The sequence below is a fragment of the Candidatus Hydrogenedentota bacterium genome, from assembly GCA_016791475.1.
In the GTDB taxonomy this organism is placed as follows: domain Bacteria; phylum Hydrogenedentota; class Hydrogenedentia; order Hydrogenedentales; family JAEUWI01; genus JAEUWI01.
Window position 1 is genome coordinate 57,672 of the sequence record JAEUWI010000024.1, and the last position, 41,698, is coordinate 99,369.

Consider the following 41,698-nt stretch of genomic DNA (forward strand, 5'->3'; position numbering starts at 1 on the left):
GCACTCACCCGGTCGAGACGGCGGTTGCCATTGAGAATCCCACCCTTATGGCCTCAAACCCGAGTGCGACGTTTCACGGTCGCGACATCTTCGCCCCCGCCGCCGCCCACCTCGCGCTGGGCGTGCCCCTGGCGGATTTCGGCCCGGAAGTCGGCGAGCTCGTCAAGATCCCGATATCGGAGGCCACGCTGGACAAGAGCGGGCAGCTTCACGGCGAAGTGATCCACGTGGATCGCTTCGGCAACTGCATCACGAACATCGGACGGGATATGGTACCGGGTGACTCGGATTATCGCGTCCAAGTTGCCGCCGCCACCTTGCCCACGATTCTCCGGACCTATGGCGATGCCCCGCCCGGCACGCTGATGGCCCTTTTCGGCAGCAGCGGCCAACTGGAGATTGCAATCTCCATGGACAGCGCGGCGCGGACGCTCCAGCTTGATCCGGGCACGCCCGTCACGTTATATCATCCCTGAAAACGCAAACGGAGGCTGGCAGCATGAAGATTATTGTCACGGGAGCCAGCCGGGGTCTGGGCAAGGGCATTGCCCGCTATCTCGCCGCCGCAGGACACACCGTGGGGATGCTCGCGCGATCCGCTGAACTGCTCAAGCGACTGCAGGAGGAGTTTACGGCCTATGGCGTCCATCATCCGGCCGTCGCCTGCGACCTGCGCGATCCCCTGGCAACCGAGCGCGCCATGGCGGAACTCCTTCAACGCCTGGGCGGGGTGGACGCCCTCATCAACAACGCCGGCCTCGTGATTCGAAAGGATTGCTTTTCCCTGAGCCTGGATGAGTGGCACGACATGGTCAACACGAACATCAACGGGCTCTTCTACGCGACGCGTGCTGTGCTGGAGCCGATGAAAGCCCAGGGCTCAGGCCATATCATCAACATCTCTTCAATTTCAGGGCGTCTACCGCTCGCGGGCGGGAGCGCCTACGCCGCGACGAAATTCGCATGCACCGGCTTCTCCCAGTCGCTTTTTCTCGAAGTGCGCGACTACGGGATCAAGGTAACGACCCTCTACCCCGGTTCGGTAAATTCAAAATCCCACCGGCACAATCCCGACGAAGACCACTCGTGGAAGGTGTCTCCCGCAGAAGTGGGCCAGGCCTGCCTTGACGTCCTCGAAACCCGGCCCGGGATGTGCATCAGCGAACTCGAAATCCGCCCGCTCTCGCGGCCGCCCCAGGGTTGAGTGCCATGCGCTGGCAAGCAGAACATCTTCGCCTCGGCACCTGCAGTTGGACCGCGAAGGGCTGGGAGGACGCCTTCTACGCGAAGGGTACCAAGGCCACGGATTATATCGCGGCCTACGGCCAGCGCTTTTCGAGCGTGGAAGTGGATGCGAGCTTCTACGGCGTGCCGCGCGAATCCACGTTGGAGCACTGGCGCGACGCCACGCCCGAAGGATTCGTCTTCGCGGCGAAGGCGCCGAAGGAAATCACCCATGATCGCTTCCTTTTGGGGTGCGAACGGCCTTTGCAAAGTTTCCTCAAGGCCATGTCAATCCTGGGCGAGAAGTGCGGACCCCTGCTCTTTCAATTCCCCTATTTCGCCCAGCGCACCGGCGTGGACCTGCACCACTTCCTGGACAAACTGGCGGCTTTCCTGCCGCTCCTGCCCGAATCGGAATTCAGGTTTGCCCTGGAAGTGCGCAACAAAGGGTGGATATCCGCCCCGTTGCTGGACTTGCTGCACCACCACAATATCGCGCTCGCGCTCATCGATCATCCCTGGATGAGCCGCCCGAAGCAGCTCTTCCACACCCAGGGCATCCACACCGCAGACTTCATGTACATCCGCTGGCTCGGCGACCGCAAGGGCATCGAAGAAAAGACCAAGGTGTGGAAAGAAGTCGTGGTCAACAAGGACGATCTCACCGCGGAATGGATTCCGCCGATTCAGGCCGCACTGGAGAAGGAGCTTCGGGTCTACGGGTATGTGAACAACCACTACTCAGGCTATGCGCCCCATGATGTGGGCGTCCTGGAGGACGCATTGCGCGACTGGCTTCCGGTGCGGGGGGCATAGCGCGCCGAAACCGGGCCGGAAATCGCGCGCCCTTCCGGCCGATTTTCTATTCTGGTTGTTCGTGTGTAGAATAGGGACGACGCAGGCAGTAACACGTCCCCAATTCAAGAACAAGCCAATCACCCCGCTTGTGGCCCCATGCCGCGTGGACTTCGAATGCGGAGTCCGGGAATTACGGTGGAGCCACAGGGAGTTTCAGATACGATGGTCTTGACAGAATCGGGCGCGGGGAGCGCCGTTAGTGCCCGCCGCGCATTCGTTTCCCGAAGGAGCGCCCGGACGTTCCACGCGGTCCCGCGCGGGGGGTGGCGTCCGGGACGCGCCGCTCTTGTGGCCTTTCTTTGGGTCGCGGTCGTAGTGCTGAGCCATCGGCCCTGCGCGGCCCTGCCGACCTATCCCGTTCAACATTTCAGCGCGAAAGCCGGACTGGCGGGGTCCGTGGTCCGGGGCATTGACCGGAGCCCGGAAGGCGTCATGTGGTTTGCCTGCTGGGGGCGCGGTGTTTCCTCCTACGATGGACTCCAGTGGAAGAGCTACGAGCTGGAAGACGGCTTGCCATCCCACGATATTCGCGACGTGCGTTTTGATGAGCGGGGACTTCTCTGGACCGGCGGGGTGGGCGGAATAGCGGTCTTGATTGGTGATCGCTGGGTGAAAATCCCTACGGGAGTGCCGGATCTTGACGCGCCAAGCGTCTACACCATTTGCCCCCTGCGCGACGGGCGGATTTGGTTCGGACTGGAGGGGGGCCAGGTCATCCAGTTTGCACCCGACGGCGAGGGCGGGCCGTCCGAAAGCCCGCGGGGCGCCTGGTCGCTGGTGGCGGACCGGGATCGCACGGGAATGGACACGGGTATCGCGGGCGTGCAGGAACTCGCCGACGGAACGATGGTCATCGGGACCGACGACAATGGAATTCTGCGCTATCGCAAGGGCGCCTGGTTCCAGGGCCCGGGCGATCCGGAAGTAACCGGCGTTTCGTCCATCTGCGTGGGAAACGATGGCCGTGTTCATGCCGCAGGGCGCAGCGGGCTCTGGTGCCAGACCCCCGGGCAGGCGGGCTGGACCCATGAATCGACCGAGCGGGCGCGCTCCGTTTCGCCCCGCGCCGGGCGTGATATCGCGGTCGCATTCCTCAGCCGGGTCGAATTCCAGGACGGCCCAAACCGCAACGAGGTCCGCCTGCTTCGGGACACGGACGGGTTCGTCATGCAGGTAATCCGGCATTTCCCGGAGGTCGATGAAACGTGGGTGGGCACCAAGCTGGGTGTGTTTCGTATTGGGAGCCAGGGCTGGACCTTTTATCCCCATTCCGAAGCGGGCTTCTGGCCGACGGGCAATGCCCTGTATGCCGACAGCCGGACCCCGGCGACGATGGCGGACCGCAAGGGGGCACTGCATCAATTCGTGGATGGCGGCTGGCGCGCGGTAGGTCAGATTGAACCCGGACACTATCTCTCCATCAACCGGGGCCGAGGCAACACGCTGTGGATTGCGCGGGAAGGCCGGGCGCTTCGATGGGATCTCGACACGCTGCGGGTGCTTGACCAACTGGATCTCCCCCCGGACGCCAGAAATGTTCAGGAATCCGGCTCGGGCTATTTGATCGCATGGGGTGTCGATACGATCTACCAGCAGGTCTCGGGCACCTGGGTCAGGAGTCCGGCCAGCCCCAACGCGCCGCAGGAAGGCGTCAATTCCCTGTTGGTAATCGCCGGTGATGAATTGCTGGTCTCCACGCTGGTGGCGCTGGAGCATTGGAAGCTCTCTCCGGACGGAGAGGCCTCGCCCCTGCACCAGATCCATGATGGGAAGAACTTTCGGGGGCTCATCCAGGAACCCGATGGGACAGTCCTGGTCGGCGTCAACGAAGACGGCATTTACCGGTACCAGAGTGGCGCGCTGGACTCGGTAATACCCTTTGAAAAGAACCCGAGCGCCCGGGTGTCGTGCCTGCTGCGGACCCAGTCCGGTCGCATCTGGTCGGGGTCCCTCGATCTGGGTCTGGCCAGTTACGACCGGGGTCGCTGGATCTGGTACGGGGAGTTGAGCGGTTTTCCCAGTGGCGGTATCTCCACGATCTCCGAAGATCCGTCGGGCAATATCTGGGCGGCGCTGAACGACACCGGAATTCTGCGCTATTCGCCGGATATCGAAGCGCCGGAAACGACAATCCGGCAGATGCCGACCCAGATTCCCTACAATGACCGTAGCGTGTTTCAATTTGAAGGCCGGGATCGGTGGGACATATCCGGTCGAGACGAACTGGTTTTTGCGTCGAGAATTCGGCCGGCGGGTGGCGACGCGGACGCGGTACCCTGGAGCCCCTTTTCCCGCGAACGCAGCGTAATCTCGCCCCAATTGCCCTATGGCGAATATGTCTTCGAGGTCCAGGCGGCCGATATCAATTTCAACACGGACCCCACGCCGGCGCAGCACCCCTTTACCGTGCTCCCTCCTCTCTGGGCCACGCCGGCGTTCCTGATCCCTATCAGTGGGCTGGCCCTGGCGATTCTGGTTGCGGCGTGGCTCCTCTTCACCAATTACCGGGTCCTGAGCATATCCGAATATCGCCTGCGCGAGGCCAAGGAGCAGGCGGAGGCCGCGAACCGCGCCAAGAGCCAGTTTCTGGCCCACGTGTCCCACGAAATCAGGACCCCGATGAACGCCATTCTCGGTCATGTCCAGGTGCTTCAGAAATCCGGAAGCCGCTCGGCGGAGGACGGAGAAAGCCTGAACACCATCATTCGCAGCGGGGATCACCTGCTGGAACTGATCAACAACGTGCTGGAGATGGCGAAAATCGAAGCCGGGACGCTGAACATCAACCTGGAAACCTTCAAGTTCCGCGAATGCGTCGATCATATTCTCCAGATGCTCGGCGTACAGTGCGCCCCCGACAAGGTGGCTCTTCGCGCGCGGATCGACGACTCCGTACCCGAATATATCATCGCGGATCACGGGAAGATACGCCAGATCCTGATCAATCTTATCGGCAATGCCATTAAGTTTACGCCCGCCGGTTCGATCACCCTCCTCTGCAGGGCGGAGGCGCAACCGGATCAGCCCGATGCGTTTCTGCTGCACCTGGAGTTGCGAGACACCGGACAGGGCATCGAGCCCGAGGCGCTCAATCGGGTCCTCGAACCCTTTGAGCAGGCTTCCGCCGGGCGCAGGGCCGGTGGCGCCGGCCTGGGTCTGCCCATAAGCCGGCGGCAGATTGAAGCGATGGATGGGGAAATGCGCATCGAATCCCAGCCGGGCCAGGGCACGTCAATCTATGCGAGCCTTCCCGTCCGCGCGGGTCACCCCGAGCAAGTGCCACGGACCACTTCGAGCGGCCACAGCCACGCCGCCGAGGCCATGGGCAACATCCGGGTCCTGGTGGTGGATGATATCGAAACGAACCTGAGCGTCATGGACAAGCTCCTGAGGCTCTTCAACTTTGACGTCGTCGGTGTATCCAGCGGTGCGGAAGCCATTGAGACGTTCCAGCACTGGAAGCCCAACCTGATCCTCATGGACCAGGCCATGCCCGACATGGACGGGATCGAGACGACGCGGCGCATCCGCGCTATGGAAGGCGGGGAACGAATACCCGTGATCTTCGTTACCGGCGGCGTCCTCGATGAAGAGCTTCGGGAGATTCTGGCCTCCGATGCGACCGACATCATTCGCAAGCCTTTCCGTCAGGCGGAACTGATGGAGAAAATCAGAGCCCATCTCGGACTTCCCGAGGCCTGACGGCCCATTGCAAAACTCGAACGCGTGCTACGGCAGGAATCGGGCGCGTTCCTCCGCGCCGGGCACGCGACAGGTATCTCGCTTGCCGAAGAGGCTGTAGCGGTTTCGCGCAATCGCGCGATAGACCGGATCGCGCACAAGACGTGGTATGAGGCGAAGCCAACCCAGGACCGACCACAGCCCGCCCAGTCTCCTGCAAATTTCCAGCGAAGCATCGGACTGATCGTGCATGCCCCGCTCGTCCAGATAGACCATGGACCATTGTTCCGGATCCTCGCCAATCGGCGGCAACAAGGCTCGGGCGGTCTCGCCCTGGATGGGTGCGAAGAGAAACACTTGCCTGCTATCCACACGCAGCATGAGATCCACGAAGCGATTGCACAGGCCGCAGACGCCGTCGAAAAAGATAATGGGGCGATCACCTGTTGGAGCATCTCTAGTCTGACTGGATCGAGTATTCATAGGGACATCATTTCCGACTGGGGCGGAATCGCCAGCCGCAAGGATACAGCAGCGGCGTGCTCAACTGTGAGCACGCGGTATTCCTCGGCGCCTGGGGGGCGCCATTTCTACATCCGAAACGCCTTCCCCAGATCGAGTATTCGTTCCTCAGCGTCGTACCATCCCTGGGGGGCGAAGTCGGCCGTGTGGAGGTAGCATTGCACGCGCACCTGAGCGCTGCCTTCGGTGAAGGTGAAGAGGCGGCTCATGGGCGTGGAATGGTGGCGGCCGTGGAAGCGCGTGAGCGCCGAGACGTTGGCGAAGTTCACGCCCCACTTCCGCTCGATGTGGGAGCGACCTCCCGTGCGATCATCGGGGTTGGTGTGGGTGTGTCCGCCGAGCCACAGGTCGATGGCCCCTTCGTGCTCCGCGAGATAGCGTTCGAAGGCCTGGGCGTCGGGCTGTTCCCCGAGCCAGTAGAGATAGGAAGCGCCCATGGGCCCGCCATCGGCGTAGTACCCGTGGAGGTTGGATCTCCAGTTACCCTGCTCGTCTTTCACATAGCCCTCCCAGGGGCCTGAGGCCACGGTGGTCTCTTTGAGCATGTGGTGGTGCGCGGAGATGATGATGCTGTCGGGATTGGCCTCCACCTGCGCCTTCCACCAGTCGAAAGTTTCCGGCATCACCGCGCCGGAAGGATAGCCTCCACGCTCGCCGCGGCCCACGGGCGGCCCCATATCGTTGCGATCACTCATCATGAGGAAGAGGAGATTGCCCGCGCGAAAGCTGTAGCGTTCCCACGTGCCCTCGACGGGATAAGGCATTCGCTTCGGGTCCACACCGGAATGGGCCGTATTTTCGCCGGTGGGGTCGATCCACTTCTTGAACCACCACTGGGTTTCCTCGTCCTTGTAGGTCGCGTCGTGGTTACCCGCCACGCAATAAATCGCCTCGCGCCGATGGTGCTTCAACGCTCCGAACTGACGGACGATCTCCGCGCCTTCTTCATCCTTGGGTGAGCCCTGGTTCCCCGAAAAGTCTCCCAGGTTCACCGCGATATCCCAGTCGAAGCCGGGTCCTTCGCTCTGGCGCAGCGCATCGGCCAGGCTCTCGCGGCCCTGCTTGAGATCGGTGCCCACATGGGCGTCGGACATGGCCCAGAGTCGAAACTGGCGGGGAGATTCGATGGCATCCGCGGCCGCGACGTGCCGCGAAACTGTGCCGAGGGTGAATGCCTGCGCGGCCCGACGCGAAAACTCGCGGCGGGTCATCCCACGCCGGTGCTTTCCTGTTGGTTTGTTTTGAATGTCCATACTCATCCTGTCTATTGCTGCTCAGCGACTGCTGCATCGGCAATAGATTGCGCAATTGCAACGATTGGATCAACAACGCCATGGTTACTGGCGAGACACAGTGAAAGAGTTTTCCCACAGATCCACACAGATCCGCACAGATAAGTAAAAATGGTTCATCCGGTTTGACGGTACATTTTGTTCGGACCGAGAATGCCAGGTGCGTCAATGGAGGAGCGTCGGTTATTGACAGGTATTCTTCCGAGCGACTGGTGTATTGCCCTCCGGCCCGAAGGGCCACCGACAAACTAGCCCAGGGCAACGCCCTGGGAAAGCAATCCCAATTGCCTCCTAGCCCTGAAAGGGCGGTACAGAGTGGCCTTAGTCGGCGTATTGTGCCGCCCTTTCAGGGCTGAATCGTAGTTGTTCCATTTAACCCGGGGCGTTGCCCTGGGCTAATATGTTTTTGGCCCTTCGGGCCAGAAAACTGGGCCAATTGACCGCCCCCTTTTAATAAGAACGAAAGGAGTACGCTCCAATCGGATGAACCAAAAATATTGACTACTGAGCGCACGGAGAACGTAATGGAGGGAGGGGAGCAGAGAGGCCCTCCAACGCGGCCATATCCACACTCGACACCGGCGACACTGAATGTCTTCTTCTCCGCGCCTCCGTGTCCGTGATCAAATTTTTGGTTAGATTGTGATCCAAGACACCCTTCTATGTCGTCTTCCCGACACTTGCCACAACGCGGTCTGTGCTGCTACTGTGGAGCCGCAATCCGAAACTAGAACGGTTTCAGGGACTACCAGAATGGCTATTCAAGGCAGGAGCATTTTGGGCTGCACCGGAGGTGTTTGCCTGTTGTACGTGCTGGCGCTCACTGCGCCGGGCTGGGCGTCCCATGCCGCGCCACCCGACTTCGAGCACCAGATCGCGCCGCTGCTCGTGAAGCGCTGCGTCGAGTGCCATCAAGAGCGGGACCCCTCCGGCGGGCTGGCGCTGGTCACGCGGGCGGGTTTGTTGAAGGGCGGCGGCGATGGCCCCGCTGTCGTACCCGGTGCGCCGGACGCGAGCCACATTTTTGCGCGGGTATTGGCGGGCGAAATGCCGCCCGAAGAGAAAGGGCTTTCGCGGAAACTGCCCGAAGCGGAGATCGCACTTCTTCGCGAATGGATTCAGTCGGGTGCGCCGTGGCCCGAAGGCCGCAAGCTCGACCTTTATGAAGCCACGACCGAAGTGCGCGGCGGGCGCGACTGGTGGTCTTTTCAGCCTATCAAGCCTGTGGCGCCACCAAACGTCACGCACCCCGAACTCGCCAGCAATCCCATCGACGCCTTCATCCTCGCGGGGCTGGAAAAGGCCGGCATGGAGCCTGCGCCCCTGGCGGATCGCCGCAACCTGATTCGGCGCGTGTACTATGATGTGATCGGCCTGCCGCCAAGCTTTGAACAGATCAAAGCTTTCGTCGCCGATGACCGGCCCGATGCGTGGGAGCGCGTGGTGGATGGCCTGCTCGCCAACCCGCACTACGGCGAAAAGTGGGCACGGCACTGGCTCGATGTGGTGCGCTTTGCGGAGACCAGCGGGTATGAGCGGGACCAGGAAAAGCCCTACGCCTGGCGTTACCGCGACTGGGTGGTGGATGCGATCAACGACGACCTGCCCTACGACCAGTTTGTGGTTCAGCAACTGGCGGGCGATGAGGTGCCTGACCGTACCGAGCGCACCGTCATTGCCACGGGCATGCTGCGCCTGGGCACGTGGAATGATGAACCGAACGACGCGCAGGACTACAAATACGAGCGCCTTGAAGATCTGGTACACGTCACTTCGTCCGCCTTTCTCGGGCTCACGGTGAAGTGTGCGCGGTGCCACGATCACAAGTTCGACCCGATCCCCCAGACGGACTACTACCGCCTGGCCGCCGCGTTCTGGCCGGGCGCCATTGAAGCGCGCGACGGGAAGTATGTCGGCGGGCCGACGCCGGAAGAACTCGGTTATGAGAATGTGCTCGGCTGGTCCGATATCACGAACACGCCCCAACCTATTCATCTGCTGAAAAATGGCGAGCGCGACAAACCGGGCGTCGCCGTGGAGGCGGGCGTGCTCACTGTTGTACCCGCGCTGGACCGCCCATTCGACATGCCGCCCGCCAACGCGAAATCCACTTTCCGCCGTCTGCAATTGGCGCGCTGGATCACGAACCCCGCCAATCCGCTTACGCCGCGCGTGGCGGTGAACCGCCTGTGGCAACACCACTTCGGCAAGGGACTGGTGCGCACGCCGGACAATTTCGGCTACAAGGGTGACCTGCCCACGCACCCCGAATTGCTCGACTGGCTGGCGAATGAACTCATCCAGGGGGGCTGGAAGATGAAGCCACTTCACCGCATGATATTGCTGTCGCGCACCTATCGCCAGGCGACGGTCCATCCACAACAGGACGCGTACAACTTGACCGACGCGTCGAACATGCATTGGTGGCGGGCCGAGCGCCGCCGACTCGATGCCGAGGCCCTGCGCGACACGATGCTGTCCGTGACCGGCGAGCTCGACGAAACACGCGGTGGGCCGAGCTTCAAACCCGCCATCGCGGCCGATGCCCTGGAGGGCCTGTCCACGAAGGATGCCGCGTGGAAAGCCTCGCCCGAGGGCCAGCAACACCGCCGCAGTCTATATATCTACAGCAAGCGCAGTTTACTGCCGCCGATGATGACTACGTTTAATTTCACCGACACGACCCTTCCCTGCGCCCAGCGCGATTCGACCATTGCGCCGACGCAGGCCCTGGCCCTGCTGAACAACGCCTTCACCCACGAACGCAGCGCGGCACTCGCGCGGCGGGTGATCTCCACTGCGGGCGCTACGCCGGAGGAACGCATAGGGCTGGCCTGGCGATACGCGCTGGAGCGCGACCCGACGCTCGACGAGGCGCGGCTCTCGCTGGAGCATCTGGTCGATCAACAGGCGCGCTTTGCGAAGGCGGGATTGGATGTCCCCGACCAGCGCGCCCTGGAGTCCCTTTGCCATGTGTTGCTGAACGGGAATGAGTTTATTTATGTGGATTAACAACGCACGTCACATGCGAATCGATTTCAGCGGAACCTATGGATGTTTTTCACCACGAAGAACACGAAGAGCACGAAGAAGAAAAGAAGGAAATAATTTTTTGGGAGTTGAGCTTTTTGCCAGTTTCGGCTGTCCGATATCTGAATCACGTTGCGCCGCGACGCATACATCGTGGTCACCCCGCACGCGCTCTCTTCACCTTCTTACCCCCTTCGTGCGCTTCGTGTTCTTCGTGGTAGGAATTTTTGATTGGAGCATTCCATGACCGACCACCGCCAATTCCCCTGCGGCAAGACCCGCCGCGAGTTTGTCTGGGAGATGGGCGCGGGCTTTGCCGGGGTCGCGTTGGCGGGGCTGCTGTCGGGCGAGGGTTTCTTTTCGCGCAGCGCCAGCGCCGCGAGCCTCAACCCGCTCGCGGCACGCCCTCCCCTGCTCTCCACCCGTGCGAAGTCGTGCATCTTTCTCATGATGAACGGCGCACCCAGCCAGGTGGACACGTTTGACTACAAGCCCGAGCTCCGGAAGTACGCGGGCATGACCATGCCCGATCATCTGAAGTACATTAATTCCGGCGGGCGCAAGGTGGGCTACCTGACGCCCAACTTCCGCGAATTTCGTCCCGGCGGCCAGAGCGGCCTCCTCATCTCCGACTATTTCCCGAACGTGCGCAAGCACGCCGACAAACTCTGCGTCATCAACTCGTGCCACACCGACAGCCACGCCCACGGCTCCGCGCTGGTGGCCATGAACACGGGCAAGACCTTCATCGGGCGGCCTTCGCTGGGGAGCTGGTGCGCCTACGGTCTTGGCAGCGAAAACCAGAGCCTGCCGGGCTATGTCGTCATGCTGGACAAGCGCGGCGGCCCCATCAGCGGCGAGCCGAACTGGTCCAGCGGCTTCATGCCCTCCACCTACGCCGGCACGCTGTTCCGCCCCGTCGGCGATCCCATCCTCGACCTCTACGGTCCCGAGCACCTGAGCCGCGAGGCCCAGCGCGCGCAACTCGACCTGATGGCCAAGTTCAACGAGATTCACATGACGCAATATCCCGGCGCGCAGGAACTCGCCGCGCGCGTGGAAACCTACGAACTCGCCTACCGCATGCAGGCCGAAGCCCCGGAGGCCGTGGAGATCACCAACGAATCGCCCGAGACCTTGACGATGTACGGCGTCGGCCAACAACCCACCGACGAGTTCGGCCGCAACTGCCTGGTCGCCCGCCGCCTCGTCGAGCGCGGCGTCCGCTTCGTCCAGCTCTACTCCGGCGGCGGCCACCTCGCAGAGACCTGGGACGCCCACGAGAGCATCGAGAAAAACCACGGCCAGCACGGCGCGGAAGTCGACCAGCCCATCGCCGCCCTCCTCAGCGATCTGGAGCAGCGCGGCCTACTCGACGAAACCCTCGTCGTCTGGGGCGGGGAATTCGGCCGTATGCCCTTCAGCGAAGGCCAGGGCGCGCCAGGCCGCAACCACAACCCCTACGGCTTCAGCATGTGGCTCGCGGGCGGCGGCGTGAAAGGCGGCATGACCTACGGCAGCACCGACGAACTCGGCTTCGCCGCCGCGGAAAACAAGGTCCACCTCCACGATATTCACGCCACGATCCTGCACCTCATGGGCGTGGACCACGAGGCCCTGACCTATTTTCACCAGGGGCGGGAAGAGAGCCTGACGGATGTGGGTGGAAGGGTTGTGCGGGAGGTGATGACCTGAGTTGAGTGCCGCGACCCCGCGTCCCGCCCCTACGTCGTTCCCTGTGCGGCTTCCAATTCGGCCATGCGCTTCGCATGGCGTTTGAGCAAGTCGTAGATGGGCCGATTGCCCGCGCGCTTGGCGACTTCGCGCAGGGTCATACCGTGTGACGGAATCCGTATGTCGGCTCCGGCCGCGAGGAGGCGGCGTACCGTCGCCAGGTGCCCCTTGACCACCGCCTGGTACAGGGGCGTCTCGCCGGAAAGGTTCGCCTGGTTCACCTCGGCCCCCTGCTGTATCAGATGCTCCGCGATGGCGTAGTGTTCCTTGTTGATGGCCACCAGCAGCGGGGTCCAGCCTTTTTCATTCACCGGGATGTTGAGCGTATCGGGCTGGCTGCGCCGGAAAAGGCGCACGATGCGCAGATCACCCGTAAGAATCGCGCCCACCAGGGAATCCGGTATCTCCAGCGCGCGAATCTCCTCTTGGCAATCAATAAAGAGCTTGGCCAGGCGGTCGAAGTTGTTGTTGCGCGCGAGCGTAACGAGATCCCAACGCTCAAGCATGGTCCGCTGACCCACATCCGCCCCAGCCGCAATCAGCAGTTCCGCGGATTCAAAGCCCCCGCAGACGGCCGCCATTTGCAGGGCCGTGCGCTGGTCGTCGTCCCGGGCATCCACGTCCACTCCTCGGGTGAGCAGCCGCCGGACCATGGCGGGATCCTTCGCCTTCACCGCCACCATCAGCGCGGTTGAATTGCCGAGTCCGCGATGCTCTACATTGGCCCCGAGGGCCAGGAGCGTTTCCACGACGGAAACATGTCCCGCTTCCACGGCAAGAAGCAGCGGCGTGCGACCCTGCTTTTCCTCATATTCGATATCGGCGCCGTGGGCCGCCAGCAATTCCACAACCGCGTGGTGTCCCCGTGCGGCGGCCGCCACGAGTCCGGTGATGCCCTTGCGCGCGCACTTGTCGGGCTCCGCGCCCGCTTCCAGAAGGAGTTCCACCACCGCCAGCCGCCCATATTTGGCTGCGTGATACAGGGGCGTGTCGCCCTTGCGCCCCTGGCGATCGACTTCGGCACCGCGCTTCAGGAGCAGCCGCACAATGTCGCGGTGCCCCGCGCCCGCCGCGTGGATCAAGGGCGTTGCGCCGTCGGCGTCGGCGTCGTTCGGCGAAGACCCTTTATCGAGGAACCTCTCAACTTTGGCCAGATCGCCCTGCTGCGCCGCCTTGAAAATGGATGAAAAAAGGTCCAACGAAAATCCTCCCCGATGGGCTGGTGGGCTGCGCTGCGTCCGGGGCGCATTCCCGGTCGACGTCACCCAGATTCCAGGGCGTCGAGCCGCCAAGCCATCGTGCTCCCCGGATTGCTGCCGTTTGAGTCCCCCGACGTCGGGAACCGGCGTTTGTCTACTTATCTTAATACAGATCGGAGGGAAAGCTCAACGTTTACGCCCCGTTTCAGAGGCGGCAGCCCACCGCCGCCGCCCCGAATACGCTTCTCCCCACTTGCCCCGGTCAGTTGGTGCCGCCGGCGTCCTTCAGGGCGTCCCGCGCCGCGTCCAGGCGCAGGTTGGAATCTTCCAGCACGGTCAGCGGCGTGCGGCCCTCGTTGTCCTTCACATTCGGATCGATTCCCTCGTCGATCAGCAATTCGACAAGGGGAACGCTGTTGCTGAGCACCGCGTAGTGCAGCGGTGACTGGCCGGTTTCGTCCCGGAGCTCGGCCAGTGTCGAATCGGTCTTGAGCAGTTCCCGCACTTTTTCCGTGTCGCCCGCCTGAAGGGCAATCACGAAATCGCCCACGATATCCCCGGTGTAGTTGCCCGGATCGACGGCCCTTCCGCCTCCTTCGGAACATCCGGCCACAAACAGCGAAAATGCAATAATCGATGCAACACCCAGCCATTTCTTCACGAAGTACTTCTCCTCATTGCGGCGATCCACCGCTACTGCTTCAACCATCCGCCTACTGCCCCGACACTGTCCAGTTAAGACAGCTTCAAGCCCAACATATCAGCGGGAGAGGCTTCCCATGAAGCCTCTCCCGCGCTACATTGTAGTTCACTCGCGCGTGAAACCGCCAACGCGGACCGCCCGATTTATTACGGGAAGGGATTGCCGCCCGTATTGGCCGTCTGGACCAGACGGGTGAGCATGAACATCTTGCTGAAGTCGGGCTGCGGGTACTTACCGAATTCCACATGGCCGTCCATGAACAGGACGTTGGCTCCACCGGGAACGTGGTTGAACTGGGCTGCATCAATCGCCCCGCCCGTGCCGTTCGTGAGGATCGTATCCCACATAACGGGGATATCCGATTGCGCCTGAGCGGAACCACCTGGATTGTTGATATCGGTGATGTAGAACCGTTCAATACCCTCTCGGATTGGCATGGTAGTGGGGGTCGAACCGTCGGAAAGCGGCGCAAAAGTATGATTCTGATCGAAACCGTAGATTCTTCTTAGCACAGCATTGTTGGCCGAGAACACCGTCGCAATCGCGGTGACGTCCGCCTCGGTCTTAAACCACTCCCCCTTGATCACATGACCCCAATAGCTGTAGCTGTAGTTCGAAGCCAGCGCAAAGCAGCTCTGCTCAGGGATCACACCAAGAGCAGGTTTGCATTTATTGGATGGTATGCCGGGTACATGGACAAGTCTTCCATAGATGCGCAGGTACTCATCTGGAATCTGCTTCACGGCACCCGCATTTTCGGCGAAGCTGTGACCTACGCCGATAACGCGCCAGAATCCGCGGTCATCTGCACCGCCGGAATAGTCGTTGGGCACCCAGGAATCGTACCCTTGGGAATCGGACGGGCAAAAGGCCAGCGCCCAATCATTCCAGTATTCTGGATAGAGATGCCCGGCACTCACCCAACGGGCGAGGTCTGCATTGCCCGCGACCACACCACTGGAATTCGGGCGATAGTCCCCCCCATTCAGATTACGGTTGGCGTTGGCCTGTCGGGGCGGAAACTTCTCGCCCTTGCTTTCGTTGGCGTACATCTTGAAGATCACGCCGAATTGCTTGAGGTTGTTCTGGCAACTTGCGCGGCGGGCCGCTTCCCGCGCGCGGGCCAGGGCCGGCAGCAGGATGGCCGCAAGGATGCCGATGATGGCGATCACGACGAGCAGTTCGATCAGCGTGAAGCCTTTTCTTGAACTTTTCATAATACGCTTCCTTAACCCATTAAAGTTCTTTGAAAGATGATTACGTTTGATTCGACGAATACGGCGATGTCTTCTCGGTCGCGACCTCCTCTCTGCGGGCGCCCGCGGCAACGGGGCAACCCGGCGTGGAAAGCGGTTCAAAGGCGGGCTGGATGGCGTGGAGCGGGTCAAACGAAAAAGGTAGGTGAAAGCACGAATATCAAACACCACAACCGGGAAGGCCAAGTAGAACGCCGTCGCTCCGAATAAAGAGAAAATGGGACGACGACCTGTACCTCTTTCGGCGTCGCTTCACAAAAGGGAAGGGCCGATTTCTCGCTGCAGATACCCGCTTGCCGGATGTACGCCCAACTGCCTTGCTACTTTCCTCAAGCACGAAAATGGTTATACGCTAACAGGAAAAGATTGTCAAGGGCTTTATATAATTCCGCAGTATTCGCATTTTGTTTTTTGGGGTGAATTGTGCGAGGTGCAGGAGGGGCAGAACGAAGATCCTGGCCCGTCAATCGGACGGATCAGACGGATCGGACCGATCTAACTGCTTCGATCCGTCTGATCCGTCTAAGGGTCTCCTCTCCGGCGGGCCTGGCCCGATCGGTTACTGCTTGATCAGCCAGACCTCCGTCAACCTTGAGGCGTCGCGCCAGTTGATTCCGGGTTCGTCGGGAACATCGAAGGTGAGGATGATAGTACCGTCCTTGTAGAGTTCCTTCGGCACCGGGAACTCCTTGATCTCCCCCACTTTCTTTCCATCAATGGTGGGCTGGACACGCTCGCCGTTGACCCGGAGCAGGCACTGGCTGAGGCCCGTGGTGCGGACGAGGTAGTCCGCTTCGGGATCCACATCGTCGTAGCGCAAGCCCATGGGCCAGTCCATCTTGCTGACCCAGGACTGGCGCAGACGGCTGCGGCCATCGTCCCACCACATGAAGTCGGGGTTCATGTGTCGCCGCATGAGCGGATCGGTGCTGAGGGATTCGCCGCGCAGCACATGGTCGGATTGGGCTACGTTGCCGATATCGTCGTAGAAGCTGCCAGGCCCCGGATTTTCCCAGGTGGCGATGGTATTAAGTCGTTCAAGCTTTTCCGCGTCGTTGCCGAGGGCGCGGATCTCCTTGAACTGGTCTTCGTACCACCAGCGGTTGTTCAGCGGAAAATCGACAAAGTCGAGGACGGCGCTGCGCTGGGCGTTGTTCGCGCCATATTTCTCCACGCTGCTCTGATACCCAATGGACTGGTGAAGGCGCTCGCAGAGATCAACGATGGCGGCGCGGGTTTCTTGACGGGGTGATTCGGTGTCGGCCTTTGCAAAAACCGCCAGAGCCCCGTCCATGGCCTGGTCAATACCTATTTGAGGGGCCACGGCGAGGAGGGCATTCGCGTCCGCTTCGAGTTTCTCCTCGTGCATCAGGCGGCCGCGGATGTAGCTGTCGTAGTGGGCCTTGAGCAGGCAGAGCTGCCAGCGCCAGTTGTCTTTCAAGCCTGGGTTCTCGCGGTCGAGTTGTTGCCAGAGGGCCAGGGTGGACTCCACGCCGCCGTTAAGGGCGAGGGGACCCTCCCAGTTTTTCTCCAGGGCATAGAGCCCGTCGGCGGCGCGCTCGGCCACGCTGTGCCCGAAGAAGAAGCGGCAATACTCAATGAGGCCTTCGCGCACATCGCCGTCCACGTCCCAGCCGAGCAAACTCCACACGATCTTGTTCACATCGTCGTGCATGCCGTCGGAATAGGTGATGAAGCCGTCGGTGTCTTTGGCAAATGCGCGGAAGATGGTCGTGTAGCGCACGGGCGAGGGGTTGACGCCTTCTCGGCCCGAAGTGAAGGCGAATGCGGGGTCGATCCAGGCGGCGGGGTATTGGGCGCGCACCGTGTGGGTCACGTCGGGGTAGTCGCGCAGACGATACTGCTTCGGCAGGCGCTTGCGCATGAGGGGCAGAGGCGGACTGGAGGGACCGCCGACCGCGCCCGCGAGCCATTTGGGCTGGTTCTTCTCTATCCACTCGAAGAAGTAATCCACTTGTTCTTCGTCAAAGCCCTGGAGGGACATCCATATTTCGGCCTTGGGATGATATTGCGCCAGCAGCTTGGAGATGTCTTCGAGGAAGGGCAGCACGTCCTTCGGGTGGTTGTGGCCGGGGTCGCCGCCGGGGAAGAAGATGGCGTTGAGGTAGGGCGTCTTCTGGTAGAAGGCCTCGTGCTCCTTCAGGTGGGCGGCGCGCTCCTCGGCGTTAGTGAGGTCCACCGTGGCCGGGGTCCACACCCAATAAGCCACGCCGTACTTCTTGCAGCTCTCGCCCATCGCGACGTTCATCTCCTGACGCGTCACCTTGAAATGGGGGCTGTCGTCGTCCTGAAAGGGGATGTTCTCAATGGCGTTCACGCCGAAGAGAGCGAGTTCGCGGATGTACTGGTCATACTGGGCTGGCGTCCAGGCATCGTAGCTGTTGGCCGTGGTGCGATAGCCGAGCTGATGGCCGCGGATAGTGTCATCGGGGGCGGTGGTGATACTCAGGGGCGCTGGAAGATCCAGCTTCCCCGGACCCCAATCGAGGCTGCGGAGCAGCTTTCCCACGCCATAGAGCACACCGGGGCCGTCAAAGCCAACGATGGTCACTTTTTTTGTCCCGGAGTAGACGCCGTATCCACCGGGTGATTCCGGTGGCAACAGGTACTCGGGTGCCCAGAATGCGGTCTGCGGGTTGGTAGCGTCAAATTGGGCACTGGACAACAGGTAGATCGCGGGCTCGGATGCCGCCGGGCTTTCTTTTGCCACAGGTAGTGTTATCCCGGTGCGACGCTGCACCTCCTCCACCAACACAATGGCAGCAGTTGCGCCGACCGGCGAGGTGTCGTGTAGCACGATGGTCGCCCTGGAGAGGTCGAGGGCGTCAGCGGAAAGCGCGACGATGGCGATGGCGACGATGGTGGAAATGGATTTGAGGATATTCACAAAAATACTCCTATGATCATGGGTCTTATGGGTCTTATGGGACCAATGAAACCGAAAGTATTCGCGCACACATTCCGACCCATACGACCCATACGACCCATACGACCCATACGACCCATACGACCCATAAGACCCATAAGACCCATAAGACCCATAAGACCCATAAGACCCATAAGACAACAGGCCGCGCTCCGACGAGCGCGGCCTGTGATATAGATTGTCTCTTCTCTTACAGCGCGTTCGGGGGTGTGCGCACGACGAGCAACCTGAGCTCGGTCATGTCTTCGATGGCGTACTTGATGCCTTCGCGCCCTAAACCGCTGTCTTTCACGCCGCCGTAGGGCATGTGGTCCACGCGCCAGGAGGGTACGTCGCCAATGACCACGCCGCCTACATCGAGCTCGTCCCACGCGAGGTTGACCTTGTAGATGTCGCGGGTGAAAATGCCAGCCTGGAGACCGAACTTGCTGTTGTTGACTTGATCAAGCGCTTCTTTAAAGTCGCTGAACTTGGTCAACAGACAGGCCGGGCCGAAGAACTCTTCTACGTACATGGGCTCGTTTTCCGGCACGTTCTCCAGGATCGTGGCGTCGATGATGTTGTCGTTGCGTCCGCCGCCGCAGAGGAGCGTCGCGCCCGCTTTCACGGCGGATTTGATCCACTCTTCCATGCGGTCCGCTTCGCCCTTGGAGATGATGGGGCCGATAAAGGTGTCTTCATCGCGCGGGTCACCGGCCTTGAGCTTCTTCGTGGCTTCGACGAACTTCTCTTTGAAGGCGTCGTAGATGGATTCGTGAATGATGATGCGCTGGACGCCGATGCAGCTCTGTCCGGACTGGTAGAAGGCGCCGATGACCATGCGGGCCACGGCGTCGTCGAGGTCGGTGTCGTGATCGACGATACAGGCGGCGTTGCCGCCGAGTTCCAGCACCACGGGCTTCTTGCCGGCGCGGGCCTTGAGGTCCCAGCCGACGGCGGGAGAGCCGGTGAAGCTGAGGAACTTGAAGCGCTCGTCGGTCGTGAAGAGATCGGCGCCGTCGCGACGGCAGGGCAGAATGGAGAAGGCGCCTTCGGGCAGGTCGGTTTCGGCGAGGATTTCACCGATGATGATCGCGCCGAGGGGCGTGAGGCTGGCGGGTTTGAGCACGAAGGGGCAGCCGACCGCGAGGGCGGGGGCGACTTTGTGCGCGGCCAGGTTCAGCGGGAAGTTGAAGGGCGAAATGAAGGAGCAGGGGCCGATGGGCACGCGCTTGGCCATGCCGCTGTAGCCGTGGGCCCGGGCGCTGCGATCCATGGAGATGACTTCACCGCCGATGTTCACGGACATTTCCGCCGCGATCTTGAAGGTGTCGATGAGGCGGGAAACTTCGCCGCGGCTGTCCTTAATCGGCTTGCCGCCTTCGATGCAGAGGGTCTGGGCGAGCTCTTCGGCGCGCTCTTTGAAGCGGGCGACGCAGTGCTCCAGCACGGCCTGGCGCTGGTAGGACGGCATGCGGCGGCAGGGTCCGTCGGCCTTCACGGCGGCGGCGATGGCCTGATCGATCACGTCGGGACCGGCCATGGCGACCTTCGTGGCGACCTTGCCAGTGTATTTGTCGATCACGTCGAGGTCGGTATTGGCGTACACGGCCTTGTTCGCGAGGTAATAGGGATAGGAATCCTTGAGCATGGGCGTATTCTCCCTGGTTAGGCGGCAGTCGGCCCCGGAGGCCGAAAAGACTGCTGAATATCACTGGCTGGGAACGCTGGCCGCAAAGCGGGTCCAGCGGCGGGTAAGTGTACCTGAAAAAGGCGGGATTGTTCCATGCCTTGCCCCGGGGCCATGCGCATGGGGCTAGATCGCCGCCCCGTTTTCCCCGGAGCGCGTCACGATGTCGGGGGTGCGCTCGGGCATCCCGTTCAGCATGCCCATGAGGGCCTGATGGTAGTCCTTCATGTGGACCGAGTCGGGGTTGGCCTTGAGGCCGGTTTCAGTCTGGGCAATGGCCTTTTTGAGGAGATCGCGCTGGGCTTCGGCTGGTACCTTGAAGCGGGTGGACTCATAGTAGGCCCGCATGTACACGAGGGCGGTCTTCTGGTAGACCTCGCCTTTGAACACGATGGGATCCTTGCCCAGAAGACCCGCGGGAATGTCCCCGTTGCGCTCCAGAAGCCCCTGGGCCGTAAGCAGTTCACCCTCGGCCAGGGTGAGTTGGGGGAACTGCAGGTGCAGGAAACTGAGTCCATAGTAATAGTGGCCGACCGGATCTTCGGGATGTTTCAGCAGATGTTCCTGAATCATCGGCCGCGCCTCGTCCCATTTTTGCTCTTTTTCGCCGAGTTCCGCGGCCTGCTGGAGGAGCGTCGGGTCATAGGCCGGGGGAGCGCAGCCCGCCAACAGGAAGGCAGCCGCCGCGAGCGCCGTAACGCCCGCAGCCCATCCCCGGCCCCAGGGGCCGGGGATTTTGACGGTTACGTGATACATACTACTTCCACGCCGGTTCCAGGCGGAAGAAGCCGGTTTCGGAGCCGAGTCGCGCGAATACGGCCACTTCGGCCGGTTTCTGCTCCTGAACTTTCGCGATGGCGGCTTTATATTCCTCGAGGTTGCGAACGGGAATTTCCCCAACCGCCATCACAATGACGCCGGGGCCCATTTTTCCAACCTGGGCGATGCTGCCGGACTTCACGCTGCGGACGATCACGCCCTGAACTTCTTCGGAGAGGTTGAGGCGGATCCGTACGTCGCGCGTGAGTTCCCGCACCGTGAGGCCGAAGAAATCGTCGACGAATTCCTCGGCATCGCCCGCCGCGCGGGGACGTTCCGCGAGGGTGACGGTCAAGTCGACCGGCTGGCCTTTGCGGAGTACGCGAACGGCGGCGGCTTTGCCCGCGCCGGCCTCCCGGACCAGCTGGGTAAAGCCCATGACTTCCCGATCCTGCTTTGCGCGGATGGGGGTGCCGTCGAAGCTGACGATGACGTCGCCCTCCTGAAGCCCGGCGGTGTGGGCCGGAGAGCCGGGAACCACGGTGCTCACGATGAGCCCGCCCTTGGGATCGAGTTTCCAGTAGGTGGCGAAATCGTCGGTGAGGGGCTGGGTGAAAACGCCCAGCCAGGCATCGCCGGCGCCCGCGGGTGCGGCGGAGCCGTCGGGGGGCGTCTGAATGTATTTCGCGAATAGTTCGCTCTGATAGACCAGGGGATGGCCGCTGCGGACGTGGAGTTCGCCGCCCTCCGCAGTGCTGAGGTCAAAGCCCACGACACCCACCACCCGGCCCGCACGGTCGACCACGGGCCCATTGATGAATCCGAAGCGAACCGCTTCGTCGAGGCAATAGGTGGTGCGGGGTTTGTCCAGTACGGAAGAAATCCTGCCGACGTGGAGCGCGCGATTGAAGTCGAGTGTGTCGCCCAGCAGGCCGACGACCGCGACGGGCTCGGCAAGGCCGAGGGAGCCGCTCTCCGCAAACGTTACGAAAGGCAGATTCAGGGGCTGATCGGACTTCAGCTTCAGGAAGGCCACGTTGACATCTTCGGGCTTGCCGAGGAGTTCCGCGTCGTAGTCCTTTTCGCTGTCGCCCTGGCCCAGAGTAACGGATATGTTGAAGGGCTGGCTGTTCTCCACCTTCATGTGACCATGGGTCATGATCAGGCCTTCGGGCGACACCACGAGCGCCAGCGCGTTATTGTCGCGCTTGGAGGATTCGCCCGTTGATGCGTTGGTCACTTCGCTGGAGTAATTGACAATGCCGATAGCCGGCGTCAGTTCATTGTAGACCTTCTTGAGCAGGGCCGTGTCGAATCCGTCGTCCGCGCTGGCGGCGAGCACGGTTCCAAAGGCCAGAAAAAAGGTGGCGAGGCGCATGGTATTACTCAACATTCTGTACTCCTTCCGCGGGCACCGCGGGCGCCGCCGGTGCGGTGGCCACTTCCTTCATGGCGGGGTCCTGCTTAACCAGCACGAAACGGTGCAGGGCGCGGTTGCGGACGGAAAGCAATACCAGGGGAACTTGTTTGTCCACACGCTCGCGATAGAGCGTGCTGAACTGTTCCAGGTTTTCCACCACGACGTCGTCCACGGAGAGAATGATATCGCCCTGGGTGAGTCCGACCTTGTTGGCCAGTCCACCGACCTGGGTCCCCGAGACGAGGACGCCCTGGCGTGATTCGAGGCGGGCCCGGCGCACGATGGCGGGGGTCAGTTCGGAGGCGGTGAAGCCCCATTCGGTGTATTCCACCTGGGCGCCCTTGAGGCCGCCCTGCTCTTCCGTGACGATGGGAATATCGATTTTCTGGTCGCCGCGCTGGAACGTGAAGGTGGCAGGCTGGCCCACGGGGAGGTCGGCGATCAGCTTATGCACTTTCGGCAGGTCTTCCTCGAAGCGGGCATTCACCGGGGTGCCGTTGACAGCGACGAGGATGTCGCCGGGCTGAATCCCGGTCGGCGTTGCCGCACTCTCGTCGCGCACGGGTCCCAGAATGGGCTGGGTGCGGGCCTCGGCGGCGGGCGAAAGGGGGTCGATATCGGCAACCACCACGCCCTGACGGGTGGCGTCATCGGTGCGGGCGAGCATTTCCTGGAGGTCGAGGCCGACCCAGCTCCGCTCAACCCGGCCCTTGGCGATGATGGAGTCTACCACTTGGCGAACCATGTTGCTGGGGATGGCAAAGCCCACGTTTTCCGCGCCGCGAAGCACCATGGTATTCACGCCGATGACGTCGCCGCGAAGATCGACCAGGGGGCCGCCGCTGTTGCCGGGATTGATGGCGGCGTCGGTCTGGATCCAGTTGGAGAAGGAAATGCCACCTTCGGTCTGGCCGCCGAGGTTGCGGTCGGTCACACTGACGATGCCCATGGAGACCGACCGGGAAAGGCCGTGGGGACTGCCCATGGCCATGACGGTCTGGCCCGCTTCGAGCTTGCTGGAATCACCCAGGCGCACAAAAGGTAGTTTTTCGGGCACGTCAAGCTTTAATACGGCGAGGTCCGTGTAGGGATCAACGCCCACGACCTTGGCATCGACTTCGTTCTTATCGCCGAGGACGCATCGGACCACCTTGCTCTCGCCGGCGACGTGTTCGTTCGTGACGACGTAGCCATCGGGAGAGATGATGAATCCGCTGCCGACGATGAGGACTTCCTTCCGCTGGCCCTGGGCATAGACTTCTTTGACGGGCCGGATGTGCACAAGCGCGGGCGCGACGATATTCTTGGCGTGGATGACGGCGTTCTGGGAGCGCCCGCCCGTCGTCGCGCAGCCGCTGGTGAGGAGGGTGAGGGTGGCGAGCGCCGCCACCATCCATCCGCACGCGCGCCGCGCGTGGAAAACCTTTCGTTGCCTCAAACGCTTTCTCCTTAACCTTGGAAAAACTATACAGTTACGCGGGCGCAGCCGCCGCGCGGTGATTATACGGTACGCCGTTCGTCGCGGCAATGTTGAAGTCCCTTGCGGCCCCGATGCCTTTGGAACACGACACCCGCCTGAGCAACGCCGCTCGGTTGAACATCCTTCCCGGCGAGTCGAAATCGCTGCTTCGCGGTGTTCCTGCGGCGCCGCATCCCCTGGTTCAGGTGCATTCCCTCGGGGGGGCGTGCTATCGTCCCCTTACATTCGCCACCCAAGGAAAGTTAATGTCATTTCTCATTATACTCGTCGCCGCCTGGGGCACCGGATCGGTGATGTTGAGCCGCGTCCCGATCCACGACCCGCTGGAGTCGCTGGGCTGCCGTCTGCTTTGCGGGCTGGTGGCGGTGGCGGTGGTTGCGATGGCCGTCGGCAGCTATTCGCTGAGCGGGGCTCAATACATCCTGGGCGTGGTGGCGCTCGTCGCGGTGCTCAATTCACTCCGGTCGACGGCGCGGGTGCCGGGGCCTGCCTTTCACGTCCAATTTTCGGGGCTGACGCGGCTGGAGGCGGCGGCGGTGGCGGCGATTCTCTGTGCATGGCTGCTGGCCCTCATCGGTGCGCTGGCCCCCTCCACGGGGTGGGACGCCGCCGTGGCGCATCTGGCGCTGCCGTCCGACTACGGTCGGGCGGGCCGGATTCTGACGGAGCCGGGGAATGTCTATTCCGGCTATCCCCATATCATGCACAGCCTCTACGCGGTGGCCATGCTGGGTAACCGGGAGTTGCCCGTTTCTCTACTGAACTGGTCCATGGGCGGCCTGGCCTGTACCGCGGTTTACAGCCTCGGCCGGCGGGTGGGCACGCGCCAGACGGGCCTCGTCTCGGCGGCGCTGCTGGCCACGGCCCCGATCTATCTCGATCAGGCGGGGAATGTGGGCATTGACCTGCCCTTTGTGGCCTGCAGCACGGCCGCCCTGGCCGCCGTGGTCGCCTGGCATGACGAGAAAAAAATAGAATGGCTGCTGATCGCGGGAGTGCTCGCGGGCGCTTCCTGCGGAATCCGGCACACGGGCTATCTGGTCTGCGGATTGCTTGCCATCGGCGTCGTTGCCCTTTCGGTGAAAACTCAACCGATTCGGCGCTGCGCCGTGTTTTCGGTGGTCGCGTTGCTTGCGGCATCGCCCTGGCTGATGCGGAGCTGGCTGGTAACGGGGAACCCCATCTTTCCCTTCCTGCTTTCGGTTTTTCCCGATTCGCCCATCGACCACATTGCCGTGTCGACACCCGGCGCTCACGAATCCATCGGCCGCTCCTCGGGGATGGGCCTGGCGGCTTTTCTGCGGTTTCCCTGGGACATCGTGATGCGCCCCGCGATGTTTGACGGGTGGAACAAGTCTCCCGGGGGCATGATCCTGATTCTGGGGGTACCGGGCCTGATCGTGGGCGGTGCGCGGGCCTGGTGGCTGGGCGCCTTCAGCGCGGCGGGGGGCACGGCCTTCTTCTTCTTCCAGCGCCTCGCGCGCTATCTCCTGCCCTTTTTTGCGCCCATGATGGTGGTGGCGGCGCTGGCGGCGGAGCGGTTGCCCCGGGGCCGGCGGGCGGTGGCGGTGCTGCTGATGTCTTCGTTTGGCTACGGACTCGCGCTGCACGCGGCGGCGGTTCACTTCAAAATCCCCGTGGTGCTGGGGCGCCAGTCCAAACAGGAGTACTTGAATCAGCGGGTGGAGCGCTATGGCGCGTTTGAGTTTGCGAATCGCCGACTGAACGATGGCGGCACGATCCTGACGCTGGATCAGCGGAGCTATTATCTGGATGCGCCGAGCTATCAGAATCACTGGAGCCTGAAGCGCATCGCCGCGCTATCGCTGGACGACCAGGTGGCGTGGCTGCACGAGAACAAAATTCGCTATGTGATGGTGCCGGAAGATTTCGTAGCGGAATCCGGGGCGCTCTCGGGGGAGATTGGAGCGATGGTCGCGTCGTGGCAACGGACCCCGCAATACTTTGAGCTAGTTGACACGCCCCTGCAACTGCCCCGGAAGAACGGGGGCGGTGTGGAGAAGGTTTCCTTCTATGCGGTGCACTGACCATGTCTGACCGGCGGACGATCGCGCGAAATACCGTGTTCAACGCGGCGGGCCGCTCCTGGGAGGCCGTGGCCGGCATCGGGCTGACGATATACACCATCGATCGGGTGGGGCTGGAGGGATTCGGGCTCTGGTCGCTGGTGGCGCTGTTCACGGGCTACGCGGCCCTTTTCGACTTTGGCGTCAGCAGCGCGTTCACGAAATACATTGCATCCTTCGCGGCAAAGGAAGACCGAAACAGCGTGAGCGCGGTGGTGAGCACGGGCGTGTATTTCTACGCACTTCTGGGCCTGCTGTTCGTGGCGCTGGGGTGGCCGCTGATCGACCTGCTGTTGCTGGGGATGGTGAAGCTCATGCACGCACTGAACCCCGGTCATACGCAAATCATTGCGAACAACGCCCTGTGGGACGAGGCAAGGGTGCTGCTGCGTGGCGCGCTGCTGCTCTTCGCGGCGGGGAATTGCGCGGCGCCCTTCTCCGCCCTCCAGTCGGGCCTTCAACGGATGGGCCTGACCAACGCCATCGGTCTTGCGGCGTCGCTGGTGAAGGTGGCGGCGACGGTGGTTTTCCTGGAGGCGGATTTTGGCGTGCGGGGCCTGCTCTACACGAGCGGCGTGGTCTTTACCTTCAACACCGCTGCGAGCGTGGTGGTGGCCTACCGAATCTATCCGGGGCTGCACTGCAACCCCCGGCGCATGACCTGGCCCGTGTTCAGGGTCTTGCTGGGCTTCGGCTGGCGCTCCCAGGTGGCGCGGCTGGCCAACCTGATCAATTTTCAGACCGACCGGATGATCGTGGCGCTGGTGAGCGGCGGCAGCCTCGAACTGGTGGGGCTGTATCGCGTCGGCGAGGACCTGTCCGCCAAAGTGCGTCAGGCGCCGATGTTGATGGTAAGCGCGCTGGTTCCCGCGGTGTCCAGTCTGGATGCGCGGGACGATCAGGAGCGCCTCCGCATGCTTTACCTCCGATCGACGAAGTACGTGGCGGCGGTAACGGCCCCGGTGGCGCTGTATGTTCTTGCCGCCACTGAAATGCTCCTTTCACTCTATGCGGAAAAGACGGGATTGCGCGAAGCGGGCTGGGTGGCGCGAATCATTATTGTCGGTTATGTGATGAACGTGCTGCCTGGACCGGGTGTGAGCATTGCCCTGGGCAAAGGCAACGCGGGACTGCCGATGATTGCGGGGATTATCTCCATGTCCGGCAATATCGCGCTGACCATCGCGCTCTACGGGCTGATCGGGTTCTATGGCATTCCGCTGGGTACCGCACTGGCGCTGGGGCTCTCCACGGTATGGTTCTTTGGCGCGATGCGGCGGGAAGTGGCCGTGCCCCCGCTGCGCCTCCTGCGCGAATCATTGTTGTGGCCCGTGGTGGCCGCGCTGCCGGGCTCTGCGCTGTGCGCGGGAGTGAACTGGGTCTTGTCCGGCTACGAAGATCGCGTCGGCAACCTGCTGATCGCGGGGGCCTGCGCCGGCCTTTTCGCTTTGAGCTATGTCGCCTGCCTGCGTTGGACTCCCTTCCTGGATCGCTACGATGTGGCCTTTCTTCGCGAGACGTTGCGCCTGGACCGCATGCCCGGCTTTCGATTTCTTACTGCGAGGGCCGAAAATGTGGTCTGAGGTGAACGCGAGACTGCGCGCCTGGGCGGAGAACGATGGTCGGGGCTATCCCGACTGGGCGGTGCGCTATCTGCCCATCCTGCGCCGTTTCCCAGGGCGGGACTGGTCGGCGCCGCGCATCCTGGAGATCGGCGCGAACGAGAATGGCTTCGCGCGCTTCAGCGGCGCGCGGGTGGTGGCGGTGGATATTGCCGTACCCCACTTGAAGGCCGCGCGGGCCAGCCAGGCCGTGACGCCGGTGGCTGGCGATATTGGCGCGTTGCCCTTTGGCGACGGTCAGTTTGACGTGGTGGTTTGCATGGACACCTACGAGCACATCCCGGCGGAACACCGAAAACGGGCCAACCGGGAGATTCTTCGGGTGTTGCGGGCAAACGGAGTGGCCGTGATCGGCTTTCCTTCCGGCGAGGCGGCCTTCGCGGCGGAGGGCCGGATCCGGGCGGCCTATGGCGCGCTTACGGGCGGCACGATACGGTGGCTGGAGGAACATGTGGCGATGGGACTTCCGGACGCCGGAGAGGTGAAAGGGGATCTCGCCCTGGCCTGTGGTGCAGACTATCGGGTAGAGCGACGGGGGAACGGAGCGCTCTGGATGTGGGAATGGATGTGGCGCGTGCTCATGTGCAACTGGCCGGGAAGAGGCAATGGAATAGCCCAGGCAGCCCTTCGCGTCTTGGTACCGGTGCTCTCGCGCATTCACCATTCGCCCTGTTACCGTACCATGTTGTGGGTTTTCCCGAGGGGAAACAATGACCAGGGAAAAGAAAAGCGTTATCAAGATCCGGGCGGAGGCTTCCGTGCGTAATACCCTCGGATTTGCATCATGAGCCTTTCGGTCGTCATCCCCACGTGGAACGGGCTCGCGATGCTGAGTGAATGCCTGGACAGCCTGAAACGCCAGTCGTATCGGGACTTTGAAATAATTGTCTCGGACGACGGCTCGACGGACGGGACGGCGGAGCATCTGGCGCGACATTTTCCCGAAGTGGTGGTGGTGCGATCGGAGAAGAACCAGGGCTTTGTGGCCGCGGCAAACGGGGGAATCGAGCATACGCGGGGCGACTGGATTTTTCTATTGAACAACGATGTCATTCTGGCGCGAGATTGTCTGGAGCGGCTGATGGCGGCGGCGCGGCGCGGCGATGCGGCCATGCTCGCGCCGCTGGTGCTGTGGACAGAGGACCCCCGGCTGGTTTACAGTGCCGGCGACCACATCGGGCCCAATGGAAGGCCGATCAGCATCGGTCACATGGTGGAACAGGGCCTGTTTGGCATGACGGAACGGCCCTTTGGCGTGTCGGGAGGGTACGGGTTGTTTCGCGGAGCGCTGCTGGACGAAATTGGCGTGCTGGATCCCGCTTTCGGGGCCTATTTCGAGGACGCGGACCTGTGTTTTCGGGCACGCTGGGCGGGTCATCGGACTCGGCTGGTGCCGGGTGCGGTGGCGTGGCACGTGGGCAGCGCGAGCATCGCCGGACGTCTGTGGTGGCGCACGCGCCAGTGCTACCGAAACCATGCGCTGCTGGTGGTGAAGAATTTCTCATGGCGCATGCTTTATTGGAACGCCGGTGCGTTGCTTAAAGAACGGCTGCACCAGAATGGTCGCCTCTTTCAGACGGCGCGACACGCCTGGGGCAGTGTATTCGCGGTGGCCTTCGTGCTCGTGGCGTGGATGGATCTGGCCCTGCACCTTCCGGGCGCCCTCTGGAAACGGCGGCGGATCATGGGCAACAGAAAAATCAGCGACCGGGCGATGCAGGCCCTCCTCCGGCGGGGAGATCATCATGTATAGCGAGCCCCGGAAAAGCCGATGGCCCTATGTCGTCATAGTCGGACTCGCCCTGATTGAGCCGTTGACCCACCTGTGGCTCAAGTATGGCCTGTCGGGAGAAGTGGTCCACAGCGGATTCCGCATCGGAGATACCCCCTTCTTTCTGACGGCGATGAACATTTTCTCCAACGACTTTTTCTCGCCCTATGTAACCTGCCAGAGCACGGACGGCGCGCACAATCCCTGGCTCTTCGCCCTGCCCCACCACGGGATCTATGCCGCACTCGGCTGGGTCGCGAAGGTGCTCCATCTCGATCCCTTCCTGCTCCTCGGCGCGGCCAACGGCCTCTGCGGGGCCTTCTATCTCTGGATGGTGCTGCGCTTTTTTCGCTACGTGGCGCCGCAGCGGGCGAACCTGTCCTTTGGACTCTTATGCCTGGGCGGCGGACTGGGCGGCGTGGTCTGGCTGGCGAGTCTCGCCCTCGATATGCAGGCGAAGCCCGGTTTCGAACTCTGGTTTCACCGCCTGGCGCGATACGAACTGATCGAGGGCCCTTTCCTCGCGCCCGCGCTGGTCTTTCCGCGCCTGTACTACACCCTCTCCCTCGGCATCGGCTTCGCCGCGCTCATGGCCTTCATGGCTTCCATGGGCCGCGAGAACCCCATCCCCGACCGGCGCTCCATCCTGTTGCAGTTTCTCTGCACTTACGTGAATGCCCGGGTCGGCCTGCTGTTCTGGGGCGTGGCCGTTTGTTTCATGCTCGCCCAGCCCCTGGTACGCGCCGGGATGAAGCGGCGCTACTCCCTATACTATCTCCTGCCCACGCTGGTGGCGACACTGCTGGTTTATGTCCCATTTGGCATGAACGTTCAAGGCGCGGAAAACGTGTCCGATCTGCTGCGTCGCTCGGCCTGGGCGGGCTCTCTGGTAACCGCCACCTTCTGGCTGTGGCCGCTGGCGCTCCTGGCGGTATGGCGGCACCTGGGGCAAATGGGCTGGTTCGTGCGACTCATCGCGGGCTGGTGTGTCGGCTATGGCGTCACATTCTTCACCCTGTACATCGGCCACCAAATCTGGTTCGGCAATGTGACGGGCGGCGGCGAAACGGCGGCGGCCATTGCGGTGTCGGACTGGTCGCTGCTCGGCCTGATTCCGGGGACGCTTTTCCTGTGGCGGCGGCGGCGCGGCGATGCGGAGCAGGCTGCCGAGCACTGGGTGGCGCTGTGGTTTCTGGGACTCGCCTGTGTTTCCGTGGCGGCGGTGGGCCAGGGCTGGTTCATGCGCCTGATGCCGGAGCGGGGTCTCGTGCTGCTGGGCGTACCCATGGCTATGCTGGCGGCGGAGGGCCTCGGCCTGGTGCGTGGTCGTTTTCCACGCTTCGCGGTTGCCTACGGCGCGCTCATCTTTGTCTGCGGTGGCGCGTCGCTCGCGGTTTCGGCCCTCTGCTTTCAAGGGCCCCTCGGTCACACGCCGGGCAAGTCGCCCTTCGGCTGGGTCCACAGCGAAATCGTGCGGGCGGAGGATCTCGCGCTCATCGATCAACTCCGTGAAGGGACGCTGCTCGCCCCGGCCTCGCTACCGCCCCTGATGGGCGATGTGGCCGTGGCGCGTCGGCCCGGACTCAAGACCATCTTCGGCCAGCCCAGTCTGGAATTCGGCGATCTGGACATGCTCTCAACCGCCCGGGAGATCCAGCAGTTTTTTTCGCCCGACGGCCAGGACGAATTTCGCGCGTTTTTCGTGCGGGACTGGTGTGTGAACTTTATCCTGTGCCCCGCGACGAGACCGGTGGACCCCTCGGTGGTGGAGCACCTTTCCCGCCTGCCGTGGCTGGAGCGCATCGCCCAGGAGGGCGACGCGGTGTTGTTTCGCGTGCTCATCGATACCCGGCCGCCGAACCATGTCTAAAACGGGCGACGGGCGGCGACTGGGACCTTACGGGCTGATGCTACTGCTGGGCTTGATCCCGCCGCTGACCCACTTCTGGATCGGATACTTCCCCCCAGAGGGCGCCGTGCCCACGGGTCTGTACACGGGGGACAGCGGCCACCACCTGCTGGCCATGGCGAGTTTCGCGAATGGCTTTCATTCGCCCTTTGCCACGTGCCTCGCGCAGAACACGAATGATGCCGCGTACTTTTCAGTGCCGATCTTCCTGCTCTACGGCGTAGTAGGCGAAATTGGGCGCATGACGGCGCTTACGCCTTTCCTGTTTCTCGGAATTGCGAACGGCGTCGGTGGCGCACTGCTTTTGTGGAACGTGTATCGATTCCTGCGACGGATTGCACCAAAAGACGCCGCGCTGGCCTTCTATTTGTACGCGCTGGGGGGCGGTCTGGCGGGAATGGTCTTTCTGGCGGCGTGGCTCACGGGTGGCGTGGGGGCGCCGGGCTTCGAGGCGTGGTTCACGCGCTTTGCGCAGTACGAACTGATCGAGGGACAGTATTTGTCCCCCATTTTGCTGATGCCGCGCCTCTACTACACGCTGCCCATGGCGCTGGGTTTTGCCGCGCTGACGGCGCTGGTGGAAACGGATCGGTGCCGGTGTCCGGGTCACCTCTTTTTTACATGCTTTCTGCTTCTAGTGACCGCGAGTATCAACGTGCGCGTGGCTCCGCTTTTCTGGGGGGCGGGCGCCGCCTATCTGCTACTGGGCAGTGGAAACGATGGACGTTATCGCGCATGGCTTGCGGGGTGTACCTTCGGGGTCACCACACTGGGCGGTGCGATCGCCATCGGGGTCATGGGCCAGCACCCGAGTTATACCGCGAATGTTTCCTCGGTGGCGCGGGAATGCGCCTTGCTCTTGCCGCTGCTCTACGCGACGATGTTTTTCTGGCCTTCCCTTGCGCTGGGATTGCGAAATGGCGTGAGTGCCCAGTCCCGCGCCCTGCGCAGCGTGTCGCTGGCGCTGCTTGGGTATCTCGCCGCCTATGCGCTCGTTTATCTCGCGCACCAAATCTGGTTTGGCAATTGGTGGCGCGGCGGCGATATGGGGGCCGCAGTGCTCGCGAGTGACTGGGCTCTGTCGGCGCTGTTGCCCGGTGCTTTGCTGGGATGGCGCTGGAGAGCGGGGGAGACAACACAGGGGGCAATCCATTTGCGCTGGGTTGCCGCGTGGTTTCTGGTGCTGCTGGCGGTATCGGTAAGCACTACGGGTCAGGGTTGGCTGCTCCAGTTCGCGCCGCAACGCTGCCTAGTCCTTCTTGGCGTACCCATGGCGCTGCTGGCGGCGGCGGGCTTGAGGACGCTGCCGAAGATGGCTGCGCGGGTGTGTGTCGTGCTCGTGATTGGTGGCGGCGTGCTTTCCCAGGCCGTGGCCGCGCTGTATTTCCAGGGGCCGCTCGGGCGGACGCCGGGCGAAGGGCCATTCGCTTATCTGCACTATGAATACATGACCGAGGCCGACGCGCGATTGCTGGCGCAGTTGCCGTCGGGGACCGTGGCGGTGCCGCCCTGGTCTCCGATTGCCTTCGGCGAGATCGTGGCGCACCATGGGGACTATCAGGTAATCGGCGGACCGGGTGCGATGAATCTGGGCGATCAGCCCTTCGGCCCCTTGCAGGAATCGGTAAATCGCTTCTTCAGCCCGGAAGCGAGCGAGGCGGAGCGGCGGGATTACGTGGCGAAGTGGTGTGTGGACTTTGTGTTCTGCCCAGACACGTGTCCCGTGGACCCGGCGGTGCTGGAAGGGCTTCGACGCCTGCCCTGGCTGGCGGTGGTCGCGGAGGAAGGTCGCGGGGTGGTGTTTCGGGTGGAGGATGAAGGATGAATAGTTCGAGGTTGCGATTTTGGCTGGTGGTGGGAAGAGCACTCTGAGTGTGCCACGCGATTCGGCAACGCCGATTCGTGTGCCCTGCGGGGCAGATACCTAGGGTGTGTTCGCCACTTGAACGAGCGCTTTGTACTCGCCCTTGTTTCGACCCGCCGCCCGCCTTGGATTTCATTGTCGTATCGGGCTCTCACTCCGACGGGCACACGAACCGGCGTTGCCGGATCGCGTGGCACACGTGGCTGCAACTGATCGTCCAAGCTGCCTTCCCTCGAACGTCGATCAGTTTTGGGCGATCACATTTCGCAGCACCGGCCCCACAAGCTGCGCCACCGCCTCCGCACCCGCTTCGGTGAAGTGGCAGTCGTCGTAGAAGTAGGCCTCGCTGCCGTTGAGGGGCGATAAATCGACGCAGGGTACGCCCTGCGCCGCGCAGGTCTGTTTCAGCGCTTCATTGTACTGGTCCATGGCTTCGCGCAGGGCGGCGAGGGTGAGGTAGCGGCCATCGGGCAGCCAGCCAAACCAGCAGCGGGCCTCGGCCTCGGCGGAGAGGTCGGCGCGCCAGACGACGGGCTGGGTGGTGAAAAGTACAGGCACACCGCGCCGCTGGCAGGCCGCAATCAGGCCCTCGATCCGGCTGCGATACAACGCGAGGCCCTCGGCCAGGGACGGCAGCTCATTGGTCTTTTCGGCGGCGGCCCGTTTGTCGCGACGGATCTGGTATTCCCGTCCGCCGATGCCTTCCTGCTGTTCCGGCGGCGGCGTTTCCCGCCGGAGGGTGTGGTAAAGCTGAATTACGCGGGAGCGCGTCCACAGAGGCCGGTATGGGACGACGGCAACGGGCGCGGGTTCCGAGGGCGCATTCGTGTGCTCCTCGAATCGACCATAGTCCATCGTTTCGACTTCCTTCGCGAGGAAACGCCAGAGGTCGTTGATGCCGGGCTGAACGACGAGGGCGGCGGCTTCTTCGAGCGCTGGAGAATGCTCGACGAACTGGAGATGGTCTTTCAGGTCGAAACCACTGATGCCGGCGTTGCCGACCCACACCTTTTCGGGCCCGCCCAGATGCGCCGCGAGGCGCGCGGGCCAGGTTTCAGTGTCGTCGAGGTAAACGCACTCGGTGGTGCTGCCGCCTATAGTTATGATGTGAATGGATTGAACCGCTACGGGTGGCGCAGCGGCGCGGAGGCCGTCTGGGCCCGTGGTGAAATGGGATTCGCCCTCGATACCGGGCAGGTAGGCGGGGTCGGGATAGAAAATGTTGTGCAGATTCGGTCCGCGCGTGTGGAAAGGTTTCTCCGGACGAAGGGATCGCTCCAGCACGTGGGCGGTAAATTCGAGGGCGGTCCAGCCGAGCACCACAACGGCGAACAGCAGGGCAAACTCACGCCACAAGCCGCCCAGCCACTCGCGGACTACCGCTAGAAAGAACCAGGGTAAGGAAGCCAAGACCCAATAGGCCAGCATCAGGGAGAAAGCATGCTCGATCGTTCCCGTGAAGCGCCAGCCATCCGCCGCCGCCACGAGGGTGTCGGCGAGGAGCAGCACGGGCACGCCCCACAGAAGAAGAAATGCAAAGTGGGGGCGGCTGGTGGTTTCGGTAGCATCGGACATGGCGTTGACCTTAGCACAGGCACCGGGGGGCGGGCCAAGTGGGCGTTGGATATGTCTGGAGCTGCAAGCGTGCCACTCTTGGGCAATAGGTTGCTCTCGCCCGTTCTCTTCTTTCGGGGCCATGGTATACTGCCCGGCGAAGGCGGCATCGGCGCCTTTTCGACCTGCGTTGTGGGATATATTTGACCCTTGCATACGAACCAGACATCGACCGTCGCGAACTGCGGCGCGCCTGAATTTCGCGCGCGGACGCCCCGCGCCATCTGGTTGCTGATCGCGATGCTGGCGCTGACCCAGCCGCTGGTGCATGGGCTTTGCCTCTATTTCCCGCCCGAGGGAACGGTGGCCACGGGGCTGCACATCCCCGACAGTGCGTTGTTTCTCCACGCGATGGGCATGTTTCCCACGGGCTTTCACTCGGCCTATGCCACGTGCCAGGCGGCGGCGGGCGATGCTTCTATCGCGTATTACAGCGTGCCCCACTTGTGGCTTTATGGCGGGCTCGGCTTGATAGCGCGGGTGCTGCCGCTGGACCCCTTCCTCACGTATGGCATCGCGAATGGGCTCGGCGCGGCCTTTTATCTGTGGGTGGTCTTCCGGCTCTTGCTCGTCATCGTCCCGCGATTTTCCGTGGCGGCGTTTGTGCTGTTCACGTTGAGCGGCGGACCCGGCGGACTGCTCTATTTGATTGCGGGCCTGTTCGGCCTTCACGGGCATTCCGCTTTCGAGGTGTACTTTCATCGTTTCGCGGTTTACGATCTGATGGAAGGACCCCACCTCAATCCTGTGTTGTATTTTCCCCGACTGTATTACACCCTTTCTCTCGCGTGCTGCCTTGGCGGATTGGGCTCGATTGTGGGGCGCATGCGGTGGCGGGACGCCTCGTGGCCCTGGGGTTGGATGATCGCGATAGCGGTCGGAAGTTTCCTGGACGCGCGTTACACAGTGTTTACCTTTGGGCTGCTGGCGCTCTTCCTCGCCTGCGAGCGCAGTTGCGGCGGCAAGACCAGGTGGCGGGCGCTGGCGGCGTATGGGCTGCCCGGTGGCGCGGGCTTCCTCGTGGCGGCGGCACTCATGCGGTTGAACCCGGCGGTGGTGGAGAATCACCTCGTGGTGGGCAATATGGCGATGTGGTTTTCACCCTTTGTGGTTGTCACGTGGCTGCATTGGCTTGCGGGTGGGCGGGTGCTGTGGCGCGGCGCTCAGATGGCACCCTTGCCCGCGCGCGTGCTGCTCTTTGCCGGGATGGGCTATCTGGCCGCCTTTTCGGCGGGTTATGTGGTGTATCAGGGTTTCTATGGAAACCTGCTTGCGGGGCGGGATGGCTCGGTGGCTGCGGCGATATCGGACTGGGCGTTGATAGGCGGGGTGGCGGGTGTGGCCTGGTCACTTCGGGGCGGTCAGCGCCTGATGGCACAAAATCACGACCGGGACGCCTGCGCCACATTCCTTGGTGGACTGTCAGATGGAATAGGCCTCTGGCTGCTCCTATGGCTGATCGGATTCACGGCCCTCTCGCTAAGCGGCTTTGGACAGGGCTGGTTTCTTCAGTTCGGCCCGCAACGGCTCCAGGTTTTTATCTGGCTGCCCTTGTGCATCGTTACCGCGATGGGACTGGCGCACTTTTCGCAGCGCACGCAGCGGGTGGCGTGGAGCTTGCTACTCGGGTGTGGCCTATCGTCTGTTGCGGTGGCGGTGCTTGCCTTCCAGTCGCCGCTGGGCCGCGCCGATGCCCAAGGTCCCTTCGCGGCATTGCATACGGAGGTAATGCGCCAGGACGACGGGCGACTTATCGAGGCCATCGGCGAGGGATGGGTGCTGGCCCCTTCACCGGCTGGCGATGTGGTGGTTCGGCTGAAGGGAAATCCGGTGGTGTATGGCATCGGCACCTTCAACCTGACCGACCAACCCTACTCGGAACTGCGGGAGGAGGTTGAGGTGTTCTTTGACGCGAGAACACCCGATGCGGTGCGGCGGGATATTGCGGCGCGCTGGTGCGTGGCCTGGGTGTATTGCCCCGCGACATGGCCCGTGGACCCGGCGGTGCGAGGGCAGTTGCGGGCCTCGACGTGGCTGGAGGTCGCGGCGGAGGCGGGAGACGGGATGCTGCTGCGGGTCAGGCGCGACGGAGGGACAGGGTCGGACCCGTGACGGGGATGGGGGAGGACGGCTGCTTTTCCCAGGGTTTGCAGCGAGGGGCGAGATGTTTGGTCCGGGCCTGTCCTGGGCAAGTGGCGGCGTGACACCACGTGCTCTTATGAGCTTTGTCTCGCGCAGCGGATGAAATTCGTGATCGAGCTTCCCCCCCTGCCCCCCCGCAAGCGGGGGGGACCTCACCCTCTAAAGCGGGCCTCCTGGTCCTCGCCGCTGGCGGGGCTCAGCGCGAACCCTGCAAGCCGTCGTCCCGTGGCGACCCTGTCCCTTGGGGAGCGTCCCTTCGGTGGTGTATCATCCTCCTGCCTTGAACCTTTGAAAGTCCGTACGCATGTCTGAAGCCCCCGAGATCACCATCGGTATTCCCTGCCGCAACGGAGGCATTATCCTTCGACGCGCTCTGGCGCAGGTCTTTGCTCAGGAGACTTCGCGGCCCTTTGAGGTGATTGCGCTGGACTCGGGGTCGACCGACGGCACACTGGAGGCGCTGGCGAAATATCCGGTGCGGGTCATCGCGATAGACCAGGCGCATTTCGACTGGGGCCGGGTGCGGGAGCGGCTTTTTGAGGAGGCCCGGGGCGCGATAGTGGTGAATCTTTCGCAGGACGCCATTCCCGCCCAACACGACTGGCTGGAGCGAATCATCGCGCCGCTGCTGGAGAGCGATGCGGGGGTATCCTGCGGCTCGTCCATCCCCGATCCGGAGCGTCACTTTCCCCAGTTTCAGTGGGAGAAGAACGGCTACTACTACTTCACTCGGGAGATCGGGAAATTTACCGCGCGATACGGAAAAGGCCTTTCCTTCGCGAACACGGCGGTCCGGCGGTCGGTTTGGGAATCCCTTCGGGTGGATCCCCAGGCGACGGGGGAAGACTTCGGATTTCAGATCAAGCTCCACCGGGCGGGGGTCGCCATCGCGTTCCCAATGGACGCCCCGGTGTTGCACCACCACTATTACACGCTGCGGGGCGTGTACCGGCGCTGCCGCAACGAGGGCCTGGCGCTGCGGGAGATGGGCTGCGCCTATAATGAGGCGAATCTCGCAGCGGACTTGCTGAGTCCAAAGAAGTATGTACAGTGGCTGCGAGAGGTGAAGCGGGGGAGCCTGAGGAGCGGAGCCGAGTGGCTCTATCCGGTGCTGCGCCCCGTGGCGGTCTACCTGGGCAGCCGATTTGCCCGGAAGATGGTGTGGTACTGATGGCGACGGACAACCCGATCCAGAAATTCTACGAAAGCAATCCGCGGATGGTCAGTTCGCCCTTCGGCGGGATTGAAGGAATCAATACCGAGTTGCTGAACGAGGTGCTGGCGGCGCTGGATATCGACTTTTCCGGCAAGCGGGTGCTGGACGTGGGGTGCGGTCGGGGATACATCGACGCCGTGGTAGAGGCCCAAGGCGGTCAGTATGTGGGTGCGGATTTTGTAATCAGCCGGGGGGGATTCCCGCTGGTGCAGGCGGATGCGGCCCGGCTGCCTTTTTCCGACGAGGTTTTTGACGTGTTGCTGTGCGTGGATGCGTCGGAGCATTTCCCCGATCCGGCGGGCGCGGCGCGGGAGTTTTTCCGGGTGTTGAAGCCGGGCGGGGTGTTCTTCCTGAGCGCGCCAAACTATGGCAACGTGGCGGGCGTGGTGAAGTGGGCCTGCGAGGGCATGGGCTGGTATGAGCCCAACACCTGGGCGCCCTTTGGCCGCTGGCAACCCCAGGAACTGGAGCAGCCGCTGACCCCCGGGTTTATCCGCGAAGTCTACGGCGCGGCGGGCTTCACGGCCATCCGCGCGCTGGGCCACGGCGCGGAGGTGGGTCTGGGGCTCTTTCCGTGGGTGGACCACCCGCGCATGCCGGAGGCGGTGCAATTTCGCCTGCAGCGGCTTTTCGCGCATCTGGGGCCGGCGGTGGCCAAACGGCTACCGTCCGCGAGCCTGCATTTGTTCTGGCGCATGGAAAAGGCGAATGCAGACTGACTGCCGGAGTTGCTCTGATCTTCCACTATTCTCCGCCAATCTTGCCATTTCCCCCTCCCGTCTGTTTGAATGCACGCATGAACTTTGTCCGCCTCCTGCAGAAACTGAGACTTCGCTACGGCTCGCCGGCTACTGTGATCCGCACCTTGCGGTCCATGGGCGTTCGCGTGGGCGAGGGCTGTCGCATTTACGCGACGGATTTCGGGAGCGAACCGTGGCTCATCAAGATCGGCAACCGGGTCTGTATTTCCAATGATGTCACCTTTGTGAACCACGGTTTGAACTGGCCTTTTCAAGAAAAGTACGAATCCCTCACTGGTTTTGGCCCCATTGAGATCAAGGACAACTGCCAGATTGGGGTTCGGGCGACCATCCTGCCCCATGTGACGATTGGGCCGAACAGCATCGTGGGGGCGGGCAGCGTGGTGACCAAATCGGTACCGCCGGACGTGGTGGTGGCGGGCAATCCGGCGCGGGTGATCTGCACGATGGCGGAATACGAGCAGAAGTGCGTGGCACGCCACATCGACATTCCGCCGGACCGCGATGGGGCGCGCAAGGTGCTGGAGGCCCGATTCTGGGGCGGGGACGAAAAAGCATGAGGCTGGCGGTCCTGATGGGCAACCGATGCAGCCCCTGGCACCTGGCGGTGATGAAGCACTTGCCCGGCGCGCCGGAGGTGGTGGCCTTTCGCGCGGATTCCGAGATTCAGCGTTTCTTCGGGGAGCGGGGCGCGGACAATAGCGCCATCACGATGCGACCGATCTACTTTGATTATCAGGCGGGCCCGGTTTGGAAGCGCCTGCCCAATCTATTGACGATGCGCTATCGCAACCGCGCGCCGCGACTCCTGCCCTTTCACGAGCAACTGCGCGACTTCGACGTGATCCATACGTGGGAACTTTTCACCGATTGGACGGAAGAAGCCCTTGAAGCGAAGCGGAAGTGGGGCATTCCCGTGTGTGTCATGGTGTGGGACAATATCCCCTTCAACAACGAGAACACGGAAGTCCTTCGTGCGCGCAAAGCGCGGTGCATCGCCGAGGCGGATCGCTTCGTGGTTCATACGGAGCGCTCGCGGCGCACGCTGATTCTGGAGGGGGCGGCGCCGGAAAAAATAACGCTGATTGATCACGGCCTCGACCTGGAGCGCTTTCATCCCGGCCCGGGCGACCGGGCGGCGCTGGGTCTCGCGGCGGACGAGTTTGTAATCCTCTTTGTAGGCTGGCTGTTGCCCCGAAAGGGGCTGGATTTTCTGCTGCTGGCCTTGCGGGAACTGGCTGATCGCCCCGAGTTCTCCTCGGTGAAGTTTCGGCTGGTCGTCGTGGGATCCGGACCCGGCCGGGAGCGGGTCGAGCGCCTGACCCGGCGCCTGGGACTTTCCGAACACTGCTCGTTTATCGGTTCACGGCCCTACGACACCATGCCGGAGGTCTTCCGGAGTTCGGATGTGTTTGTGCTCCCGAGTATCGCCACAGACACGTGGCAGGAGCAGTTCGGCATGGCATTGATGGAGGCGATGGCCTGTGGCGTGCCCGCGCTGACCACGTACAGCGGGGCAATACCGGAGATTGTTGAGGACGCCGCGTTGTTGTGCCAGCCGAATGACTTTGTGAGCCTTACGGAGCAACTGGCGCGGCTGGTGCGCGAGCCCGAATTGCGGTCATCGCTCGCGGAGAAGGGAGCCGCCCTCGCACGACGGCGCTATGATTTAAAGGATTACGCGGCGGGGCTCGGGGCGGTGTATATGGGGTTGGTGAACGCGAAGATGGTTTAAGAATGGGTCTTATGGGTCGTATGGGACCTATGGGACTTATGAGAAAGAGAGTATCCGTAAGCACCAAAACCTGTACGACCTATACGACCTATACGACCTATACGACCTATACGACCCATACGACCCATACGACCCATAAGACCCATACGACCCATAAGACCCATCGCCGAGGAGCACAATGCAGCCCACCTTCGAAGAACGCCATAGCCGCTTCAAGCGGCGTGCCCTGCGGCTTTCGCGGGCGCTGCGCTGGCGTGTGAAGGGGCTATTGGGCCGGCCGCGTTCGCTGCTGGTGGAGCTTCGTTGGCGTTTGGGCGACGAGATCATGGCGCTGCCGGTCTTCGAGGCTCTTCAACGTCTATATCCCGGAGTGACTATAGATGTCCTGACCAATTATCCCGAGCTGTTCGAGGGCAATAGCCAGATTCGCACGGTGAATCCGAAGCATCCAGATCCCGATGGCTATTTGCTGTTGCGCGGGGCATCGCGGTTGGCGAATCGTCTGGATGCCTATTGTGCGCAGGCGGGAGCGCCGGTACCCTTGGCGCGCCCGAAACTTTACTACAACGATTGGTTTGCGAAGCAGCTTGCAGCGATTCCTGAGGACGATGGCCCCCTGATTGCGCTGGCGCCCGGCGCTTCCTGGCCCAGTAAACGGTGGCCCGTTGAGCGCTGGCACGACCTGGCGGCGCGGCTGGAGGGAGAAGGGTGCCGGGTGGTGGTGCTGGGTCAAGCAGGCGAGGCCCTGGGCTGGGGTGTGGATCTCTGCGGTGCGACTTCGGTTCGCGAAGCGGCCTGCGTGCTCCACGCAGCCGATCTGGCCGTGTGCTGCGATTCGGGCCTGATGCATCTGGCGCTGGCGGCGGGCACGCCGGTCGTGGCGCTCTTCGGCCCGACCGATCCCGATTTTCTCATTCGCAACGAGCCGCGCCTGACCGCGCTGCGGAGCACCCAATCGTGCAGCGGCTTCTGGAATCACGCCGCGCTGGTGGGCGCGCCGGGCGCGTGCCCCGAGGGCCACGCCTGCTGTCTGGAATCGATTTCGGTGGAGCAGGTGATGGCGGCGGTGCGCGGGAAATTGGTGAACTGACATGCGCGTGCTCTTTCTGACCCTCTATCCCGATCAGGCCGCGAGTCCGCGCTACCGGGTCCACCAGTTCATTCCGTATCTCGAATCACGGGGTATTGAATGTACGGTGCGTG

30 protein-coding genes and 1 pseudogene (1 of these 31 running past the window's edge) are annotated in these 41,698 nt (G+C 62.6%); 19 read left to right on the forward strand and 12 right to left on the reverse strand.

Annotated elements, in window-relative coordinates; translation table 11 throughout:
* The 4 genes from JNK74_14315 to JNK74_14330 all read left to right on the forward strand — a co-directional run.
* Window positions 1-476 carry the 3' portion of an SAM-dependent chlorinase/fluorinase gene (locus JNK74_14315; GenBank protein ID MBL7647357.1) on the forward strand. Its footprint begins 322 nt before the window's first position, so 476 of the gene's 798 nt are visible here — the last part of the coding sequence; its start codon lies off the left edge, out of view; its stop codon occupies window positions 474-476.
* Window positions 477-499: 23 nt separating this feature from the next.
* Window positions 500-1,204, forward strand: a complete 705-nt coding sequence (locus JNK74_14320; protein ID MBL7647358.1) for an SDR family NAD(P)-dependent oxidoreductase — start codon at window positions 500-502, stop codon at window positions 1,202-1,204.
* A gap of 5 nt (window positions 1,205-1,209) precedes the next feature.
* The gene (locus JNK74_14325) at window positions 1,210-2,040 is read left to right on the forward strand and encodes a DUF72 domain-containing protein (protein MBL7647359.1); all 831 of its coding nucleotides are present in this window, start codon (window positions 1,210-1,212) and stop codon (window positions 2,038-2,040) included.
* Window positions 2,041-2,370: 330 nt separating this feature from the next.
* Window positions 2,371-5,784 (forward strand): response regulator, encoded by a 3,414-nt coding sequence (locus JNK74_14330; protein ID MBL7647360.1) that lies wholly within the window; start codon window positions 2,371-2,373, stop codon window positions 5,782-5,784.
* Window positions 5,785-5,811: 27 nt separating this feature from the next.
* Here the strand turns inward: JNK74_14330 and JNK74_14335 are convergent, their stop codons facing one another.
* A complete protein-coding gene (locus JNK74_14335; GenBank protein MBL7647361.1) occupies window positions 5,812-6,246 on the reverse strand; it encodes a DUF393 domain-containing protein in 435 nt (144 codons plus the stop codon).
* Between the two features lie 107 nt (window positions 6,247-6,353).
* Window positions 6,354-7,496: a metallophosphoesterase gene (locus tag JNK74_14340; protein ID MBL7647362.1), complete on the reverse strand. Its 1,143-nt coding sequence runs from the start codon at window positions 7,494-7,496 to the stop codon at window positions 6,354-6,356.
* An 834-nt stretch (window positions 7,497-8,330) separates the two neighbouring features.
* On the opposite strand from JNK74_14340, the gene JNK74_14345 reads away from it, so the two are divergent.
* Together JNK74_14345 and JNK74_14350 are read left to right on the forward strand one after the other, a co-directional pair.
* On the forward strand, window positions 8,331-10,589 hold the full coding sequence (locus JNK74_14345; GenBank protein ID MBL7647363.1) for a PSD1 domain-containing protein: 2,259 nt from the start codon (window positions 8,331-8,333) through the stop codon (window positions 10,587-10,589).
* 261 nt (window positions 10,590-10,850) lie between these two features.
* Window positions 10,851-12,302: a DUF1501 domain-containing protein gene (locus JNK74_14350; GenBank protein MBL7647364.1), complete on the forward strand. Its 1,452-nt coding sequence runs from the start codon at window positions 10,851-10,853 to the stop codon at window positions 12,300-12,302.
* 29 nt (window positions 12,303-12,331) lie between these two features.
* Here the strand turns inward: JNK74_14350 and JNK74_14355 are convergent, their stop codons facing one another.
* The 9 genes and pseudogenes from JNK74_14355 to JNK74_14395 all read right to left on the reverse strand — a co-directional run bounded on the left by JNK74_14355 (window position 12,332) and on the right by JNK74_14395 (window position 23,732).
* Window positions 12,332-13,540 carry an ankyrin repeat domain-containing protein gene (locus JNK74_14355; GenBank protein ID MBL7647365.1) on the reverse strand — a complete coding sequence of 403 codons (1,209 nt, stop codon included), beginning with the start codon at window positions 13,538-13,540 and terminating at the stop codon, window positions 12,332-12,334.
* Between the two features lie 262 nt (window positions 13,541-13,802).
* Window positions 13,803-14,249 (reverse strand): ankyrin repeat domain-containing protein, encoded by a 447-nt coding sequence (locus tag JNK74_14360; GenBank protein ID MBL7647366.1) that lies wholly within the window; start codon window positions 14,247-14,249, stop codon window positions 13,803-13,805.
* Window positions 14,250-14,389: 140 nt separating this feature from the next.
* A complete protein-coding gene (locus JNK74_14365) occupies window positions 14,390-14,680 on the reverse strand; it encodes a hypothetical protein (protein MBL7647367.1) in 291 nt (96 codons plus the stop codon).
* 414 nt (window positions 14,681-15,094) lie between these two features.
* A pseudogene (locus JNK74_14370) lies at window positions 15,095-15,460 on the reverse strand (prepilin-type N-terminal cleavage/methylation domain-containing protein).
* 598 nt (window positions 15,461-16,058) lie between these two features.
* Window positions 16,059-18,365, reverse strand: coding sequence for a hypothetical protein (locus JNK74_14375; protein MBL7647368.1), 2,307 nt, complete (start codon window positions 18,363-18,365; stop codon window positions 16,059-16,061).
* Window positions 18,366-18,636: 271 nt separating this feature from the next.
* Entirely contained in the window at window positions 18,637-20,076 is a 1,440-nt protein-coding gene (locus tag JNK74_14380; GenBank protein ID MBL7647369.1) for an aldehyde dehydrogenase family protein, read from the reverse strand.
* Between the two features lie 165 nt (window positions 20,077-20,241).
* Window positions 20,242-20,871, reverse strand: a complete 630-nt coding sequence (locus JNK74_14385) for a hypothetical protein (GenBank protein ID MBL7647370.1) — start codon at window positions 20,869-20,871, stop codon at window positions 20,242-20,244.
* A 1-nt stretch (window position 20,872) separates the two neighbouring features.
* The gene (locus JNK74_14390; protein ID MBL7647371.1) at window positions 20,873-22,267 is read right to left on the reverse strand and encodes a PDZ domain-containing protein; all 1,395 of its coding nucleotides are present in this window, start codon (window positions 22,265-22,267) and stop codon (window positions 20,873-20,875) included.
* Window positions 22,257-23,732, reverse strand: coding sequence for a trypsin-like peptidase domain-containing protein (locus JNK74_14395; GenBank protein ID MBL7647372.1), 1,476 nt, complete (start codon window positions 23,730-23,732; stop codon window positions 22,257-22,259). Before JNK74_14395 ends, JNK74_14390 begins: the two co-directional genes overlap by 11 nt.
* A gap of 287 nt (window positions 23,733-24,019) precedes the next feature.
* Here JNK74_14395 and JNK74_14400 point away from each other — a divergent pair, with 287 nt between their 5' ends.
* The 6 genes from JNK74_14400 to JNK74_14425 are packed head-to-tail and all read left to right on the forward strand — an operon-like array spanning window position 24,020 to window position 32,988.
* A complete protein-coding gene (locus JNK74_14400) occupies window positions 24,020-25,822 on the forward strand; it encodes a glycosyltransferase family 39 protein (GenBank protein MBL7647373.1) in 1,803 nt (600 codons plus the stop codon).
* 2 nt (window positions 25,823-25,824) lie between these two features.
* Window positions 25,825-27,444, forward strand: coding sequence for an oligosaccharide flippase family protein (locus JNK74_14405; GenBank protein ID MBL7647374.1), 1,620 nt, complete (start codon window positions 25,825-25,827; stop codon window positions 27,442-27,444).
* Between the two features lies 1 nt (window position 27,445).
* Window positions 27,446-28,249 carry a class I SAM-dependent methyltransferase gene (locus JNK74_14410; protein ID MBL7647375.1) on the forward strand — a complete coding sequence of 268 codons (804 nt, stop codon included), beginning with the start codon at window positions 27,446-27,448 and terminating at the stop codon, window positions 28,247-28,249.
* 18 nt (window positions 28,250-28,267) lie between these two features.
* The gene (locus JNK74_14415) at window positions 28,268-29,236 is read left to right on the forward strand and encodes a glycosyltransferase (GenBank protein MBL7647376.1); all 969 of its coding nucleotides are present in this window, start codon (window positions 28,268-28,270) and stop codon (window positions 29,234-29,236) included.
* Window positions 29,229-31,124, forward strand: coding sequence for a hypothetical protein (locus JNK74_14420; GenBank protein MBL7647377.1), 1,896 nt, complete (start codon window positions 29,229-29,231; stop codon window positions 31,122-31,124). Before JNK74_14415 ends, JNK74_14420 begins: the two co-directional genes overlap by 8 nt.
* A gap of 37 nt (window positions 31,125-31,161) precedes the next feature.
* On the forward strand, window positions 31,162-32,988 hold the full coding sequence (locus tag JNK74_14425; protein ID MBL7647378.1) for a hypothetical protein: 1,827 nt from the start codon (window positions 31,162-31,164) through the stop codon (window positions 32,986-32,988).
* Window positions 32,989-33,270: 282 nt separating this feature from the next.
* Here JNK74_14425 and JNK74_14430 read toward each other — a convergent pair whose 3' ends face one another.
* A complete protein-coding gene (locus tag JNK74_14430) occupies window positions 33,271-34,602 on the reverse strand; it encodes an SGNH/GDSL hydrolase family protein (protein MBL7647379.1) in 1,332 nt (443 codons plus the stop codon).
* 189 nt (window positions 34,603-34,791) lie between these two features.
* Between JNK74_14430 and JNK74_14435 the strand changes: the two genes are divergently transcribed.
* The 7 genes from JNK74_14435 to JNK74_14465 form a co-directional block, all read left to right on the forward strand.
* A complete protein-coding gene (locus JNK74_14435) occupies window positions 34,792-36,753 on the forward strand; it encodes a hypothetical protein (protein MBL7647380.1) in 1,962 nt (653 codons plus the stop codon).
* A gap of 334 nt (window positions 36,754-37,087) precedes the next feature.
* Window positions 37,088-37,954, forward strand: a complete 867-nt coding sequence (locus tag JNK74_14440; protein ID MBL7647381.1) for a glycosyltransferase family 2 protein — start codon at window positions 37,088-37,090, stop codon at window positions 37,952-37,954.
* A complete protein-coding gene (locus tag JNK74_14445; protein ID MBL7647382.1) occupies window positions 37,945-38,718 on the forward strand; it encodes a methyltransferase domain-containing protein in 774 nt (257 codons plus the stop codon). Before JNK74_14440 ends, JNK74_14445 begins: the two co-directional genes overlap by 10 nt.
* 77 nt (window positions 38,719-38,795) lie before the next feature.
* Window positions 38,796-39,320, forward strand: a complete 525-nt coding sequence (locus tag JNK74_14450; GenBank protein MBL7647383.1) for an acyltransferase — start codon at window positions 38,796-38,798, stop codon at window positions 39,318-39,320.
* Window positions 39,317-40,495 (forward strand): glycosyltransferase family 4 protein, encoded by a 1,179-nt coding sequence (locus JNK74_14455; protein ID MBL7647384.1) that lies wholly within the window; start codon window positions 39,317-39,319, stop codon window positions 40,493-40,495. The genes JNK74_14450 and JNK74_14455 overlap by 4 nt, the downstream gene beginning before the upstream one ends.
* 178 nt (window positions 40,496-40,673) lie before the next feature.
* Window positions 40,674-41,585 carry a glycosyltransferase family 9 protein gene (locus JNK74_14460; GenBank protein MBL7647385.1) on the forward strand — a complete coding sequence of 304 codons (912 nt, stop codon included), beginning with the start codon at window positions 40,674-40,676 and terminating at the stop codon, window positions 41,583-41,585.
* A 1-nt stretch (window position 41,586) separates the two neighbouring features.
* The coding region (locus JNK74_14465) for a glycosyltransferase family 1 protein (GenBank protein ID MBL7647386.1) at window positions 41,587-41,698 on the forward strand (112 nt) is incomplete at its 3' end.

Excerpts from the sequence above, each read along its gene's own strand:
- JNK74_14320 (MBL7647358.1), top strand. The coding sequence starts at position 500 with ATGAAGATTATTGTCACGGGAGCCAGCCGGGGTCTGGGCAAGGGCATT.
- JNK74_14325 (MBL7647359.1), top strand. The coding sequence starts at position 1,210 with ATGCGCTGGCAAGCAGAACATCTTCGCCTCGGCACCTGCAGTTGGACC.
- JNK74_14335 (MBL7647361.1), bottom strand. The coding sequence starts at position 6,246 with ATGAATACTCGATCCAGTCAGACTAGAGATGCTCCAACAGGTGATCGC.
- JNK74_14340 (MBL7647362.1), bottom strand. The coding sequence starts at position 7,496 with ATGACCCGCCGCGAGTTTTCGCGTCGGGCCGCGCAGGCATTCACCCTC.
- JNK74_14345 (MBL7647363.1), top strand. The coding sequence starts at position 8,331 with ATGGCTATTCAAGGCAGGAGCATTTTGGGCTGCACCGGAGGTGTTTGC.
- JNK74_14350 (MBL7647364.1), top strand. The coding sequence starts at position 10,851 with ATGACCGACCACCGCCAATTCCCCTGCGGCAAGACCCGCCGCGAGTTT.
- JNK74_14360 (MBL7647366.1), bottom strand. The coding sequence starts at position 14,249 with ATGGTTGAAGCAGTAGCGGTGGATCGCCGCAATGAGGAGAAGTACTTC.
- JNK74_14365 (MBL7647367.1), bottom strand. The coding sequence starts at position 14,680 with ATGCCAATCCGAGAGGGTATTGAACGGTTCTACATCACCGATATCAAC.
- JNK74_14380 (MBL7647369.1), bottom strand. The coding sequence starts at position 20,076 with ATGCTCAAGGATTCCTATCCCTATTACCTCGCGAACAAGGCCGTGTAC.
- JNK74_14385 (MBL7647370.1), bottom strand. The coding sequence starts at position 20,871 with ATGTATCACGTAACCGTCAAAATCCCCGGCCCCTGGGGCCGGGGATGG.
- JNK74_14390 (MBL7647371.1), bottom strand. The coding sequence starts at position 22,267 with ATGTTGAGTAATACCATGCGCCTCGCCACCTTTTTTCTGGCCTTTGGA.
- JNK74_14400 (MBL7647373.1), top strand. The coding sequence starts at position 24,020 with ATGTCATTTCTCATTATACTCGTCGCCGCCTGGGGCACCGGATCGGTG.
- JNK74_14405 (MBL7647374.1), top strand. The coding sequence starts at position 25,825 with ATGTCTGACCGGCGGACGATCGCGCGAAATACCGTGTTCAACGCGGCG.
- JNK74_14415 (MBL7647376.1), top strand. The coding sequence starts at position 28,268 with ATGAGCCTTTCGGTCGTCATCCCCACGTGGAACGGGCTCGCGATGCTG.
- JNK74_14420 (MBL7647377.1), top strand. The coding sequence starts at position 29,229 with ATGTATAGCGAGCCCCGGAAAAGCCGATGGCCCTATGTCGTCATAGTC.
- JNK74_14425 (MBL7647378.1), top strand. The coding sequence starts at position 31,162 with ATGCTACTGCTGGGCTTGATCCCGCCGCTGACCCACTTCTGGATCGGA.
- JNK74_14430 (MBL7647379.1), bottom strand. The coding sequence starts at position 34,602 with ATGTCCGATGCTACCGAAACCACCAGCCGCCCCCACTTTGCATTTCTT.
- JNK74_14440 (MBL7647381.1), top strand. The coding sequence starts at position 37,088 with ATGTCTGAAGCCCCCGAGATCACCATCGGTATTCCCTGCCGCAACGGA.
- JNK74_14450 (MBL7647383.1), top strand. The coding sequence starts at position 38,796 with ATGAACTTTGTCCGCCTCCTGCAGAAACTGAGACTTCGCTACGGCTCG.
- JNK74_14455 (MBL7647384.1), top strand. The coding sequence starts at position 39,317 with ATGAGGCTGGCGGTCCTGATGGGCAACCGATGCAGCCCCTGGCACCTG.
- JNK74_14460 (MBL7647385.1), top strand. The coding sequence starts at position 40,674 with ATGCAGCCCACCTTCGAAGAACGCCATAGCCGCTTCAAGCGGCGTGCC.